This window comes from Actinomyces sp. 565 (assembly GCF_010365615.1).
GTDB lineage: Bacteria > Actinomycetota > Actinomycetes > Actinomycetales > Actinomycetaceae > Actinomyces.
Genome location: NZ_PIZD01000004.1, coordinates 83,045 through 127,826, shown reverse-complemented (window position 1 = coordinate 127,826; position 44,782 = coordinate 83,045). Strand labels below are relative to the sequence as shown.

Here is a 44,782-nt window from a genome sequence, read left to right as displayed (position 1 = left end):
GACTCAACCGTCCCAGAAGTGTGGAGACAGCACAGGCACCTACAGGTACGAACCGTCGGGCCAGAGTACGAAGCGTCGGTGTAAAGGTACGAACCGTCATGCGAAGTGCCGAAGCGTCGCGCGGGGCGCACGAGCCGTTCCGCCCCCCGACGTTGGCGCCCGCCGTACCGAAGATGTTCTCATCAGCCCGAGTACGACCTCCGCGCGGCGAAGACGACCTCATCAGCCCGAGAACGACCTCCGCGCGGCGAAGACGACCTCATCAGCCCGAGAGCGTCCTCGGCGCGGCGAAAACGTCCTCATCAGCCCGAGACCCTCCACGATGTGGAGGGTTTGGGGAGTATGAGGTCGTATTCGGTCGGTGTGGGGTGGTCGAGTACGACCTCATACGCCCGAAGACGTCCTCGTGAGCCCGAGAACGGCCTCTGATCGGCCAGAACGTCATCATCAGCCAGAAACCCCCGCATGTGGAGGCCGTGTTCATCCCGATACAAATACCGCCGAGCGAGCCGATAGAAACACGTCGCCGACCTGCTCACTCCGGACGGACTCGGCTTGTTCCGGTGGACTCTCGGCGGATTGGCGTAGGGCAGGCGGTATCCGAGTGAGGAGCGGCTCACAACTGGTGGCTTCGGCGTGCATCTCTGGCCGCCACCGCGCTAATGTTTCCGGGTTGCCTGCGGCGCAGCACGACCAGCGCGTCCGGGCACTCCTGGGGTCTTAGCCGGCATGGCTGACCCCGCACCTGGGCATCCGCCCACGGTGTGCGAACCGATCCGACAGGAAGAAGTCTATGAGCTCTTCACGCTCCCGCCGCCAGGTGCGCCTCTCGCGCGCCCTCGGCATTCCGCTCACCCCCAAGGCCGTTCGCTACTTCGAGAAGCGTCCCTACGGCCCCGGCGAGCACGGCCGTGCCCGCCGCCGCACCGAGTCCGACTACGCCGTCCGTCTGAAGGAGAAGCAGCGCCTGCGCGCCCAGTACGGCATTCGTGAGGCCCAGCTGCAGAAGGTCTTCGAGGAGGCCCGCCGCGAGAAGGGCCTGACCGGTGAGTCCCTGGTCGAGCTGCTGGAGATGCGCCTGGACGCCCTCGTCCTGCGCGCCGGCTTCGCCCGTACCATCGCTCAGGCCCGCCAGAGCGTCGTCCACCGCCACATCATGGTTGACGGCAAGGTCGTGGACCGTCCCTCCTTCCGGGTCAAGCCCGGCCAGACCATCCAGGTGCGCCCCCGGTCCCAGGTCATGGTTCCCTTCCAGGTGGCTGCTGCCGGCACGCACCGCGATGTGCTGCCGCCCGTCCCCGAGTACCTCAGCGTCGAGCTGGAGAAGCTGCAGGCACAGCTGGTGCGTCGTCCCAAGCGTGACGAGGTCCCGGTGACCTGTGACGTGCAGCTGGTCGTCGAGTACTACTCGCGCTGATCCCGCGTCTTTCACGACGCCGGGACGCCCCGGACCGCATTCAGGTTCGGGGCGTCCCGGCGTTTCGGGGTAATCTCGCCCCGGCCCCAAACCACTGCGTGCCGCGCGCACGCCCGACCCGATACGAGAACAGGACGAGGCACCCTCATGCGCACGTCAGAGATCCGCTCACGCTGGCTCGACTACTTCGCCGCTAACGATCACGAGATCCGCCCCTCCGTGTCCCTGGTGTCCCCGGAGCCGTCGATCCTGTTCACCGTGGCCGGCATGGTGCCCTTCATCCCCTACATCCTGGGCACTGAGAAGGCCCCGTGGCCGCGTGCCGCCTCGGTGCAGAAGTGCATCCGCACCAACGACATCGACAACGTGGGTCGCACCACCCGGCACGGCACGTTCTTCCAGATGAACGGCAACTTCTCCTTCGGCGACTACTTCAAGGAGGGGGCTATCGACTACGCCTGGGACCTGCTCACAGGCAGCCGTGAGGAGGGCAAGTACGGCCTGGACGGCGACCGGCTGTGGATGACCATCTGGGAGGAGGACCAGGTCTCCTTCGACCACTGGACCCGGGTGATCGGCGTGCCCGCGGAGCGCGTGCAGCGGCTGCCCTTCGCGGAGATCTCCTGGTCCACCGGACAGCCTGGCCCCGCCGGCGCCTGCTGCGAGATCCACTATGACCGCGGCCCCGCGTACGGTCCCGACGGCGGCCCCGTGGCGGACACCGCCGGGGACCGGTTCCTGGAGATCTGGAACCTGGTCTTCGACGAGTTCATACGCGGCGAGGGTGAGGGCCATGACTTCGAGCTCATCGGCAAGCTGGACCAGACCGCAATCGACACCGGGCTCGGCCTGGAACGCCTGGCGTTCATCATGCAGGACAAGCCCAACATGTACGAGATTGACGAGGTCTACCCCGTCATCGCCGCCGCCGAGGCCATGAGCGGCAAGACCTATGGCCGTGGCGCGGCCGGCCCGGAGGCCGGGGACGCCTACCTGGACGACGTGCGCCTGCGGGTCGTTGCCGACCATGTCCGTTCCGCCCTGATGCTCATCGGCGACGGCGTACGCCCCGGCAACGACGGTCGCGGCTACGTGCTGCGGCGCCTGATCCGCCGCGCGGTGCGTTCCATGCGCCTGCTTGGCGTCGGCGAGGCCACCCTGCCCACTCTGCTGACGGCCTCCAAGGACGCCATGAAGGCCTCCTACCCGGAGCTTGAGACCGGGTGGGCGACCATATCCGACGTCGCCTACGCGGAGGAGGAGGCCTTCCGCCGCACCCTGGCCGCAGGCACCACCATCCTGGACACCGCCGTCGCCTCCGCCAAGCAGGAGGCCTCGGCGTCGGGCCGCGGCGGCCGTCCGATCGTGCCCGGAAAGGCGGCCTTCGAGCTGCACGACACCTACGGATTCCCCATTGACCTGACCCTGGAGATGGCCGCCGAGCAGGGCGTGGAAGTGGACGAGCCCACCTTCCGCACGCTTATGGAGGAGCAGAAGGAGCGAGCCCGCGCCGACGCGCGCGCCAAGAAGGCCGGGCACACCGACGTGCGCGTCTTCCAGGACATTGAGAAGCAGATGGGAGGCGGCTCGGAGTTCCTCGGCTACACCGAGTCGGCGGCGGACGCCAGCGTCACCGGCCTGCTGGTCGACGGCGCACCCGCCCCGGTGGCCACCGCCCCAGCTGAGGTCGAGGTCATCTTGGACCGCACTCCCTTCTACGCCGAGATGGGTGGCCAGCTGGCCGACCACGGCACGATCCGGCTGGCCGACGGCGGTGTCATTGAGGTGCACGACGTCCAGGCGCCCATCGCCGGCCTGTCCGTGCACCGTGGCACGCTCACCGAGGGAACGGCCAGCCTGGGTGAACGCGCCTACGCTGAAATCGACACCGTGCGCCGCCTGGCCATCGCCCGCGCGCACACGTCCACCCACATGGTTTACGCGGGCCTGCGCAACGTGGTGTCCGAGGACGCCACCCAGGCCGGCAGCGAGAACTCGCCCGCCCGGCTGCGCTTCGACTTCCGGCACGGTACGGCGCTGACCGGTGGGCAGATGGATGACATCGAGGCCCTGGTCAATGACAAGGTCGCGGAGAACCTGCCCGTGACCACGGAAGTGATGGGCCTGGAGGAGGCCCGCGCCTCCGGCGCAATCGCCCTGTTCGGTGAGAAGTACGGCAAGCAGGTGCGAGTCGTGACCATCGGTGACGGGTTCGACCGGGAGCTGTGCGGCGGTACGCACGTGCCCTCCACCGGGCACATCGGCCGCGTGGCGCTGCTGGGCGAGGGGTCTATCGGCTCCGGCGTGCGCCGCATAGACGCGCTCGTGGCCGACTCCGCCTACGGCTTCCAGCGCAAGGAGCACGCCCTGGTCTCGCAGCTGTCCACGCTGGTGGGCGGCCGACCCGAGGAGCTTCCGGGAAGAGTGGAGGGCCTGATGGCCCGGCTCAAGGAAGCAGAGAAGAAACTGGCCGCCGCCGAGCAGGCGGCCCTGGCTGCCCGCGCCGGCGAGATCGCAAAGTCTGCTGCCCGCGCCGGCGAGTACCTGCTGGCCACCGCGTCTCTCGGTGCGGTCGGCTCAGCAGACGCACTGCGCGCCCTCGCCCTGGACGTGCGTGGGCGGCTGCCCGAGTCGGAGCCGGTTGTGGTTGCCGTCGCCGCTGAGGCCAACGGCCGTCCACTCGTAGTCGTCGCCACCAACCCCGCCGCCCGTACCCAGGGCGCCCGCGCAGGCGCCCTCGTGCGCACCGCCGCCAAGACGCTCGGCGGTGGAGGCGGCGGCAAGGACGACGTCGCCCAGGGCGGCGGCCAGGACCCCGCCGCGATTCCGGCCGCCCTCACGGCCGTCAGCGCCGCACTGACGGCCTGACCGGCACGCAAATACAGGGGGAGGCGCTGTGAGGACCGGGGTGCGGCTGGCCTTCGACGTCGGCAAAGTACGGGTGGGAGTGGCCCGCTGCGACGCCGACGCCATCCTCGCCGTACCCGTGACCACGCTGCACCGCGACCGCTACGGTGCAGACCTGGAGGAGGCCGCCGATCTGGTCCAGGACCTGGACGTGCTCGAAGTGATCGTCGGTCTGCCCCGCTCCATGAGCGGCGGTTCCTCCCGCTCCACGCAGGACGCCCGGCGCTGGGCGGGCGAGCTCGCGGCGCTCATCTCGCCGGTGCCGGTGAGGCTGGTCGACGAGCGGCTCAGCACCGTAACCGCCCACCGCGAGCTCCACGAGTCAGGACGTCGAGAAAAGAGTTTCCGCAGTGTTGTAGACCAGGCCGCCGCCGTGGTCATACTTGAACAGGCCCTCGCCACCGAGCGCAGCACCCACGCGCCCGCCGGCGAGCCGGTCGTACCCATTCAGAGAGGCAGACAGTGACCGAGGACGACTTCTTCTCGGCGGTCGGGGCACAGGCGCCCGACGCCGGTCAGCCGGAGAACAGCCGCCGTCGGCGTCACCGGCGCCAGGCCGAACGCACTCGCAGGCGCCACCGGCGGCGTCGGCGGGCTCTGACTGCCTTCGTACTGGTGGTGGTACTGGCCGCGGTCGGATTCGTGGGCTACCAGGCGGTCGGTGTGATCCGGGGTGCCCAGCCGGCCCAGACCGCCGTTACCGACTACACGGGCGCGGGCACCGATGACATCGTGGTCACCATTCCGGACGGCGCCACCGGGGCGGACATCGCCCAGATCCTCGCGGACGCGGATGTGGTGGCCACGGCCGGGGCCTTCAAGAACGCCTACTCGGCGAACTCCAACTCGGCCAGCATCCAGGCCGGCACCTACACGCTCAAGAAGCACATGTCCGCAGCCAACGCCGTCGCGCTGCTGCTGGATCCCTCTTCCCGCTCCGACCACACGCTGACCATTCCAGAGGGCGCCACCAAGGCGCAGGTCAAGGAACGGCTCATGAGCGTGGGCGGCTACAGCGACGCGGATGTGGAGCAGGCCTTCGCCTCCGGCAGCGCCATAGGCCTGCCTGAGGCGGCCGGCGGTGACGTGGAGGGGTGGCTGGCCCCCTCCACCTACGACATCGCCGAGGACGCCAGCGCAACCGATGTGGTCGCCTCCATGGTCTCCACCACCCTGGCCCGGCTCAGCAAGGCCGGCGTGGCCGAGGCAGAGTACGAGCAGGTACTGATCAAGGCCTCCATCGTGGAGCGGGAGGTCTCCAACCCGACCTACTACGGGCAGGTCGCCCGGGTTATCGACAACCGCCTGGCGGACACCAAGGGCGAGACCAAGGGCATGCTCCAGATGGACTCCACCGTGCTGTACGGATTGGGCCGTACCGGCGGTATGCCCAGCGCCGAAGAGGTGGCAGACTCCTCCAACGCCTACAACACCTACCAGCACGCGGGGCTTCCGCCCACGCCGATCGGCAGTCCCGGCGAGGCCGTCATCCAGGCTGTTGTGGCGCCACCTGAGGGGGACTGGCTGTACTTCGTCACCGTCAACCTCGAGACCGGTGAGACCGTGTTCGCCACAACAAACGCCGAGCAGGAGGAGAACAAGAAGCGGCTGAACCAGTACTGCCAGGACCACCGGGAGGTCTGCTACCCGGAGACCGCATCCCCCAGTGCCAGGGCCACTGCTACGGCAGGCGGCGAGTAAGGCGCATGGCTGCAACCGGCCCTGCAGTAGGCCCCGTCTCCGCCCCGGCCCGCGCCCGGGGGCACCGTGCCGCCGTCATCGGATCACCGGTCGCTCACTCGCTGTCACCGGTGCTGCACCGCGCCGCCTACGCCGCTCTGGGCCTGGATGACTGGACGTATGAGCGGCGGGAGACCACGCCGGCGGATCTGCCCGCGCTATTGGAGGAACTAGCCGCGCCGGCCGCGGCGGGACCCGTGTGGGCCGGGGTCAGCGTCACCATGCCCCACAAGCAGGCGCTGCTGCCCCGGCTGGACGTCGTCGACCCGCTGGCCGCCACCGTCGGCGCGGTCAACACGGTCGTCGCGCAGCGTTCCGGGCGGGGCGCCGCCCTGCTGGCCGGCTTCAACACCGACGTCGCCGGCATTGTCGGCGCCATGCGTGAGACCGGAGCCGGTACCGCTGGAGGCGTCGGCGGTCGGGCCGAAGCGGGCACCGGTGCGGGGCGGTGCCGCGCCGTCGTGCTCGGCTCCGGGGCCACCGCCTGCTCCGCCTTGGCCGCGCTGACCGAGTTGGGCGCCACCGACATCACCGTCGCCGCCCGCCGCCATGCCGGCCCCGGCCGCGCACTGACCGCCGCCCACCGCATGGGGCTGGAAGTGACGGCCTTGCACTGGCGGCCCGGTGACGCCGCCTCCGACGCCGAGGTGGCCGGGGCTGCCGCGCAAGCCGACCTACTGGTGTCCACCCTGCCCGCGGGCGCCGCCGACACGCTGGCGGCGCCGCTGGCGGCCGCCTTGAGCGGCGCCTGCCCCCGTGCCGGCGCGGTCATGCTGGACGTGGTCTACGCCCCCTGGCCCACGCCGCTGGCTCGGGCCTGGGCCCGCGCCAGCCGCCCGGTGGCGCCCGGCTGGCTCATGCTGCTGCACCAGGCGGTACCGCAGGTGACTCTCATGACCGGCAGGACCCCCGAGCTCGCGCCGCTGCGGCGCGAGCTAGAGGCAGCCCTGGCCGACCGCGCGGGCGTGGACACCGCCGGGGCTGCCGGCGCGGACGTGGGATGATCACCCCATGCTTCGATGGATGACCGCCGGAGAATCCCACGGCGAGGCCCTCACTGCGATCATTGAGGGCGTGCCTGCGGGTGTTGCCATAACCAGCGAGCAGATCCGTGCCGCGCTGGCGCGCCGCCGCCTTGGGCACGGGCGCGGCGCCCGCCAGAAGTTCGAGGCCGATGAGCTGTCGATTCTCGGCGGTATCCGGCACGGGCGGACCCTGGGCAGCCCCATTGCCCTGCGTATCGGCAACTCGGAGTGGCCCAAGTGGTCCACCGTCATGAGCGCCGACCCGGTCCCGCAGGCGGCACTGCGCAAGCATGCCGGCACCGGTGACGAACGCGAGATCGCCCGCAACCTGCCGCTTACCCGGCCGCGGCCCGGCCATGCCGACCTGCCCGGGCTGCTCAAGTACGACCTGCCCGAGGCGCGCCCCGTGTTGGAGCGCGCCTCCGCCCGGGAGACCGCTGCCCGGGTGGCTCTGGGCGCCGTCGCCGAGGCCGTGCTGGAGCAGGTGGCCGGTGTCCGCCTGGTCAGCCACGTGGTACGCATAGGCTCCGTCGAGCTCCCGCAGGCCGTGCCCGCACCCACTCCCGACGACGAGCAGCGGCTCAGCGACGACCCGGTGCGCTGCACCGACCCGGCCACCAGCGCCGCGATGGTGGCCGAGATCGATTCCGCCCGCAAGGACGGCGATACGCTCGGCGGCGTCGTGGAGGTTATTGCGACCGGCGTGCCGATCGGCCTGGGCACCCACGTGCAGGCGGACCGGCGGCTCGACGCCCGCCTGGCCGGCGCCCTCATGAGCATTCAGGCGGTCAAGGGCGTAGAGATCGGGGACGGCTTCGCGGAGGCGGCCCGCCGCGGCTCGGCCGCCCACGACGAGATTCTCGGGTTGGACTCCGGGGTGGTTGAGCGCGTCACCAACCGGGCCGGAGGTATTGAGGGCGGCATCAGCAACGGCTCCGCCGTGCGGGTGCGCGCTGCTTACAAGCCAATTTCTACTGTGCCTCGGGCCCTGCGCACCGTCGACCTGGCCAGCGGCCAGCCCGCCACGGGCCTGCACCAGCGCTCCGACACCACCGCCGTGGTGCCCGGCGCGGTGATCGCCGAGGCGATGGTGGCGCTCGTGCTCGCCGACTCCCTGCTGGAGAAGACCGGTGGGGACTCGGTGGACGAGGCGCGCCGCAACCTGTCCGGCTACCTGGCCCGCGTCTCGGAACGTACTCGTTGGTGAGTGCCGAATGGTGACTGGAGCCGTATGCATGCCCCCACGCCGAAGGAGCCATGAGCCATGACCCCCACCTGCGCCGACCGGTCCGAGCGCCTGGCGCACGTAGCCGTCGCCCCGGACCTCCTCCCGCTTGTGCTCGTCGGCCTGCCCGGCTCGGGCAAGACCACCGTGGCACGGCTACTGGCCACCGCGCTCGGCGTGCAGGTCACCGACACGGATGCGGAGATCCGCCGTCGCGCCCGCATGACCATCCCGGAGATCTTCGCCGCCGAGGGCGAGGAGGGCTTCCGGGACCGCGAGACCCGGGCGCTGCGGGAGGTGCTGACCGGAGAGGCAGCCGCCCACGGTGTAGTGGCGCTGGGCGGCGGCGCGGTGCTGCGCGAGGAGAACCGGCGCCTGCTGCGGGGGCACCAGGTGATACACCTGGTGGCCAGTCCCGCCACGGCAGCTGCCCGCGTCGGTGACGGCGCCGGGCGGCCGCTGGTCGGGCGGGCAGGCCTCGCCGCTGACTCCGATACGGCAGAAGCGGCCCCGGATGGTGTCCACGCCGATGTGCGCGCTCGCATGGAGACTCTGCATGGCGAGCGCGCTGACCTGTACCGGCAGGTCGCCACCCTCACCGTGCCCACCGACGGGCTCACCCCCGAGCAGGTCGCCGCGCTGGTGCTGGTGTCCCTGGGGAAGGCGCCCTCTCAGGCCGCCGGCGCACTCGCCGCGACCGACGGCACCCAGCACGCCTCCCGGTCCGCGGCGCCCCGACAGCTTCACACCGGTGGTGTCACCCGCATCACCGTTCCGGGCGCGGCTGGCGCCCGCCCCTACGACGTGGTGGTGGGCACCGGACTGGCGGAAGCAGTTACCCGGGCCGTGGCGCAGGCACCCGGGGCCGGCGCCGGCGGGGTGGCGATAGTCCATGCCGACTCCCTGGCCGACGTCGCCGCCGAGTACGCGGCCGCACTGGCCGGGGGCGGCCTGCGGGTGGCCCGCATCGAGGTGCCCGGCGGGGAGGGTGCTAAGCAAGCGGCTGTGCTCAACCGGATCTGGGAGCGGCTGGGCGAGTTCCACCTGGGCCGGGACGGATGTGTGGTCGGCGTGGGCGGCGGCGCCACCACCGACCTCGCCGGCTTCGCCGCCGCCACCTGGCTGCGCGGTGTGCCGATCGTGCAGGCGCCCACCACCCTGCTGGCGATGGTCGACGCCGCCGTGGGCGGCAAGACCGGCATCGACACCGAGGCCGGCAAGAACCTGGTGGGCGCATTCCACCCGCCGGTCGCCGTTATCGCCGACCTGGCCGCCCTGGCCACGCTGCCCGGTGCGGAACTGCGTGCAGGCATGGGGGAGGTCGTCAAGTGCGGTTTCATCGCCGATCCGGTCGTCCTGGACCGGGTTCTCGCCGCGCCCGGCCCGCCGCGTGCCGACTCCCCGGTGGTCGCCGAGCTGGTGACGCGATCGGTAGCGGTCAAGGCGGCCGTGGTGGGGGAGGACCTCACCGAGTCGGGGTTGCGGGAGATACTCAATTACGGGCACACCTACGCCCACGCCATTGAAAAGGTCACCGGATACACCTGGCGGCACGGGGAGGCCGTCGCCGTGGGCTGTGTGTTCGCCGCCGAGGTCGCCCACCGCCTGGGATATCTGGACGCCGAGACGGTGGCACTGCACCGCCGTGCCTTCGCGGCCGCGGGCCTGCCGGTGGCCTTTTCAGAGGGGGCCGGGGCCTTCGACGCGCTGCAATCCGCCATGACCGCGGACAAGAAGGTACGGGCCGGCAGGCTGCGCATGGTGCTGCTGGACGGGATCGGTCGGCCGGTGCGCGGCGTGGAGCCCGGCCTGGAGGTGATGCGTGCCGCCCACGAGGCGGTCACGGCTGTGCCCGCAGCAGGTGCGGGAGGCCGGGAGTGAGGCCGTCCGGCGTCGTACTAATCGGCGCCCCCGGCGCAGGGTGCAGCAGCGTCGGCCGAGCCCTGGCGGACGCCACCGGGATGCCTCTGCTCGACCTCGGGCAGGAGACCGCCGCGGCACTGGGTACCGCGCCCGAGCTCGCCCTGGTGGCCGTTCCCGAGGAGCGTTACCGGCGCACCGAGAGGGCCACCGCCCGGTGGGCGCTCGCGCAGGCTGCGGGTGGTGCTGTGATCGCCCTGGGATCCGGCTGCCTGAGTGACGATGGCGTGCGGACGGCCCTGACACGGGCACGTGCGGAAGGGGCTTGCCTGGTGCACCTGACCGCCACCCCGCGGCGCCTGGCCACCCGCAACGGCCTGGACGCCCCGCGGTCCGTCGCCCTGGGCAACGTGCACCAGGCGTTCACGCGGATGCTGCGCGAGCGGGAGGAGGCCTGCGCTCGTGTGGGCGCCGAAGTCGTCGACACCACCGATACCACCCCCGCGCAGGCCGCCGCCGCGATACTGGACCTGGAGCGGTCCGCCAGGGGCGCCCTCGACCGGGGGACGGACGACGCATAGGCTGAGTGCATGTATGTGCCGCGGCACTTCGAACTGCCTGATGACTATGTCACTGAGTTCCTGAACGGTCCCCGTACGGGCAACCTCATCACCGTGCACGCCGACGGCCCGGCGGCCACGCTCGTGCCCTTCTACCGGGACACGGAGCGCAACGCGCTAGTGACTCACCTGGTGCGTAACAACCCCCAGGTGCGTGAGCCGATCACCGGTCCCGGGCTGGTGGTATTCGACGACGTCGACGCCTACGTCTCGCCCCGCTGGTACGCCACCAACGAGGTCAAGGCCAATGTGCCGACCTGGGACTACATCACTGTGCACGTTTTAGGGTCGGTGCGCATCGATCCCAGCCCCGAGGCGGCGCTGCGCGCGGCACGCCGGCTCACCGAGTTGTCCGAGCCGGACGACGTGCTCGGCGCGGTGGGGAAGGAGAAGCTGGAGCGGATGGCGCGGGCGATCGTGGCGGTCGAGGTCGGCATCGAGCGGGTGCAGGGCAAGGCCAAGATGAGCCAGAACCGGCACCCCGATGACATCCGCTCGCTCGCCGCCGAGCTGACCCGCCAGGGGCAGGACCGCATGGCCGAGTTCCTGCTGGAGGTCTCCCTGCCGTATGCCGAGCAGCGCTACGCCACGCTCGCTCGACTGGGCGAGGTGCACGCCCTGCGCGAGGACGTAAAGGGCGTCACTGACTCCCACTAGCCGCCCCCTCGCCGAGGTCGGTCAATGTGGCGCTGGGACATCGCGCAGGCCGTGACCGGCATGACAGAGCCCGTCCGGGGGAGTTGACAGGTGATGGCGGTAGGCTTAACCGGTCTAAGACTTCCAACAATCCTCTAGCGAGTTAGGAACCGCACGTGGCAACGACGAACGACCTGAAGAACGGCATGGTGCTCAACCTGGAGGGCCAGCTGTGGCAGGTAGTCGAGTTCCAGCACGTCAAGCCGGGCAAGGGCCCTGCGTTCGTGCGCACCAAGATCAAGAACGTCCTGTCCGGCAAGACCGTTGACAAGACCTTCAACGCCGGCCTCAAGGTGGAGACTGCCACCGTGGACCGCCGTGACATGCAGTTCTCCTACAAGGACGGCGACGACTTCGTCTTCATGGACGTCAAGACCTACGAGCAGACGTATGTGTCCGCCGACGTCGTCGGGCAGGCGGCCGACCTAATGCTGGAGGGGCAGGACGTCATCGTCGCCTTCCATGAGGACACCGTGCTGTTCGTGGAGCTCCCGGCGGCCGTCGTGCTGACCATCTCCCACACCGAGCCCGGCCTGCAGGGCGACCGCTCCTCGGCGGGAACCAAGCCCGCTACCCTGGAGACCGGCGCCGAGATCCAGGTCCCGCTGTTCCTCAACACCGGCGACAAGGTCAAGGTTGACACCCGTTCCCGCTCCTACATCTCCCGCGTCACCGACTGACCGCCGATGACCGAGTCCATACCGGTTGAGCCGGAGGCGGCGCAAGCGCCCTCCGACGACGCTGCCGCCTCCTCGGCTCAGCACCCCAAGTACCCGGTCACCGCCCGCACCAAGGCGCGGCGGCGTGCCGTCGAAGTCCTCTTCGAGGCCGACCAGCGCGGGTTGCTCCGCGGCGACTCAAGCGTGCAGAACCTCCGGGAGCTGGCCGCGGAGCGGGCATTCCACTCGGCCAACCACACCGAGGCCCCTGCGTATACGCGCCAGGCGCTGGCCGGCGTCGCCGATCACCTCGCCGAGATCGACGAGACCATCGAGACCTATTCCCACGGGTGGGTGCTCAGCCGCATGCCGGCCACGGACCGGGCCATCGCCCGCCTGGCCACCTGGGAGATCGTCTGGAACGACGACGTCGATGCGCCGGTAGCCGTCGACGAGGCGATCACGCTCGCCCGCATGCTGTCGACCGATGACTCCCCCCGCTTCCTCAACGGGCTGCTGGGGCGCATCGGCGACCTTGCAGACACGTTGCGCTGAGCAACGAACGTCCGCAGCCGCGACGCCGCTCCATCCACAACCTTCACCGAGAACGGCACAAGCAACACGCCCAGACCGGTCGAAATGGCACCGCCCCCACCATGCACGAACGTGCGGTGGGGGCGGTGACTGTTTGCCCCGCGGCAGGCACTATTGCCGTGACGATACAAGTTGGCCGGCATCGGGCCGGCCCGTCACGAAGGAGTGCTCTCATGGCTGAGAAGACTGAGCGGATTGTGCTGGCTGATTTGGATGATGGTGTGGGGTGGCTGATGCTGCAGGTGGTGTGAGAGTGCCGCCGTCGGGGTCGCGCAGGCACACCGCCTGGGCGCGGCCCCACGGCGCGCGGGCGCCCACTTTGCATGGGCCCGCGCGGTTCAGTGATATCCCCGTGCGTCGTCGGCGTGGCCGCGAGCGAGGAGAGACTGTCAAAATCGATGACAATCGCCCCCGTGCGCCCGGAATGCCTTCAACAAAATGGCGCGGTACCAACGATCATCGATATACGGCAGATGCCTAGAGGCCCCGTTTGTCATCAATTGTGACAGCGAGTTGATGATGAACCGGCCGCACGTGCATGGGGCGTGGTCGGCGGTGTGATGCCGTATGCGGGACTCCGGGCCTGTGCGCAGGGGACATCCGGCGCAGCTGATGGGGGACTGGCTAAGAGGGCGCTCGTCAGGGGTCGGCGGTCGCCCGGCGAGTGCCCGGCGGCCGACGTTCACCGGGCGGACACCTCCCGCACTCGCCGAGCCGCTGCGCTAACATCGCCCCGAACGACATCCTTGAAGCCCGTCCAGTGAGGCGGAGAAGGAGGTCCACGCACCGTGGCCGCAGCACAGTCCACCGGGAAGCAGATCCTCGGCGCAGCCGAGATTCAGCGATCCCTCGTCCGCATCGCCCACGAGATCCTGGAGCGAAACCACGGCAGCAGCAATTTGGTGCTTCTAGGCATCCCCTCCGGAGGAGTCCCACTGGCGCGGCGCCTGGCCGCCGCCCTAGAGGTCGCCGCCAAGGAGTCCGGCGACCCCGCCGGCGCCCCGCCGGTCGGCACCCTGGACATCACCATGTACCGCGACGACCTCGGCCGCCACCCGATCCGCGTGCCCCAGCCCACCCGCATCCCGGGGGAGAGCCTCGAGGGCCGCACCGTGATCCTCGTCGACGACGTGCTCTTCTCCGGCCGCACCATCCGCGCCGCCCTGGACGCCCTGGGAGCCATCGGCCGCGCCGACGCCGTGCAGCTGGCCGTGCTGGTGGACCGCGGCCACCGCGAGCTGCCCATCCGGGCCGACTACGTGGGCAAGAACCTACCCACCTCCCGCAACGAGAAGGTGGTTGTTTCCCTGACCGAGCTCGGCGCCGACGGCGACGCCGTCACCATCGTCGACGCCGCGACCCAGGAGGCTGCCCGATGAAGCACCTGCTGTCCGCCAAGGACCTGTCCCACGACGAGGCCGTGATGATCCTCGACACCGCCGAGGCCATGGCCGCCACCCAACGCCACGCCGTCAAGAAACTCCCCACCCTGCGTGGCAAGACCGTGGTGAACCTCTTCTTTGAGGACTCCACCCGCACGCGGCTGTCCTTCGAGGCCGCCGCCAAGCGGCTGAGCGCCGACGTCATCAACTTCTCCGCCAAGGGCTCCTCCGTGTCCAAGGGGGAGTCGCTGAAGGACACCGCCCAGACCATCATGGCCATGGGCGCCGACGCCGTCGTGGTGCGCCACTCCGCCTGCGGCGCCGCCCACCTGCTCGCACACGCCGGCTGGATCAACGTGCCCGTGCTCAACGCCGGCGACGGCACCCACCAGCACCCCACCCAGGCGCTCCTAGACGCCATGACCCTGCGCCGCTGGTATACGCCCGGCGGCCCCACCGGGGCCACGCGCGCCGGAGACGGCAGCCCGGCGCCACAGGGCCGTGACCTGGACGGCGCCCGCGTCATCATCGTCGGCGACGTGCTGCACTCACGGGTGGCCCGCTCCAACGTCGACCTGCTCACCACTCTGGGTGCCCACGTCACCCTGGTCGCCCCACCCACCCTGCTGCCGGTAGGCATGGAGGACTGGCCCTGCGACGTGTCCTATGACTTCGACGCCGCCATCGCCGCCGTCGAGCCCGACGCCGTGATGATGCTGCGCGTGCAGCGCGAGCGCATGAGCGCCGCCGGCGGCGGGTTCTTCCCCAGTCCGGGGGAGTACGCCCGCGGCTATGGCCTCGGCGCCGCACGCCGCGCCGCCATGCCCGAGCACGCGATCGTCATGCACCCCGGCCCCATGAACCGTGGCCTGGAGATCACCGCCGACGCCGCCGACGACCCGCGGTCCCGCGTGGTCGAGCAGGTGGGCAACGGCGTCTCCGTACGCATGGCCGCCCTGTACCTGCTCCTCGCCGACGAAGGGAACCAGCTGTGACCGCCCATCTCCTGCCCGGGGTCCGCCCCTACGGCGAGGACGCCACCGACGTCCTCATCATCGACGATACGATCGCCGCCATCGGCCCCGACGCCGCCGCCCAGGCCCCCGCCGACGTCGTCCGCCACGACGACCTGGCCGGCCTGGTGCTCCTGCCCGGGCTCGTTGACATTCACACGCACCTGCGCCAGCCCGGTGGCGAGAGCGCAGAAACCGTCTACACCGGCACCCGCGCTGCCGCCGTCGGCGGCTACACCGCCGTGTTCGCCATGGCCAACACCACCCCCGTGCAGGACAACGCCGGCGTCGTCGAGCAGGTGCTGCGCCTGGGCAACGAGGCCGGCTGGGTGGACGTCCACCCCGTCGGGGCTGTCTCCGAAGGGCTTAAGGGCGAGCACCTGTCCCAGATGGGTGCCATGGCGCACTCCGCCGCTCAGGTGCGCGTCTTCTCCGACGACGGCAAGTGCGTGTCCGACCCGGTGCTCATGCGCCGTGCCCTGGAGTACGCCAAGTCCTTCGACGGCGTGATCGCCCAGCACTCCCAGGACCCCCGGCTCACCGAGGGCTCCCAGATGCATGAGGGCCGCGTCTCGGCCGAGCTCGGCCTGGCGGGCTGGCCCGCCGTCGCCGAGGAGTCGATCATCGCCCGCGACGTCCTGCTGGCGGGGCATGTCGGAAGCCGCCTGCACGTGTGCCACCTGTCCACCGCCGGCAGCGTGGAGATCATCCGCTGGGCCAAGGACCGCGGCATCGACGTCACGGCCGAGGCGACCCCCCACCACCTGCTGCTCACCGATGAGAAGGCCCGCACCTACTCGCCGCTTTACAAGGTGAACCCGCCCCTGCGCACCGCCGCCGATGTGGAGGCGGTACGCCAGGCGCTGGCCGATGGCACCATTGACGTGGTCGGCACCGACCACGCCCCCCACCCGCGCGAGTCCAAGGACTGCGAGTGGCAGGCCGGCGCCTTCGGTATGACCGGCTTGGAGACCGCCCTGCCGATCATCATCGCCACCATGGTCGAGTCCGGACGCATGAGCTGGCGGGACGTCGCCCGTGTCCTGTCCGAGGCTCCGGCCCGCATCGGCCGGCTGAGCGATCAGGGCCGACCGCTGGCCGTGGGCGAGAGCGCCAACCTGACGGTGGTCGACCCCGAGGTCCGCCGCGTGGTGGACCCGGACGCCCAGTGGACCCGTTCCAGTAACACCCCCTACGCCGGTATGGAGCTGCCCGGGCGAGTCATGGCCACATTCCTCCATGGCCGTCCCACCGTCCTGGATGGCGAGCCGGTAGCGCGGAACCCAGAGGCGACCGAACAGAAGGAGAACGCATGAGTGCCCTAAGCCCAACATCAGTGGCCGCGTACGGCGGCTTCACCAGCCCCGCCCTGCCCGCCTCCGCGCCGATCGAGCGCACGACGGCGCTGCTGGTCCTGGAGGACGGCTACGCGCTGACGGGTCGCTCATACGGCGCGACCGGCTCGACGACCGCCCGGATCGTCTTCAACACCGGCATGACCGGCTACCAGGAGGTCCTGACCGATCCCGACTACGGTCAGCAGATCGTAGTAATGACCTCCCCCCACATCGGCAACACCGGAGTCAATGATGAGGACGGCAAGTCCGACCGGTTCTGCGTAGCCGGAATAGTGGTGCGCGACCCGTCCCGGCGCGCCTCCTCCTGGCGGGCCCGCCGCGAGCTCGAGGCGGAGCTGGTCGCCCAGGGCATCGTCGGCATCTGCGAAGTGGACACCCGCGCCCTGACCCGCCACCTGCGGGACCACGGCACGATGCGCGCCGCGATCTTCTCCGGGGATGCCCTGCCCGACGGCGTCGCCGAGTACCCCGGCTATGCGCCCACCGAGGCGGCTATCGAGTCCTGCCTGCGCACCATGCGCAGTGCCTCCGCCGCCCCCGCAGACACCACGATTCCGAGCACCCCCCAGGAGAACGCCTGATGCCCCGCCGTACCGATATTTCCTCCGTCCTGGTCATCGGCTCAGGCCCGATCGTCATCGGCCAGGCCTGCGAATTCGACTACTCCGGCACCCAGGCCTGCAGAGTGCTGCGTGCCGAGGGCATCCGCGTCATCCTGGTCAACTCCAACCCGGCGACGATCATGACCGACCCGGACATGGCCGATGCCACCTACGTAGAGCCCATCACTCCCGAGGTCGTTGAGGCGATCATCGCCAAGGAGCGCCCCGACGCCCTCCTGCCGAACCTGGGCGGGCAGACCGCCCTGAACACCGCCATGAGCCTGGTGGAGTCTGGGGTCCTGGACAAGTACGGCGTGGAGCTGATCGGGGTACGGGCAGAAGCCATCAACGCCGGCGAGGACCGGGAGGAGTTCAAGCGCGTGGTTGAGCGCTGCGGCGCGGAGGTAGCGCGCAGCGTGATCGCCCACACCATGGACGAGTGCCATGCCGGGGTGGAGGCGCTGGGCGGCTACCCCGTGGTGGTGCGCCCGTCCTTCACCATGGGCGGCCTTGGCTCCGGCTTCGCCTACAACGCCGAGGACCTGGAGCGTATTGCGGGCCAGGGCCTGTCCGACTCGCGCACCACCGAGGTGCTGCTGGAGGAGTCGATCCTGGGCTGGAAGGAGATCGAGCTTGAGGTCATGCGCGACCGCGCCGACAACTGTGTGCTGGTCTGCTCCATTGAGAACGTCGACCCGGTGGGCGTGCACACCGGGGACTCCATTACCATCGCTCCGGCCCTGACCCTCACCGACCGGGAGCTGCAGCGGCTGCGGGATGTTGCTGTCGCCGTCATCCGTGAGGTGGGTGTGGACACCGGCGGCTGCAACATTCAGTTCGCCGTGCACCCGGAGACCGGCCGCGTGATCGTCATCGAGATGAACCCCCGCGTGTCCCGGTCCTCGGCACTGGCATCCAAGGCCACCGGCTTCCCCATCGCCAAGATCGCCGCCCGCCTGGCCATCGGCTACACGCTGGACGAGATCCCCAACGACATCACCGGCTCCACCCCCGCATCCCTGGAGCCCGCGGTGGACTACGTGGTGGTCAAGGTCCCGCGCTTCGCCTTTGAGAAGTTCCGCGGCGCCGACCCGACCCTGACCACAACCATGAAGTCGGTCGGGGAGGCCATGGCCCTGGGCCGCTGCTACACCGAGGCCCTGCAAAAGGCTATGCGCTCGATCGACAAGCCCGGCTCCGTGTTCCACTGGGACGGTCCGGCCCCCACGCCGGAAGAGCTGCCCGGGCTCATCGAGTCGCTGCGCACCCCCACCGAGCACCGGCTGGTAGACCTGCAGCAGGCCATCCGCGGCGGCGCCACCCCGGAGCAGCTCTTCGACGCCACCGCGATCGACCCGTGGTTCCTGGACCAGATGTTCCTGCTCCAGGAAGTCGCCGAGGAGACGCGCACGGCCCCGGCGCTGACCGCCGAGCTGCTTCAGCGCGCCAAGCGGCATGGCTTCTCCGACGCCCAGATCGCGTCCCTGCGCGGCATCGGGGAGGACACGGTGCGCGAAGTTCGCCACGCCTTCGGCCTGCGACCGGTCTACAAGACGGTGGACACCTGCGCCGCCGAGTTCGCCACCACCACCCCTTACCTGTACTCCAGCTACGAGGAGGAGACAGAGGTGGCACCGCGCCAGCGGGAGGCCGTCATCATCCTGGGCGCCGGCCCCAACCGGATCGGCCAGGGCATTGAGTTCGACTACTCCTGCGTACACGCCACCATGGCCCTGTCCGAGCGCTACGACACGGTAATGGTCAACTGCAACCCGGAGACGGTCTCCACCGACTACGACATCTCCGACCGGCTGTACTTCGAGCCGCTGACCTTCGAGGACGTCATGGAGGTCTACGAGGCGGAGCTGGCGGCCGGACCAGTGGCCGGCATGATCGTCCAGCTCGGCGGGCAGACGCCCCTGTCCCTAGCGGCCCGGCTCAAGGCTGCGGGCGTGCCCATCCTGGGCACCACCCCGGAGGCGATCGACGCCGCCGAGGACCGGCAGGTGTTCGGCGTCGTCCTGGAGCGCGCCGGGCTGCCGGCCCCCGCCCACGGGACGGCCCTGAGCGACGAGCAGACCCTGGCCGTGGCCGCGCAGATCGGTTTCCCGGTGCTGGTGCGCCCCAGCTATGTGCTCGGTGGGCGCGGCATGGAGATCGTCTACGACCGCGACGGCCTGGTCGACTACCTCTCCCGCGCCTCCGCGGAGGCCGGCGGCGCCTACGCCAACGGCCCCCTGCTGATCGACCGCTTCCTCGACGACGCCATCGAGATCGACGTCGACGCCCTCTACGACGGCACCGAGCTGTTCCTCGGCGGCGTGATGGAGCACATCGAGGAGGCCGGCATCCACTCCGGCGACTCCGCCTGCGTACTGCCCCCCATGTCCCTGTCCGACACGGAGATCGCCCGCATCCGCCGCTCCACCGAGGCCATTGCCGCCGGGGTGGGGGTGCGCGGACTGATCAACATCCAGTACGCGCTGGTATCCGACACGCTGTACGTGATTGAGGCCAACCCGCGCGCCTCCCGGACTGTGCCCTTCGTTTCCAAGGCGACCGGCGTGCAGCTGGCCAAGGCCGCCGCCCTGCTCATGGCAGGCCAGACCATCGCCGACCTCAAGGCCGCCGGCCACCTGCCCGACGCCGATGCCGCCGTAACCGACCCGCTGGACCCCATTGCGGTGAAGGAGGCGGTCCTGCCGTTCAAGCGGTTCCGCACCCCGTCGGGCCGGGTGGTGGACACGGTGCTGGGCCCGGAGATGCGCTCCACCGGTGAGGTCATGGGCTTTGACGTCGACTTCCCGCGGGCCTTCTCCAAGTCGCAGGACGGCGCCTACGGCGGCCTACCCGGTGAGGGCGCCCTGTTCGTGTCCGTGGCTGACCGGGACAAGCGCGCCATCGTGCTGCCCGTCGCCCGACTGGCCGAGCTCGGATTCACCATCTATGCCACCGCCGGCACCGCCCAGGTACTGCGTCGCAACGGCATCCCGGCAACCCCGGTCCGCAAGGTCAGCGAGGGCCAGGGCGCCCACGGCGAGCAGACCATCGTCGGCCTGATCGAGTCCGGCGCCATCGACATGGTGATAAACACCCCCAAGGGGCAGGGCGCCCGCGCCGACGGATACTCCATCCGTGCCGCCACCACCAGCGCCGACAAGCCCATCATCACCACCGTGCAGGAGCTGCAGGCGGCGGTGCAGGCGCTGGAGGCCAAGCTCGCGGGCCCGATGGGGGTGCGCAGCCTGCAGCAGCACGATGCCGACAGGCACTCCCGGCGCGACCGCGCCCACGCCGGGGGGACCCGCGCATGAGCACGACCCCGGCCCGGAACGGTCGCCCCGTGGAGTCCTCCTTCGGCGCCCGGCTGTCCGCCGCCATGGACGATCACGGACCGCTGTGCGTGGGTATTGACCCGCACGCCTCCCTGCTGCGCGACTGGGGCCTGCCCGACACGCCCGCCGGGCTGCGGGACTTCTCCCTGCGGGTCGTTGACGCGCTCGGCGGGCGGGTGGCGGCGGTCAAGCCGCAGTCGGCGTTCTTCGAGAGGCACGGAGCGGCAGGCATCGGCGTGCTGGAGGAGACGCTGGCCGCTCTGCGGCAGACGGGCACGCTCTGCGTCCTCGACGTCAAGCGGGGTGATATCGGCTCCACCATGTCCGGCTACGCCCAGGCCTATCTGGCAGACGGCGCGCCCCTGGCCGCGGACGCCATTACCGTCTCCCCCTACCTGGGATACGGCTCACTGCGTCCGGCGCTGGACCTGGCGGCCGACGCCGGACGGGGCGTGTTCGTCCTAGCGCTGACCTCCAACCCGGAGGGAGCCGCAGTGCAGCATGCGCGTGGACCGGCGGGACGGGCCGTGGCCGCCGAGGTGGTGGCCGGGGCCACCGCCTCCAATGCTGCCGCCCGCGCCGCCGGTGAGCTCGGCAGCGTGGGCCTGGTGGTAGGCGCCACCGTTGGCGACGCCGTGCGCGACCTGGACCTGGACCTGCTGGCCGCGGGCGGGCCGCTGCTGGCCCCCGGTGTGGGGGCGCAGGGAGGCGGTGCCGCCGAGCTGCGGGCCGTGTTCGGAGCTGCACGCCGCAATGTGCTGGCGTCGACATCCCGCGGCGTGCTGGGAGCCGGCCCCGATCGCGAGGCCCTGCGGCAGGCCGCCGACAGCGCCGTCGCCGAGGCCGGGGCAGCACTGCGTGCCTGACGCCGGCCCGAGGCGCCACGCGGGACGTGCGCCGTGACGGCGCCCGGGCATAACCTGACCATGTGGCAGAAGTCCCGACTGCCGATGGAGGAAACATGGTGATCCCCGAACTGACTCCCGGGCAGCGTGCGGCTGCGCTTTACAAGGCGGCCGCGGCCCGAGACCGCCGCGCCCGTGCGAAGGCCGAGCTCAAGCGCGGCACCCTGACCGTTTCCGCCCTGTTCGAGGCGGCGCAGAATGATGAGGCCCTGGCCAAGATGCGGGCGCTGGACCTACTGCGCTCGCTGCCGCGCGTGGGCACCGTGGGAGCACAGGCACTGCTGCAGGAGCTCGGTATTGCCGCAAGTCGGCGGGTGCGGGGCCTGGGTAGCCGCCAGCGTGCCGAGCTTGTGCGCCGTTTCGGCTGACACCGGCGCACGGGGCATGATGGGGGTATGACCGCAGCCCAGGTGCCTCCCGCCCGACTCACTGTGATAGCCGGGCCGACCGCCGTGGGGAAGGGCACGCTCGTCGCCGAGCTACGCCGCCGCCACCCCGGCCTGTTCGTGTCCGTCTCAGCGACGACGCGCGCGCCCAGGCCAGGGGAGCGCGACGGCATTCACTACCACTTCGTATCGGACGCGGAGTTCGACCGCCTGATCGAGCGCGGGGACATGCTGGAATGGGCGCAGGTGCACGGTACTCACCGCTACGGCACCCCCCGGGGTCCGGTGCAGGAGCAGCTGGATGCAGGCCGCCCGGCGCTGCTTGAGATCGACCTGGCCGGTGCACGCCAGGTGCGCGCCGCCATGCCCGAGGCCCAGCTGGTGTTCATCGCGCCGCCGAGCTGGGAGGAGCTCGTGTCCCGCCTGCTCGGGCGTGGCACTGAGTCGGAGCAGGAGCAGGATCGCCGCCTGGCCACTGCACGGGTCGAGCTACAGGCAGCGGGCGAGTTCGACCGCACCATCATCAACGACTCCGTGGCACGTGCCACGGACGAGCTAGAAGACGCGCTCGGGTTGAGCGGCTAAAATGGGGTGCTCGCGGTGCGGTAGCCTGTAACCGCGGCCGCGCCCGCACATACCGGGACCACAATCAGGTAGCAATCACATTGGGAGACAAGCACATGCTCGGAACCTCCGCTGACCCCGAGGGTATCACCAACCCTCCCATTGACGACCTGCTGGAGAAGGTCGACTCCAAGTACGGGCTGGTGGTGGAGGCCGCCAAGCGTGCCCGGCAGATCAATAGCTACACCCAGCAGCTGGAGGACAACCAGTTCGAGTACTTCGGGCCGCTGGTGGAGGCGGAGACCGAGGAGAAGGCCCTGAGCGTCGCACTGCGCGAGGTCGCCGCGAGCAAGCTCCAGGTCATTCCCGGGGACGAGGCCCGCGCCCGCCGTGCCGAGGCAGAGGAGGCCCGCCGCGCCGCCGAGGCCGATATGTTCTCCGACATCTCCCTGGACACCCCGCTGGATCTCGGCGGCCAGGAGGAGACCGGATCCGCCACCGGCCTGGATGACATCCAGTTCTGAGGGCAGTCTGCTCCAGGACCACTAGTCGGCCAGCCGTACCTGCCATGAACGCAGAACTCCCCAGTGCCCGAGGCGCCCGCGCGCCTCGGGCACTGCGCGTCGTCGTGGGGATATCCGGATCCATCTCTGCATACAAGGCGCCCTCGGTGATTCGGCTGCTGCGCGCTGCCGGGCACGAGGTGCGCACCGTGCCCACGGCGGCAGCGCTGCGCTTCATTGGCGCGCCGGCACTGTCCGCCGTGACCGGATCCCCGGTGCAGGCCGGTGTCTTTGAGGACCCGGCCGCAGTGGCGCACGTGGAGACGGGGGAGTGGGCTGAACTGGTTGTGGTGGCGCCGGCCTCGGCCGACCTTCTCGCCCGGGCGGCCGCGGGCCGCGCGGACGACCTGCTCACCGCTACCCTGCTGACCACCACCGCGCCGGTGGTGATGGCCCCGGCGATGCACACGCAGATGTGGAACCACCCGGCCACCCGCGAGAATGTGGCGACGCTGCGCCGCCGCGGCGTAACCGTGATAGACCCTGACAGTGGGCCGCTGACCGGCTCCGGTTACGGGTCGGGGCGCCTGCCCGCGCCGGAGGTCATCGTGTCCCGCGCCTTGGCCGTGCTGGACACCGCGCACACCCGTGCACAACCCGACCTGGTCGGCCGGCACGTGGTCGTCTCCGCAGGCGGAACCCGTGAGCCTCTGGATCCTGTGCGCTACCTGGGCAATCGCTCTTCGGGGCGCCAGGGAGCCGCCGTCGCGTGCGCCGCTGCGGCCCGCGGTGCACGCGTGACCCTGGTGTCCGCACACGTTGACTCGCAGGTACTGGCGGCGCTGCCGGCACAGGTAGAGGTAGTCCCCGTGACTACCGCCCTGGAACTGCGTGATGCGGTGCGCGCCGCCGCAGCGGATGCCGACGCGGTGGTGATGGCCGCCGCGGTGGCCGACTTCCGCCCCGCAGCCGTGGCCGGAGCCAAGCTCAAGAAGCACCCGCTCGCGGTGTCGGCCGCGCCGGAGCAGGAGGCCGCGCCCAGCGTCCCGACAATCGCGCTGGTGGAGAATCCCGACGTGCTGGCCGAGCTGGTAACGGATCCACCGCGCCGTGACGGCGCACCCATCGTTGTGGTCGGGTTTGCCGCGGAGACCGGTGACGCCGAGGGCGACGTGCTGGACCACGGCGCCGCCAAGGCGCGCCGCAAGGGCGCCGACCTGCTGGCCGTCAACGCCGTCGGCACGCACACGGGTTTTGGTGACGTCCCCAACACCGTTGTGGTCCTCGATGCCGCCGGCCGGGAAGTCGGCCGTGCCAGCGGCTCGAAGCAGGAGGTTGCCACGGTGCTAATGGAGATGATCGCGGTGCGCCTGGGGCGCTGACAGCGCTCGACCCCGGTCGGCGGGGCGCCGTCCGGGGCGGTGAGAGCGGTGCCTGCTGCCACTGGTATCCTCAGCCTCTCTGGTGGGGCGAAGGAGGCAACTCCGAATATCCGATCACTCGATCATCCACCCCGCGACCACGCACCCACCAACTAGCAAGGACCACACCGCTTATGGCATCCAACTCCCTCCGCATGTTCACCTCCGAGTCCGTCACCGAGGGGCACCCGGACAAGATCTGCGACCGCGTCTCGGACGCGATCCTGGACGCGATCCTAGCCCAGGACCCGGCCGCGCATGTTGCTGTGGAGACCATGGCCACCACCGGGCTCGTGCACGTCGCCGGCGAGGTGAGCACGAGCGCCTATGTGGAGATCCCCGACATCGTCCGCAGCGAGATCGTCTCCATCGGCTACACCTCCTCCGAGGTTTGCTTCGACGGCGCCTCCTGCGGCGTGTCGATCTCAATCGGCCAGCAGTCACCCGACATCGCCGCAGGCGTGGACAAGGCCCTGCAGGTGCGCGGCGACGCCGCGGACCTGGACCCCCTGGACTTCCAGGGAGCCGGCGATCAGGGGCTGATGTTCGGCTACGCCTGCACGGACACCACCGAGCTCATGCCGCTGCCGATTCACCTGGCCCACCGGTTGGCGGAACGCCTGGCGTACGTGCGCAAGCGGGGCATCATTGACGGACTGCGGCCGGACGGTAAGACCCAGGTCACCATCGGCTACGACGGTGCCACCCCGGTTTCGCTGGGAGGAGTCGTGGTGTCCACCCAGCACGATCCGGACCGCAGCCGGGCCTGGCTGACAGACGCGGTCAACCAGGAGGTGATCCGCCCCGTGCTGGACGCCGAGGAGGACAAGGGCCTGAGGCTTGCCACCGCCGACGCCGAGGTCCTGGTCAATCCCTCCGGCCAGTTCGTGATCGGCGGACCCGCCGGTGACGCCGGCCTGACCGGTCGCAAGGTCATCGTGGACACCTACGGGGGCATGGCCCGTCACGGCGGGGGCGCCTTCTCCGGCAAGGATCCCTCCAAGGTGGACCGCTCCGGCGCCTACGCCATGCGGTGGGTCGCGAAGAACGTGGTCGCCGCGGGACTGGCAGACCGTTGCGAGGTACAGATTGCCTACGCGATCGGATCCGCGCGCCCCGTGGGACTGTACGTGGAGACCTTCGGCACCGAGCAGGTGCCCGTGGAGCGGATCACCACCGCCATCGAGGAGGTATTCGACCTACGGCCGGCCGCGATCGTGCGCGATCTGGACCTGCTGCGGCCGATCTACCGGAGCACCAGCGCATACGGTCACTTCGGCCGTGCGGGGTTCACCTGGGAGAACACCGACCGGGCCGCGGCTCTACGCGCCGCCTGCTGAGGACTTCAGGCGGGGGAGCGGTCGTGGTCCCGGGCGTTGGCGTACCCGGCGCGCAGGCGCAGCAGGGCTCGCTCCTGGACGCCCCGGCGACTGCGGTGCGCCGCGTGACGGCCGCGGGAGTGAGGCTGCCCGTGGCGCGCGTGCTGCTGGAGACCGCCGTGCCCCACCTGGACCGGCTATTCGACTACCTGGTGCCGCCCGAGCTCGACGTCGCCGCAGGCGTGGGCACACGCGTGGTCGTCCGCTTCGGTGGGCAGGACATGCACGGCTGGATCTGGGAGCGTGCAGGCACCACCACCCACCCCGGCAGGCTCGCCGCCATCCGCCGGGTCGTCTCCGACCTGCCGGTGCTGACCACCGAGACGATGCGACTGATTGAACTGGTGGCGGCACGTAGCGCCGGGGTGCGCTCCGATGTCGTCCGGCTGGCCGTCCCGGCCCGGCACGCCACCACCGAGCGCGAGGAGCGTGAGCGGCCGACTCCGCAGCTGCCGCAGTGGTCGCCGCCGTCCACCGATGCCTGGGCGGTCTACGACGGCGGTCCCGACTTCCTGCGGGAGCTCGGCGCCGGCCGCGCCCCACGCGCCGTCTGGACCGCTCTTCCCGGTCGCCGCGGGCAGGTGGCGCACTGGACCACTCTGCTCGCCGACGCCGCCCGGGCCACGCTGGCCAGCGGGCGCGGCGTACTGGTGCTCCTCGCCACGACGCAGCGCGCCGAGTCCGTGGCCGCGGACTTGAGCTCCGCCCTGGCGGGAGAGAGCGTAGCGGTCCTGTCCGCTGAGCATGGCCCCTCTCGGCGCTACCGGGCATTCTTGCGCGCGCTCAGCGGGAGGGCCCGCGTAGTCGTTGGCACCCGCGCGGCCGCCTTCGCCCCGGTTAGCAATCTGGGCCTGGCAGTCATCTGGGACGACGGCGATGACCGGCTCGATGAGCTACACGCCCCCTACGTCCATGCCCGCACCGTGCTGGCGCTGCGTAGCGGCTCGGCCGGAGCCGGATTGCTGATCGGCGGGTATACGCGCTCGGTTGAGGCCCAGGCCTATGTGGAGCAGGGCTGGGCAGTTGATCTTCACGCCCGCCGGGAGACGGTGCGCGCCGCCGTAGCGCGCGTGCAGGTGCCCGGCGCCCCCGAGCTTGAGGCGGAGGGCCCCTCCGGCGGCGCCCGCATCCCTTCCCTGGCCCACCGGGCTGTACGTGCGGCCCTGGCACACGGTCCGGTGCTGGTACAGGTGCCACGCGGGGGATACGCACCGCTGGTGGCCTGCTCCCGCTGCCGGGAGGTAGCCCGCTGTGGCTACTGCTCCGGACCGCTGGCCATGGGCCGGGACGGGACGATCACCTGCCGCTGGTGCGCACGCACGGCCGCGAACTGGCGCTGCCCCACGTGCGGCAGCCGGCGTTTACGCATGGTGCAGGTAGGTACCACCCGCACCGCCGAGGAGCTGGGCCGGGCCTTCCCGGGCACCCCCGTCGTGACCTCCGGCGCACGTGAGGACCATGGGGTGATCGCCACGGTAGACGCCCGCCCGCGCTTGGTGATCGCCACCCCGGGGGCGGAGCCGGTGGCCGAGGGCGGCTACCGGGCAGTGCTGCTGCTGGACGGGGCGGCGCTGTCCGCCCGCGCCGAGCTGGGTGCCTCCAGCCAGGCCCTGCGGCACTGGACGAATGCCGTTGTACTGGCGGATCCGCAGGCGCGGGTAATGGTCCTGGGCCGCCCCCATCCGGTGGTGGCACAGGCACTGGTGCGGTGGGACCATGCGGGGTTCGCCCGGCGCGAGCTGGAGGAGCGGGCCCAGCTGCACCTGCCGCCGGGCTGGCGCGCCGCCCGCGTGGACGGCCCGCGTTCCCGCCTGGAGGGAATCTTCGAACGGGCGCGGGCGGCTGGTTTTGAGGTGCTGGGGCCCGTCGCGGTCCCCGCCCGTGCTGCGGGCGGTCCCGGCGCCCCGGAGGCGCAGCCGGAGCCGGAGGCCACGCGGGGCCTCATCCGCACGCCCCTGCCGCGGGGGCGCGAATTGGCCGAGTTCCTGCGACTGCAGGTGCGGGAGGCGTCGGTACGGCGGGAGGATCCCGTCCGCGTCGAGCTCGACCCGACCGTTTTGTGGTAGCAGCTGCCGGCGCACTGTGGGAGGCTCCTGCCATGTCCGTCCACACGATCCCCGTCGGCGCCCCTGGCAGCGGCATAGACGTCGTCGTCTTCGACTACGGCAACGTCATCTACACCTGGGACGCCGTCGGAGCGGTAGCCGGACGGGTGCCCCTGCGCGACTGGCGGGAGTTCGTGGACACGGGGGAGTTTGCGCGCTGGAACACCCTGCTGGACGCCGGCGCGCCCCTGGAGCAGGTCCTGGACCAGCTTTGCGCCACTCGCCCCGGTCGTCCCGAGTGGCCCCGGATGCTGCGCACCTACTGGGACCACTTCAGCGACACCAAGACCGGCCCGGTGCCCGGTACGGCCGCCGTCATCGAGGACCTGCTCAGGGCCGAGGTGCCCCTGTACGCACTGACCAACTTCAACGACGTGCTGTTCGATGCCACCCGGCACCTGTCACCCCTGCTGGACCGCTTCCACGGCGTCGTCGTGTCCGGGCGCGAGCACCTGGTCAAGCCCGATCCCGCCATCTACCACCTGCTGCTGGACCGTTATGGGCTGACCGCGGAACGTACCCTGTTGGTCGATGACTCCGCAGCCAACGTGCAGGGAGCACGGGCGGTGGGCATGCGCGCCCACCGCTTCACCGGAGCCGGCACGCTGCGCGCCGTCCTGATTGAGCAGGGCCTGCTGCCGGCGCCCCTAGACTGACCCCATGCGCGTTCTGTTCGCCGGAACCCCACAAACGGCCCTGCCCGCGCTGCGGGCACTGACCCAGGCACCCGAGCATGAGGTAGTCGGGGTGCTCACTCGCGCCGACGCCCCCCGGGGGCGTGGGCGCACCCTGCATCCCTCGCCAGTGGCCGCAGCCGCCCGGGAGGCAGGCCTGGAGGTGCGCACCCCCGCCACCTTGCGCGACCAGGACACGCAGGCATGGGTGCGCGGCCTGCGGGCGGACGTTGCCGTGGTGGTCGCCTACGGCCGGATCGTGCCCGCCGCGCTGCTGGATGTGCCCGTGCACGGATGGATCAACCTGCACTTCTCCCTGCTTCCGGCCTGGCGCGGTGCCGCCCCGGTGCAGCGCGCCCTGATCGCCGGGGACCACATCACGGGAGCCAGCGTGTTCCGCCTTGAGGAGGGTTTGGACACCGGCCCGGTGTACGCGCGCATAACCGAGGCGATCCGGCCCGATGACACCGCCGGCGCCCTGCTTGAACGCCTCGCCGACGCCGGGGCGCCGCTTTTGCGTGAGGTCCTGGCCGGACTGGAGGCCGGCACCGTGAGCCCCGAGCCGCAGGACGGTGACACCGCCACTTACGCCCCGGTGCTGACGCCGGCCGACGGGCGCGTCGACTGGAATGACAGTGCCGCCGCCATTGACCGCCTGATCCGGGGCGTAACCCCGGCGCCGGGCGCCCACACCAGCTACCGGGGCGCCCGCATGCGCCTGGGACCGGTGACCCCCATCCCCGACGCCGCTGGGCTCGCCCCCGGAACGCTGCAAGTGACTAAGCGGGAAGTGCGCGTGGGCACCGGGGCCGGCCAGGTCAGGCTGGGCCGGGTCGCACCTGCCGGGAGGAACTGGATGGATGCCGACGCCTGGGCCCGCGGCGCCCGCCCCGCACCCGGTACCGTGCTCGGAGAACTACCACAGGACGCCGACGAATGAGAGATGACATGACCCGCCCGGACCGCCGCTCCGTATCGGCAGCGGATCGGCCGCGCACTCGCCGAGGCACGACCCCCGTGCCGACCGGGCCCGCGGTAGATCCGGTTCGCCTGGCCTGCCTGCACGCGCTTACCAAGGTGCGCGAGGACGACGCCTACGCAAACCTGGTACTGCCCGAGATTCTCGACCAGGCTCGGCTCGAGGGACGCGACGCCGGCTTCGCCACGGCCCTGACCTACGGGACCCTGCGCCTCCAGGGCCGTTATGACGCGATTATCGGGATGTGCATAGACCGACCCCTGGGGCGGGTGGATGCGGTTGTGCTGGACGCGCTCCGACTAGGGACGCACCAGCTCCTGGGCATGCGCGTGCCCACTCATGCCGCCGTATCCACCACGGTCGACCTGGCCGCGTACAGTGCCGGCCGCGGCGCCGCGGGCTTCGTCAACGCCGTGATGCGCCGCATCAGCGAGGAAGACCTGGATGGGTGGCTGGCCCGCCTGCGCGCCGACGCCCCGGACGCCCTCACCGCCCTGTCCCGCACACATTCGCACCCCGTCTGGGTGGTTAAGGCCATGCGCCAGGCCCTGAAGGTGAACGGGCGCCCTAACCAGGGCGATGAGCTGGAGGCCCTGCTGGATGCAGACAACACCGACCCCCAGGTCACGCTGTGCGCCAGGCCGGGGCTGATCGGCGTGGATGAGCTCGCCGCGCAGGTGCACGCCGCCACCGGGGAGGAGCCGCGTCCCGGGCGCTTGAGCCCCTACGCGCTGGTCCTGTCCGGCGGCGATCCCGGACGCATAGAGGCGGTGCGGGACTCGCGCGCCGGCGTTGAGGACGAGGCCAGCCAGCTCGTGGCGCTGATGCTGGCCGAGGCGCCGCTGGAGGGCAGCGACGCGCGCTGGCTCGACCTGTGCGCCGGCCCCGGCGGCAAGGCCGCCCTGCTGGGGGCTCTGGCCGCCGGCCGCGGTGCCAGGCTCGTCGCCAACGAGGTTGCCGCCCACCGCGCCCGGCTGGTGGATGCGGCCGTGCGTGCCCTGCCCGAAGGCGTCGTGGAGGTGCGGGCCGACGACGGGCGGAACATCGGACGGCAGGAGCCCGGCGCCTACGACCGTGTCCTGGTGGACGCGCCCTGCTCCGGACTGGGCTCCCTCAGGCGCCGTCCCGAGGCGCGCTGGCGGCGCACGCCCCAGGATGTGGCCGCGCTGGCCGAGCTGCAGCGCGAGCTGCTCGCCAGCGCTGCGGCGGCCGTGCGTCCGGGCGGCGTAATCGCCTATGTCACCTGCACGCCCCACGTACTGGAGACGAACCTGGTGGTGCGTGACGTGACCAGGCAGGTGGCCCGCTCCGGTATCACCCTGGAGCCACTGCACGCCGGCCGCCTGGCCGCGGCCGTGTCCCCGCAGGCCCCAGCAGCAGCCGACCGGGAGGCACTGCAGACCTGGCCCCATCTGGACGGTGCCGACGCCATGTTCTGCGCCCTGCTGCGGCGTACCGTATGACTAGTCCCGCGAGCCAAGGAGCCCATATGACCCCGGCGATCCACCCCTCCATCCTCAACGCCGATCAGCTGCGTCTGGCCGCCGAGCTGGACCGGGTGCGTACCGCGGACGGCCTGCACGTGGACATCATGGACAACCACTTCGTGCCCAACCAGTTCGGGGGCCCCAGCCTGGTCGAGTCGGTGCTTGCTCACACGGCGCTCCCGGTTGACGCGCACCTGATGATCACCGACGCTGACCGCTGGGCGCCCGCTTACGCCGAGGCGGGATGCGCCATCGTCACCAGCCACATCGAGGCGACCAGCGCACCGTTCCGCCTGGCCCGGGAGCTGCGGCGGCTGGGGGCCGGCGTCGGCCTCGCCCTGCGCCCGGCGACCCCTTTGACGGCGGTGGAGCCGCTGCTGGGAGAGCTTGATCTGCTGCTGCTGATGACTGTTGAGCCCGGCTTCGGCGGGCAGTCGCTCCTGGAACCGATGCTGGACAAGATCGCCGCGGCCCGCCGCATGGTGGGCCGCAGTGGTCAGCAGCTGCGTATTCAGGTCGACGGCGGCGTGACCGAGCAGACCATCGTGCGCGCCGCGGAAGCAGGCGCGGATGTGTTCGTCGCCGGGTCCGCGGTCTACCGGGCCGAGGACGCGGCGGGCGCGGTGGCGTCGCTGCGGGCGCGTGCCGCCGCCCACACCCACTCGGACGTCGGCTGACACGCCCGCTGCCACTTTCAAGGTAACGGACAGGATTTGTTGCGTTTCCACAATAGGCTCCTGTGAGTCCCCAGCCGTATCGTTGAGGTACGGCGGGATTCGCCTGTCATGCCCGATAATGTCTCGCTTGAGACTTGTAGGCAAACGCGAGTCCGCGTCGGTTCGTGGACATGCCCCGAACCGGCCCGCCCACACCTGCCAGCCCACCCCAGGAGCCGCCCAGTGACCGCTGCCGCGAGCCAAGTACGCCCCCTAAACCGCATCCTCATCGCTAATCGCGGCGAGATCGCCCTGCGCGTGGCACGCACCGTCAGGGACCTCGGCGGCATCTCGATCCTGCCCTACACGCCAGAGGACCTGATGAGTCCCGCGGCGGAGCTTGCAGACGAGGCCCACGCCCTCCCGGACGGATCCGGCTACACCGACGCGGAGGCCATCATCGAGCTTGCGCGCCGTACCGGCGCCGACGCCATTCACCCCGGTTACGGCTTCCTGTCAGAGGACGCCGACTTCGCGCAGGCGGTCGCGGACGCCGGCATGACCTGGGTGGGGCCCTCACCCGCAGCCATGCGCACCCTGGGCGACAAGCTCAGTGCCCGCGCCGCTGCGGTCGCAGCCGGCGTTGAGCCCGTCCCCGGTATCACCGACTCGGTCACCGATCCTGAGGCCGTCATCGCCTTTGCCGCGACACACGGCTACCCGGTCGCGCTCAAGCGCACCGACGGCGGGGGCGGACGGGGCATCACCGTGCTCGCCGACGATGAGGCTGTGCGCACCACGCCCGCCTTCGACTCCGCCGCCGGAGTCGGCACGCTCATCCTGGAGCGCTTCGTCACTGCCGCCCGGCACGTGGAGACCCAGTGCGCGCGCGACGCCCACGGCGCCTTCGCCGTCGTCTCCACCCGCGACTGCACCCTGCAGCGCCGCAACCAGAAACTCCTCGAGGAGGCACCCGCCCCCTTTCTGCCCGACGATGTTCAGGCGCGCCTGCACGAGGCCTCCAAGCGCCTGCTGGACGCCGTTGACTACGTAGGCGTGGCGACCTGCGAGTTCCTCCTGACCCCCGCCGGCGAGCTGTGGTTCCTGGAGGTCAACCCCCGTCTGCAGGTCGAGCACTGCGTCTCCGAGGAGGTCACCGGCGTGGACCTGGTGGAGACCCAGTTGCGCATTGCGGCCGGCGGGCACCTGGGCCACGTCCCGGCCCCGCGGGGGCACTCCCTGGAGCTGCGGATCACGTGCGAGGACCCCGCGCAGGGGCTCACGCCGTCCACCGGCACGATTACGCGTCTGCGCTGGCCGGCGGGTCCCGGAGTCCGCATCGACTCCGGAGTGGTTGAGGGGGACACGGTTACCCCTACCTTCGATCCGATGCTCGCCAAGATCGTGGTTACCGGGGCTGACCGCGACCAGGCCATCCGGCGGGCGCGGCGGGCCCTGAGGGAGACGGTCGTGGAGGGCGTGACCGTCTGCGCCTCACTGCACGCCCACGTGCTGGAACGCGAGGAGTTCACCCGGCCCGACGCCGACGGCGGGCTGGGGGTTACCACCCGCTGGCTGGAGGAGGCGGTTCTGCCGGGCCTGCGCTCCGGTGCCGCCGCACCCGCCGCGGGTGCCGCCGACGGCACGGGGCAGGACAGCCACCGCACGCGGTCCACCTACGTGGTCGAGGTCAACGGCCAGCGCCTGCAGGTGACTGTCCCTGACGGCATTCTCGGCGGTCACAACCGCCGCCTGGGAGCAGGCTATCCAGGGGGCTCCAACTTGGCGCAGCAGCCACTGCGCGGGCGCGGGAACGGCCGCGGCCGCGGTACGACCGCAAGCAGCGCGCAGGGGGGAGATCCCGGCGCGATCGCCGCACCCATGCAGGCCATTGTGACCCGTATCTGCGTGTCCCCGGGGCAGCGCGTGCGCGCCGGCGACCTGCTGGTGGTACTGGAGTCCATGAAGATGGAGAACTACGTGCACGCCCCGGATGACGCCACGGTTGCCGACATCCCCGTTAGCGCCGGGCGCACCGTGTCCGCCGGGGAGATCCTGGTCCGGATGCGTGATATCCGTGATGATTCCGAGTCCAAGCAGGAGGACTGAGCATGGCTGAAGCAGTTGCAGCAACCAGCGCCGTCGCGGATGCCGCCGCGCCGGAAGCCACGATGGCGGCCTCGCCGGCCACGACCGCCTTCCGGGAGCGCATCGCCCGCGTCGACGCCGAGGCCGAGGAGCGAGCCGCGTCCCGCCAGCACGCCAAGGGCAAGCAAACCGCCCGCGAGCGCATCGATATGCTGCTGGATGCGGACTCCTTCCTGGAGATCGGGCGTTACTCCGGCTCCGGCGCAGGCGAGGGCGCTCGCCCGTCCGGTGTGGTCACCGGCTTCGGGCAGATCGGCGGCCGCCAGGTTGCCGTCTACTCCCAGGACTTCTCCGTCTCCGGCGGCGCCCTGGGCAGTGTCGAGGGTGACAAGATCGTGCGCCTGCTCGACGACGCCCTGCGCCTGTCCATACCGGTGATCGGCCTGATCGACTCCGGCGGCGCCAAGATCCAGGAGGGCGTGGCCGCGCTGCGGCAGTACGGCCGCATCTTCAACCGCACCTGCGCCGCCTCCGGCCTGGTGCCACAGATCAGCGTCATCCTGGGGCCCTGCGCCGGGGGCGCGGTGTACAGCCCGGCCCTGACGGACTTCGTCATCGCCACCCGCGAGGCCTCCCACATGTTCGTAACCGGCCCAGACGTGGTGCGCGCCGTCACCGGCGAGCGCATCAGTGCGGAGGAGCTCGGTGGGGCCGACATCCACGGCTCGGTGACCGGGGTGGTGCACTACGTGGCCGATGACGAGGACGACGCCCTGGCGCAGGTGCGCACCCTGCTGGCCTACCTGCCCTCCTCATCCGACCAGGAGGCGCCCCGCTACGCCTACGAGGACGCCGATCGGGCGGCAGACCGCGACGCCGCCGCCGAGGTCGGCAAGCTGGTGCCGGCCTCGCCCCGCCAGCCCTACGACGTCACCGCCGTGGTCACCGCCCTGGTAGACCATGGGGAGCTGGTGCAGGTGCAGGAGGACTTCGCCGCCAACGTCGTGGTCGGCTTCGCCTGCTTCGAGGGGCGCCCCGTGGGCGTGGTCGCCAACCAGCCGCTGGTGGATGCCGGCACCCTGGACGTGGACGCCTCGGAGAAGCTGGCGCGCTTCGTCCGGTTCTGTGATGCCTTCGGCCTGCCGGTGGTGACCTTCGTGGACGTGCCCGGCTACCGTCCCGGGGCGGAGCAGGAGCACGCCGGCATCATCCGCCGCGGCGCGAAGGTGATTAACGCCTACGCCTCCGCCACGGTGCCGTTGGTAACCGTGGTCCTGCGCAAGGCCTACGGCGGCGCCTACATCGTGATGGGTTCGAAGGCGATCGGTGCGGATCTCAACTTCTGCTGGCCCGGCGCTGAGATCGCTGTGCTCGGCGCCCAGGGAGCCGTGGGGATCATTCACCGCCGCGAGCTGCGCAAGGTGCGTGAGGAGGCCGGTGAGCAGGCCGCCGCCGCCGAGCAGCAGCGCCTGGTCGACGAGTACACCGAGACGGTCATCAATCCTGACAAGGCGGTTGCCATCGGAGAGATTGACGCCGTCATCGCTCCCGAGCACACGCGCACCGTGATCGTCGACTCCCTGGCCGCCCTCGCCGATAAGCGCGACGGGCGTCGCACGCCCGCCAAGAAGCACGACAACGGCCCACTATGACCTACAGCTCCAACTCTCAGACCTCTTCACCCGACCGAACAACCGAGGACCGCATGACCACTCAGCCCACCAACCCAGATACCGTCGCCGAACGCTTAAGCGGGGGCGAGGCCTACGTACTCGCCTTCGGTGGCCAGGCCACTCCCTGGCGCACCACGCTGGAGGAACTGTCAGGACTGGATCGTGATCTCGCCACCGAGCTGGTGGCGATTGACGCCGCCGTCGCCGAGCGACTCGCTCCGGTGGCCACCGACCTGCTGACCATCACCCCGCGCGGCTCCCGCTTCTTCGACTCCTCCGGTGCGCCGGTTGCCCCGGCACCCGGGCGCGGCGGCGCGGACGGTGCGGACGTGTCCGTGCCCGGAATCCTGTTCGCCCAGCATGCGGCCCTGTCCTGCCTGCCCGGAGCCGGCATCGATCCGGTCGGCACCAGCGGCCCGGATGCTGTCATCGGCCACTCCCAGGGAGTGCTCGGCGTCGCCCTGCTCGAGGCGCTGCGCCGCGCCCGCCAGGACGGGGACGAGTCACCGGCTCCCGCCGGGGTGGTGCAGGCGCACGCCATTGCCCGTCTGATCGGTGCCGCCGCGGCCCGCACCACCGGTCGGCTCAACCTGGGCACGGTGGGGGAGACCACTCCCATGCTGTCGGTGCGGGGGGTCACCCGTGCAGTCCTCGACGGCGTTCTGGCCCAGGTGCCCGGCGCGCACGAGCTCTCCGTCGGCGTGATCAACGGGCGCCAGGCGCACATCCTGTCCGGCCGCCCCAGTGACCTGGAGCGGGTTGTCACCGCTCTGGAGGCGGCAGCCCGCCGCTCCGAGCAGGACCGCAAGGAGCGCCGTCGCGGCGGCGCCGTCCTGAACCCGATCACCGAGTTCCTGACCACGTCGGTGCCCTTCCACACGCCGCTTCTGGCGAGCGCCGTCGACGATGTGGCTGCGTGGGCTGCCCGGGCCGGGCTGGACGAGGACCTGGCCCGCAAGCTCGCCGTCGCCGTGCTGATCGACCCGGTGGACTGGCCCGCCACGGTGCATGAGGCCCTCGCCGGGGGCGAGCGCCGACTGATCCTCGACCTCGGTCCCGGGACTGTGCTCTCCCGGCTGACCGAGCCGGTCGTGGCCGGCACCGGCACCACGGTGGTGCCCGCCGGCACCTCCCAGAACATTGACGACCTCGACCGCCCGGGGGCCGCGCCGGCGCCGACGGTAGACCGGGCGCGCTTCGCGCCGCGGTTGACGCAGCTGCCCGACGGTCGCATCACCCTGGACACCGCCTTCACCCGGCTCACCGGCCGCTCCGCGATCCTGCTGGCGGGTATGACCCCCACAACTGTGGACCCGGAGATCGTCGCGGCGGCAGCCAATGCCGGCTACTGGGCGGAGCTCGCCGGCGGCGGACAGACCACCGCCAAGGTGCTGGCCGACAACCTGGAAGGCCTGGAGGAGGCCCTGGAGCCGGGCCGCACCGCCGCCTTCAACGCCATGTTCATGGACCGCTACCTGTGGAACCTGCACCTGGGTACCCAGCGTCTGCTCTCCAAGGCGCGCGCCGCCGGCGCCCCGGTGGACGGCGTCGTCATCTCGGCGGGTATTCCCGAGCTGGATGAGGCGGTCACCCTGATTAACCGCCTGCGTGGCGAGGGCTTCCCCTACGTGGCCTTCAAGCCGGGCACGGTCGACCAGATCCGGCAGGTGATCACCATCGCCATGGCGGTGCCGGACGTGCCGCTGATCATGCAGATCGAGGACGGGCACGCGGGTGGGCACCACTCGTGGGAGGACCTGGACACGATGCTCCTGGCCACCTACGACTCCATTCGCGCCGTGGACAACATCGTGCTGTGCGTCGGCGGCGGCGTCGGCGCCCCCGAGCGCGCCGCCGACTACATCACCGGGCGCTGGGCCGAGGCCTACGGCACGGCGGCGGCCCCGGTTGACGGCGTGTGCGTGGGTACCGCGGCTATGACCGCCCTGGAGGCCAAGACCAACGAGGACGTCAAGCAGCTGCTGGTGGACACGCCTGGAATCGACCCCGCCCACGAGGGCGGATGGGTTGCCTCCGGCGCCTCCGCGGGCGGTATGACCTCGGGACTGTCCCACCTGCGTGCGGACCTGTACGAGATCGACAACTCCTCCGCCCGCGCCTCTCGGCTCATTCAGGAGATCGCCGGCAACGAGGCCGCCATGACGGCCCGCCGCGAGGAGGTCATTGCGGCCCTGGCCAAGACCGCCAAGCCCTACTTCGGCGATGTCGAGCAGATGAGCTACCTGCAGTGGGCCACCCGGTACGCGCAGTTGTGCGTGGCCCCGCACGACGGCCGCCCCGCGACCCGCGCGGACTGGGCCGACGAGGGCTGGTACGACCGCTTCCTGGACCTGCTGCACCGCATTGAGGCGCGTGTGAGCGACGCCGACCACGGGGAGATCCCCACCCTGTTCGCCGGCGAGGAGGACGTCCTGGACTCCGACGCCGCGCTGGCAGCGCTGGCGGAGCGGTACCCGGCGGCCGCCACCACCATGGTGGAGCCCTCCGACGCCGCCTGGTTCGTCGACCTGTGCCGCAAGCACCCCAAGCCGGTTCCCTTCGTTCCGGTGCTCGACGCCGACATCCTGCGCTGGTGGGGCACCGACTCGCTGTGGCAGTCCCAGGACCCCCGCTACACCGCGGACCAGGTGCGCATCATTCCCGGCCCGGTGTCGGTGGCCGGCATCACTACCATCAACGAGCCCGTCGGCCACCTGCTGGGCCGCTTCGAGACGGCCGTGATCGATGCCCTGCGGGATGCCGGCGAGCAGGCGGCTCCGGCCGCCGGACGCCTGGGCGAGTCCTGCGCCCCTGGCTCGCGCCCGGTGGCCGATGCCACCGAGCTGGTGCGGGCCACGCCCCACGTGCTGTGGAACGGGCACCTGACCGTGAACCCCGCCCGGGTGCTCACCGATGACGCCTACCGGGTGGTTGCGCGTCCCGACGTCGCCGAGGACGCCTACGACCTGGACATCACCCTGGACACACACTGGGACGGCACGCCCGGCGGTGAGGGGATTCACGCCGTGCGCCGGCTGGTGGTGCCGCTGCGGCTGGCACGCGCCTGGGACGGCGCCGCCCCCTTCGTGGACCCGGGCCGTATCAGCGACACCATGAACGACCTGCTGCGCAACACTGCAGGTGTGGGCGCGGTGTCGATCACCGGTGACCTGGTGGAGCAGCTGCCCGAGGTGATCCCCCCGCAGGCCGGCGCCGTAGACGCGCTTGGGCGTGAGGCCCACCAGCCCTTCGGCACCGTTCACGCGCGCTTCACCCTGGCCGACACCCTGGGTGCGGACCACGCCGCGGTCACGGCCGCGGCCCTGCCCACCACCCTGGCCGCCGCGCCGCTCGTGCCCGACGCCCTGCTCGGCCCCTGCTGGCCAGTCGTCTACGCAGCCCTGGGCAGTGTCGTAGAGGACGGGATGCCGCTGATTGAGGGCCTGCTCGGCGCCGTCCACCTGGACCACACCATTGACCTGCGCCGTCCCCTGGCTGACCTGGTGCAGCAGGCCGGCCCCGACTGCGTGATTCAGGCCGACGGCTGGGTCGCCGGGCTGGAGGAGTCCAGCGCGGGCCGCGTCGTCGACGTGCGCCTGCAGCTGACGGACACCACCGACGGCAGCCTGGTGGCGTTCATGCGCGAGCGCTTCGCCATCCGCGGCCGCGCCTCCGGCACCGCCGTGCCCAGCTCTCCCGAGCAGGCCGGCGGCACCGGCAGGGCGACCGTCCCGGCCGCCCGCCGCCTGCTGCGCCGCATCACAGTGACGGCCCCGAGCGACATGACGGCCTTCGCCCGGGTTACCGGCGACTTCAACCCGATCCACACCAGCTACCACGCCGCGAAGGTCGCCGGCATGGACGCCCCGCTGGTGCACGGCATGTGGCTGTCCGCCACTGCGCAGCAGACGGCGGCTGCCACCGCCATCGACGGCACGCGGCACGTGCTGGCAGGCTGGACCTACACCATGCACGGCCCGGTCGAGCTGGGGGACCACGTCCAGATCAGCGTGGAGCGCACCGGCCTGGTGGTCGGCGGCGGCGTGGTCCTGGAGGTCACCTGCCGCATCGGCGACGAGGTCGTCTCCCGCGGCACCGCGGTGACCGAGCCCGAGCCGACCGCCTACGTCTACCCCGGTCAGGGCATCCAGGCCCGTGGCATGGGTCTGGACGAGATGCGCAGCTCCAAGGCCGCCCGGGAGGTGTGGGAGCGGGCGGACGCCCACACCCGTGCCGAGCTCGGCTTCTCCGTGATCGCGCTGGTGCGCGACAACCCCACGGAGATGACCGCCCGCGGCGTGACCTACCGCCACCCCGACGGCCTGCTCAACCTCACTCAGTTCACGCAGGTCGCCCTGGCCACCGTGGCCATGGCCACCACGGCGCGCCTGGCCGAGGCCGGCGCCCTGGTGGAGTCGGCCGCCTTCGCCGGCCACTCGCTGGGCGAGTACACCGCCCTGAGCGCATACGGGCGCGTCATGTCCGTGGAGACGACGATCTCGATCGTCTTCCAGCGCGGGTCCACCATGCACTCCCTGGTGCCGCGTGACGCCACCGGCGCCTCCAACTACCGGATGGGAGCCCTGCGCCCCAACCAGGCGGGCATCCCCGCCGACGCCGTGGAGGAGTACATCCGCGAGGTCTCCGAGGCCTCCGGGGAGTTCCTGCAGATCGTGAACTACAACCTCGCCGGCGTGCAGTACGCCGTCGCGGGCACCATCAAGGGCCTGGAGGCGCTTGCCGCCGATGCCCGCGAGAAGGCGGCCGCCCGGGGCGGGAAGAACCCCTTCATGTACGTGCCCGGAATTGACGTGCCCTTCCACTCGGAGGTGCTGCGTCCCGGCGTACCGGAGTTCCGGGAGCGCCTGCTGGCGCTGATTCCCGCGGACCTGGATGTGGAGCGCCTGGTGGGTCGCTACGTGCCCAACCTGGTGGCCCGTCCCTTCGCGCTGACCCGCGACTTCGCCCGTGCCATCCTGGACGTGGTCCCCTCCGAGCCGGTGCGCGAGATCCTGGACGACTGGGACCAGTGGGCCGACCGGCCCACTGAGCTTGGCCGCCAGCTGCTGGTGGAGCTGCTGGCCTGGCAGTTCGCCTCCCCGGTGCGCTGGATCGAGACGCAGGACCTGCTGCTGGACGCCCCCGAGCAGGGCGGCCTGGGCGTGGAGCACGTCGTCGAGGTCGGCCTGGCGGCCTCCCCGACGCTGGCGAACCTCGCCTCCCGCACGCTGGCTCTGCCGCGGCACGCAGGCAAGCACGTGGTGGTGCACAATGCCCGCCGCGATGAGGCCCGCGTGCTGGCCACCGACACCGATCCGGCCGCCGGGCTGGAGGAGGAGAGCTTCGAGCTGCCCGAAGCGGCCGAGGAGAGCTCGCCGACCACCGCCCCGACGGAGGAGGCCGCCGCCCCGGCGGCGCCCGCGACGGCTCCGGCCCAGCCGGAACCTGCCGCCCCCGCCGCGGCTGCTCCGGCCGCTGCCGGACCGGTTGCGGACCTGCCCTTCGGTGCGACCGACGCCCTGACGGTGCTGCTGGCCCACGCCGCCCGCATCCGTCCCGACCAGATCGCGCCCACCGACACCACTGAGTCGCTGACCAACGGTGTGTCCTCCCGCCGCAACCAGCTGCTGATGGACCTGGGTACCGAGCTGCAGCTGGCCAGCATCGACGGTGCCGCCGACGCCGATATGGGCACCCTGGCCGGCATCGTCGCCAAGGGCGCCCCCGGCTACAAGGCCTTCGGCCCCGTGCTTGCGGACGCCACCCGCACCGGGCTGGGACGGATTCTCGGCCCCTCCGGGGTGCGCGCCGGCCGCATCGCCGACCGCGTGACCGGAACCTGGGGCCTGGGTGACGGCTGGGTCTCGCACGTGACTGCGGAGATCTTCCTGGGCACTCGCGAGGGCGCCTCCATGCGCGGCGAGGACCTGGCCACGCTGGGCTCCTCGGCCCCACTGACCAACGCCGGCGCCGTGGGCGCACTCGTCGACGCCGCGGTGCAGGCGGTTGCCGCCGCCCACGGCGTGACCGTGGCCATGCCCAGCGCCGGCGGTGCCGGGGGAGCGGTCGTTGACTCCGCCGCCCTGGATGCCTTCTCCGCGCAGGTCACTGGCGCAGACGGAGTCCTGGCCACTACGGCCCGCACTCTCCTGGATGCGCTCGGCCTGGCGGACAAGACGAGTGTGCCCGCCGACGCCGGTGACGAGGCGGCCGCCGCCCGCGCCGCCGTCGAAGCGATCGACGCCGAACTCGGCTCCGGCTGGATCAAGTCCGTGACCCCGGCATTCTCAGCGGACCGCGCCGTCCTCATTGACGACCGCTGGGCCTCCGCACGCGAGGACCTGGCCCGCCTGGGCAACGGGGAAATGGACCTGGAAGAGGCGAAGAGCCTCCTGGCTCCGCAGCGCTTCACCGGCCTGGGCTCGGCGGTCGCCGATCAGGCCGCCTGGTGGGGGCGCCAGCTGCGCGCGGCCGGCACGGCCGCGGACTTGGCCGAGCGCGCCGAGATCGCCGAGGCCATCGCCGCCGCGGCCGCGCAGAAGCCGACCGCCTCAGCGGCCGGCGTGCGCTGGGCAGATGACGTGGCGGTGGTCACCGGGGTGGCCCCCGGATCGATCGCGGCCGCCGTGGTCGGCGAGCTGCTGGCGGGTGGTGCCACCGTCGTGGCCACCAGCTCCCGCCTGACGCACGAGCGGCTGGCCTTCGCCACCAGCCTGTACCGCGAGCACGCCTCCGCCGACGCCCGCCTGTGGATTGTGCCCGCCAACCTGGCCTCCTACCGGGACGTGGATGCCCTGGCCGACTGGATCGGCAACGACCAGGTGGTCACCTCGGGCGGATCGACCAAGCTGGTCAAGGAGGCTCTGGTACCGACGCTGCTGTTCCCCTTCGCGGCGCCGCGTGTGGTCGGCACCCTGGCCGACGCCGGCCCGGCCGCCGAGTCTCAGACCCGTCTGCTGCTTTGGAGCGTTGAGCGCACCATCGCCGCGCTGTCTGCCATCGGCACCGACACCCACGTGGACCACCGTCTGCACGTGGTGCTGCCGGGCTCGCCCAACCGCGGCACCTTCGGTGGCGACGGCGCGTACGGCGAGGTCAAGTCTGCCCTGGATGCGGTGGTGAACCGCTGGCGGGCGGAGAAGAACTGGTCCGGGCGCGTCACGCTGGCCCACCCGCGCATCGGCTGGGTGCGAGGCACCGGCCTGATGGGTGGCAATGACCCGCTGGTGGAGGCCGTCGAGGCCGCCGGTGTGCGCACCTGGTCCACCCAGGAGATTGCCGCCGAGCTCGTTGAGCTGTGCACCACGCAGGTGCGTGGCCGCGCCGCGCAGGCGCCCGTGCAGGCCGACCTGACCGGTGGCCTGGGGGATGACGTGGACCTGGTGGCACTGCGTGAGAGCGCGCGTGCCGCTGCCCCCGCGCCGCAGCCGGAGCCTGAGCCGCAGGCCACGATCAAGGCGCTGCCCACCCCGCACGTGCCCACCCAGCCCACCGCGCCCGACTGGGGTGAGGTGGACGCCGAACTGGACGACCTGGTGGTGGTCGTGTCCACCGGCGAGGTCTCGACCTGGGGCTCGGGCCGCACCCGCCGCGAGGCGGAGCTGGGCATGACCGTCGGGGACGACGTGGAGCTGACCGCTGCGGGCGTGCTGGAGCTCGCCTGGGGCATGGGCCTGCTGACCTGGCAGGACAGCCCCAAGGCCGGCTGGTACGACACCGATGGGGAGTTCGTCGACGAGTCCGACATCCACGCGCGCTACCGGGACGAGGTCGTCGCCCGCTGCGGTATCCGCGAGTTCGTTGACGACGGTGTGATCGCCACGGAGGGCCCGGAGGAGGTCGCCGTCTACCTCGACCACGACATCACCCTGACCGTGGCAGATGAGGCGACCGCCCGCACCATTGAGGTCACCGACCCCGAGCACACGCTGGTGGCACCGGAGCTGGTGGGCGGCGCCCCCACGGGGGAGTGGACCGTCACCCGCCTGGCCGGCTCGCTGGCCCGGGTGCCGCGCCGCGCCACGCTGTCGCGCACGGTCGGCGGCCAGTTCCCGGTCGACTTCGACCCGGAGCGCTGGGGCATCCCCGCATCCATGGCACAGGGCATGGACACCATCGCCGCCTGGAACCTGGTCACCGCTGTGGACGCGTTCCTGTCCGCCGGATTCTCCCCGGCGGAGCTGCTGGCGGCGGTGCACCCCTCCGACGTGGCCTCCACGCAGGGCACCGGCTTCGGCGGCATGGAGTCCATGCGCAAGATGTTCGTGGGCCGGTTCCTGGATGAGGAGCGCCCCAGCGACATCCTGCAGGAGGCGCTGCCCAACGTGGTGGCCGCGCACGTGATGCAGTCCTACATCGGTGGCTACGGCTCCATGGTGCAGCCGGTGTCGGCCTGCGCCACCGCCGCGGTGTCCATCGAGGAGGGCTGGGACAAGATCGCACTCGGCAAGGCCGACGTGGTGGTGGCCGGCGCCATCGACGACATCTCGATCGAGTCGGTGGTGGGCTTCGGCAACATGAACGCCACCGCCGAGGCTGCGGCCATGTACGCCAAGGGCATCTCCGCCCGCCACTTCTCCCGCGCCAACGACCGCCGCCGCAGCGGTTTCGTGGAGGCCGAGGGCGGCGGCACGGTGATCCTGGCGCGCGGCTCGGTAGCGGCCCGCCTGGGGCTGCCGGTGGCCGGCGTGATCGGCTTCGTCTCCTCCTACGCCGACGGCGCCCACACCTCCATCCCCGCCCCCGGGCTGGGAGCGCTCGGTGCGGGACGCGGCGGCAAGGACTCCCGCCTGGCCAGGGCCCTGGCCAAGCTGGGTGTGGAGCCCGACGACATCGCCGTGGTGTCCAAGCACGACACCTCCACGGGCGCCAACGACCCCAACGAGTCCGAGCTGCACACGCGCCTGGCGCGCGCGCTCGGCCGCACCGAGGGCAACCCGCTGGTGGCCGTCTCCCAGAAGACGATCACCGGGCATGCCAAGGGCGGTGCCGCCGTGTTCCAGGTGGCGGGCCTGGCCGAGATCCTCGCGACCGGTGTGGCTCCCGGCAACACCAGCCTCGACGTGGTTGACGCCCCGCTCGAGAAGGACGCCTTCTGGGTATGGCCGCGCACTCCTATCCGGGTGGCGGGCCGCGGCGGCGCGGACGGGCGCACCCCGGGTGCGGGTCCGGTGCGTGCCGGCCTGCTCACCAGCCTCGGATTCGGGCACGTGTCCGGTCTGATCGCCCTGGTGCACCCCGGTGCCTTCGAGGCGGCCCTGCGCGCGCAGAGTGGTCAGGAGGCCGTGGACGCCTGGGTGGCCTCCGCCAACCGGCGCCTGGCCGCCGGCACCCGGCAGCGCCGTGCCGGCATGATCGGCAGGGCCACGCTGTTCGAGCAGATCGACGGCCGCCGCCTGGGCGAGGAGCGTAAGGGTCGTGACCCGCATGAGGTTGAGGCCGCCATGCTGCTGGATCCGGAGGCCCGCCTCGGTGCCGACGGTGTCTACCACACCGGCGAGCGCGCCTGACATCGCGAAACCGGCACAAG

At 71.3% G+C, this 44,782-nt stretch carries 29 protein-coding genes and 1 pseudogene; all 30 read left to right on the top strand.

The annotated features are described in order from the left end of the window. Positions 1-793 precede the first annotated feature (793 nt). The 30 genes and pseudogenes from rpsD (at position 794) to GZ997_RS01220 (ending at position 44,762) form a co-directional block, all read left to right on the top strand. Positions 794-1,417 (top strand): 30S ribosomal protein S4, encoded by a 624-nt coding sequence (gene rpsD, locus GZ997_RS01365; RefSeq protein ID WP_161924066.1) that lies wholly within the window; start codon positions 794-796, stop codon positions 1,415-1,417. Positions 1,418-1,564: 147 nt separating this feature from the next. Further along, positions 1,565-4,285, top strand: a complete 2,721-nt coding sequence (alaS, locus tag GZ997_RS01360) for an alanine--tRNA ligase (RefSeq protein WP_162678550.1) — start codon at positions 1,565-1,567, stop codon at positions 4,283-4,285. Between the two features lie 28 nt (positions 4,286-4,313). Next, a complete protein-coding gene (gene ruvX, locus GZ997_RS01355) occupies positions 4,314-4,790 on the top strand; it encodes a Holliday junction resolvase RuvX (protein WP_161924065.1) in 477 nt (158 codons plus the stop codon). Further along, the gene (gene mltG, locus GZ997_RS01350; protein ID WP_162678549.1) at positions 4,787-6,025 is read left to right on the top strand and encodes an endolytic transglycosylase MltG; all 1,239 of its coding nucleotides are present in this window, start codon (positions 4,787-4,789) and stop codon (positions 6,023-6,025) included. The genes ruvX and mltG overlap by 4 nt, the downstream gene beginning before the upstream one ends. 5 nt (positions 6,026-6,030) lie before the next feature. After that, on the top strand, positions 6,031-7,068 hold the full coding sequence (locus GZ997_RS01345) for a shikimate dehydrogenase (RefSeq protein ID WP_162678548.1): 1,038 nt from the start codon (positions 6,031-6,033) through the stop codon (positions 7,066-7,068). Between the two features lie 7 nt (positions 7,069-7,075). Beyond that, positions 7,076-8,296, top strand: a complete 1,221-nt coding sequence (gene aroC / locus GZ997_RS01340) for a chorismate synthase (RefSeq protein WP_162678547.1) — start codon at positions 7,076-7,078, stop codon at positions 8,294-8,296. A 57-nt stretch (positions 8,297-8,353) separates the two neighbouring features. Continuing rightward, a complete protein-coding gene (gene aroB, locus GZ997_RS01335) occupies positions 8,354-10,195 on the top strand; it encodes a 3-dehydroquinate synthase (protein WP_162678546.1) in 1,842 nt (613 codons plus the stop codon). Then, the gene (locus tag GZ997_RS01330) at positions 10,192-10,755 is read left to right on the top strand and encodes a shikimate kinase (protein WP_162678545.1); all 564 of its coding nucleotides are present in this window, start codon (positions 10,192-10,194) and stop codon (positions 10,753-10,755) included. The genes aroB and GZ997_RS01330 overlap by 4 nt, the downstream gene beginning before the upstream one ends. A gap of 9 nt (positions 10,756-10,764) precedes the next feature. After that, a complete protein-coding gene (locus GZ997_RS01325) occupies positions 10,765-11,451 on the top strand; it encodes an FMN-binding negative transcriptional regulator (RefSeq protein ID WP_162678544.1) in 687 nt (228 codons plus the stop codon). A 155-nt stretch (positions 11,452-11,606) separates the two neighbouring features. Continuing rightward, complete coding sequence (gene efp / locus GZ997_RS01320; RefSeq protein WP_162678543.1) at positions 11,607-12,170, top strand: elongation factor P; 564 nt, start codon at positions 11,607-11,609, stop codon at positions 12,168-12,170. A 6-nt stretch (positions 12,171-12,176) separates the two neighbouring features. Then, positions 12,177-12,704 (top strand): transcription antitermination factor NusB, encoded by a 528-nt coding sequence (gene nusB / locus GZ997_RS01315; protein ID WP_161924058.1) that lies wholly within the window; start codon positions 12,177-12,179, stop codon positions 12,702-12,704. Positions 12,705-13,531: 827 nt separating this feature from the next. Continuing rightward, positions 13,532-14,122: a bifunctional pyr operon transcriptional regulator/uracil phosphoribosyltransferase PyrR gene (pyrR, locus tag GZ997_RS01310; RefSeq protein ID WP_161924057.1), complete on the top strand. Its 591-nt coding sequence runs from the start codon at positions 13,532-13,534 to the stop codon at positions 14,120-14,122. Beyond that, positions 14,119-15,120: an aspartate carbamoyltransferase catalytic subunit gene (locus GZ997_RS01305; RefSeq protein WP_161924056.1), complete on the top strand. Its 1,002-nt coding sequence runs from the start codon at positions 14,119-14,121 to the stop codon at positions 15,118-15,120. Before pyrR ends, GZ997_RS01305 begins: the two co-directional genes overlap by 4 nt. Next, positions 15,117-16,454, top strand: a complete 1,338-nt coding sequence (locus tag GZ997_RS01300) for a dihydroorotase (protein ID WP_162678542.1) — start codon at positions 15,117-15,119, stop codon at positions 16,452-16,454. The genes GZ997_RS01305 and GZ997_RS01300 overlap by 4 nt, the downstream gene beginning before the upstream one ends. Continuing rightward, positions 16,451-17,017 (top strand): annotated as a pseudogene (locus GZ997_RS01295) (carbamoyl-phosphate synthase domain-containing protein); the annotation flags it as partial. The gene GZ997_RS01300 and the pseudogene GZ997_RS01295, both read left to right, overlap by 4 nt. Positions 17,018-17,076: 59 nt before the next feature. After that, positions 17,077-20,412, top strand: a complete 3,336-nt coding sequence (carB, locus tag GZ997_RS01290) for a carbamoyl-phosphate synthase large subunit (RefSeq protein WP_162678540.1) — start codon at positions 17,077-17,079, stop codon at positions 20,410-20,412. Next, entirely contained in the window at positions 20,409-21,299 is an 891-nt protein-coding gene (gene pyrF / locus GZ997_RS01285) for an orotidine-5'-phosphate decarboxylase (protein WP_162678539.1), read from the top strand. Before carB ends, pyrF begins: the two co-directional genes overlap by 4 nt. A 95-nt stretch (positions 21,300-21,394) precedes the next feature. After that, positions 21,395-21,706, top strand: a complete 312-nt coding sequence (mihF, locus tag GZ997_RS01280; RefSeq protein WP_161925327.1) for an integration host factor, actinobacterial type — start codon at positions 21,395-21,397, stop codon at positions 21,704-21,706. A 27-nt stretch (positions 21,707-21,733) separates the two neighbouring features. Then, positions 21,734-22,309 carry a guanylate kinase gene (gene gmk, locus GZ997_RS01275; RefSeq protein ID WP_162678538.1) on the top strand — a complete coding sequence of 192 codons (576 nt, stop codon included), beginning with the start codon at positions 21,734-21,736 and terminating at the stop codon, positions 22,307-22,309. 95 nt (positions 22,310-22,404) lie between these two features. After that, entirely contained in the window at positions 22,405-22,812 is a 408-nt protein-coding gene (rpoZ, locus tag GZ997_RS01270; protein ID WP_162678537.1) for a DNA-directed RNA polymerase subunit omega, read from the top strand. A gap of 44 nt (positions 22,813-22,856) precedes the next feature. Next, a complete protein-coding gene (gene coaBC / locus GZ997_RS01265) occupies positions 22,857-24,173 on the top strand; it encodes a bifunctional phosphopantothenoylcysteine decarboxylase/phosphopantothenate--cysteine ligase CoaBC (protein WP_162678536.1) in 1,317 nt (438 codons plus the stop codon). Between the two features lie 173 nt (positions 24,174-24,346). Continuing rightward, complete coding sequence (gene metK, locus GZ997_RS01260; protein WP_162678535.1) at positions 24,347-25,552, top strand: methionine adenosyltransferase; 1,206 nt, start codon at positions 24,347-24,349, stop codon at positions 25,550-25,552. A 23-nt stretch (positions 25,553-25,575) separates the two neighbouring features. Continuing rightward, positions 25,576-27,657, top strand: coding sequence for a primosomal protein N' (locus GZ997_RS01255; protein WP_343212239.1), 2,082 nt, complete (start codon positions 25,576-25,578; stop codon positions 27,655-27,657). Between the two features lie 32 nt (positions 27,658-27,689). Further along, complete coding sequence (locus tag GZ997_RS01250) at positions 27,690-28,352, top strand: HAD family phosphatase (RefSeq protein WP_161924049.1); 663 nt, start codon at positions 27,690-27,692, stop codon at positions 28,350-28,352. Positions 28,353-28,356: 4 nt separating this feature from the next. Beyond that, positions 28,357-29,310 carry a methionyl-tRNA formyltransferase gene (fmt, locus tag GZ997_RS01245; protein ID WP_162678534.1) on the top strand — a complete coding sequence of 318 codons (954 nt, stop codon included), beginning with the start codon at positions 28,357-28,359 and terminating at the stop codon, positions 29,308-29,310. Positions 29,311-29,318: 8 nt separating this feature from the next. Next, a complete protein-coding gene (locus GZ997_RS01240; protein ID WP_238994154.1) occupies positions 29,319-30,812 on the top strand; it encodes a transcription antitermination factor NusB in 1,494 nt (497 codons plus the stop codon). Positions 30,813-30,838: 26 nt separating this feature from the next. After that, on the top strand, positions 30,839-31,513 hold the full coding sequence (rpe, locus tag GZ997_RS01235) for a ribulose-phosphate 3-epimerase (protein ID WP_161924046.1): 675 nt from the start codon (positions 30,839-30,841) through the stop codon (positions 31,511-31,513). A 222-nt stretch (positions 31,514-31,735) separates the two neighbouring features. Then, positions 31,736-33,601 carry a biotin carboxylase N-terminal domain-containing protein gene (locus GZ997_RS01230; RefSeq protein WP_308807252.1) on the top strand — a complete coding sequence of 622 codons (1,866 nt, stop codon included), beginning with the start codon at positions 31,736-31,738 and terminating at the stop codon, positions 33,599-33,601. Between the two features lie 62 nt (positions 33,602-33,663). After that, positions 33,664-35,232, top strand: a complete 1,569-nt coding sequence (locus GZ997_RS01225) for an acyl-CoA carboxylase subunit beta (protein WP_161925326.1) — start codon at positions 33,664-33,666, stop codon at positions 35,230-35,232. Positions 35,233-35,285: 53 nt separating this feature from the next. After that, the gene (locus GZ997_RS01220; RefSeq protein ID WP_162678531.1) at positions 35,286-44,762 is read left to right on the top strand and encodes a type I polyketide synthase; all 9,477 of its coding nucleotides are present in this window, start codon (positions 35,286-35,288) and stop codon (positions 44,760-44,762) included. Positions 44,763-44,782 lie beyond the last annotated feature (20 nt).

Excerpts from the sequence above, each read along its gene's own strand:
- rpsD (WP_161924066.1), top strand. The coding sequence starts at position 794 with ATGAGCTCTTCACGCTCCCGCCGCCAGGTGCGCCTCTCGCGCGCCCTC.
- alaS (WP_162678550.1), top strand. The coding sequence starts at position 1,565 with ATGCGCACGTCAGAGATCCGCTCACGCTGGCTCGACTACTTCGCCGCT.
- GZ997_RS01345 (WP_162678548.1), top strand. The coding sequence starts at position 6,031 with ATGGCTGCAACCGGCCCTGCAGTAGGCCCCGTCTCCGCCCCGGCCCGC.
- aroC (WP_162678547.1), top strand. The coding sequence starts at position 7,076 with ATGCTTCGATGGATGACCGCCGGAGAATCCCACGGCGAGGCCCTCACT.
- aroB (WP_162678546.1), top strand. The coding sequence starts at position 8,354 with ATGACCCCCACCTGCGCCGACCGGTCCGAGCGCCTGGCGCACGTAGCC.
- GZ997_RS01325 (WP_162678544.1), top strand. The coding sequence starts at position 10,765 with ATGTATGTGCCGCGGCACTTCGAACTGCCTGATGACTATGTCACTGAG.
- nusB (WP_161924058.1), top strand. The coding sequence starts at position 12,177 with ATGACCGAGTCCATACCGGTTGAGCCGGAGGCGGCGCAAGCGCCCTCC.
- GZ997_RS01305 (WP_161924056.1), top strand. The coding sequence starts at position 14,119 with ATGAAGCACCTGCTGTCCGCCAAGGACCTGTCCCACGACGAGGCCGTG.
- carB (WP_162678540.1), top strand. The coding sequence starts at position 17,077 with ATGCCCCGCCGTACCGATATTTCCTCCGTCCTGGTCATCGGCTCAGGC.
- pyrF (WP_162678539.1), top strand. The coding sequence starts at position 20,409 with ATGAGCACGACCCCGGCCCGGAACGGTCGCCCCGTGGAGTCCTCCTTC.
- mihF (WP_161925327.1), top strand. The coding sequence starts at position 21,395 with ATGGTGATCCCCGAACTGACTCCCGGGCAGCGTGCGGCTGCGCTTTAC.
- gmk (WP_162678538.1), top strand. The coding sequence starts at position 21,734 with ATGACCGCAGCCCAGGTGCCTCCCGCCCGACTCACTGTGATAGCCGGG.
- rpoZ (WP_162678537.1), top strand. The coding sequence starts at position 22,405 with ATGCTCGGAACCTCCGCTGACCCCGAGGGTATCACCAACCCTCCCATT.
- coaBC (WP_162678536.1), top strand. The coding sequence starts at position 22,857 with ATGAACGCAGAACTCCCCAGTGCCCGAGGCGCCCGCGCGCCTCGGGCA.
- metK (WP_162678535.1), top strand. The coding sequence starts at position 24,347 with ATGGCATCCAACTCCCTCCGCATGTTCACCTCCGAGTCCGTCACCGAG.
- GZ997_RS01250 (WP_161924049.1), top strand. The coding sequence starts at position 27,690 with ATGTCCGTCCACACGATCCCCGTCGGCGCCCCTGGCAGCGGCATAGAC.
- fmt (WP_162678534.1), top strand. The coding sequence starts at position 28,357 with ATGCGCGTTCTGTTCGCCGGAACCCCACAAACGGCCCTGCCCGCGCTG.
- GZ997_RS01240 (WP_238994154.1), top strand. The coding sequence starts at position 29,319 with ATGACCCGCCCGGACCGCCGCTCCGTATCGGCAGCGGATCGGCCGCGC.
- rpe (WP_161924046.1), top strand. The coding sequence starts at position 30,839 with ATGACCCCGGCGATCCACCCCTCCATCCTCAACGCCGATCAGCTGCGT.
- GZ997_RS01225 (WP_161925326.1), top strand. The coding sequence starts at position 33,664 with ATGGCGGCCTCGCCGGCCACGACCGCCTTCCGGGAGCGCATCGCCCGC.
- GZ997_RS01220 (WP_162678531.1), top strand. The coding sequence starts at position 35,286 with ATGACCACTCAGCCCACCAACCCAGATACCGTCGCCGAACGCTTAAGC.